The sequence below is a fragment of the Streptomyces mirabilis genome (assembly GCF_018310535.1).
Classification (GTDB): domain Bacteria; phylum Actinomycetota; class Actinomycetes; order Streptomycetales; family Streptomycetaceae; genus Streptomyces.
The window spans coordinates 3,955,512-4,010,685 of record NZ_CP074102.1 but is presented as its reverse complement, the minus strand read 5'-3'; the positions used below and the strand labels follow the sequence as shown (position 1 = coordinate 4,010,685).

Below are 55,174 nucleotides of genomic sequence, written 5' to 3'. Positions count from 1 at the left end.
CAAGGAGGTCGCCGACCTCATCGTCGCCCTGCACACCGGCTTCGCCGACCGGCTGGACGACCACGGCGACAAGGTGGCGTACGCCCGCGACTCGTTCCAGCGGCACGACATCGACGTACACGGTCTGTTCGAGGACCTGATGGTGGGGGACGGCTGATGGGCGACAGCTGGGTCGGCGGCGACATCGGCGGACTGCGCACGATGGCCGAGACGTACAAGAACGCCAAGAAGAAGCTCGAGGACGTCGTCCGTCCGCTCAGCAGCGCCGTCGAGGAGCTGGTCGGCGACGCGAGCTGGAAGGGCGACGCGGCCGAGACCTTCCGCGCCACCTGGAGCGAGGACGCCCTCACGGCGGGAGCCTTCGCGGGCCTCGTCCACGACGCGGGCGACATCCTCGACACCCTCGTCGGTGCGCTGTCCGCCTGCGAGACCGCCCTGCAGAACGCCGAGCACATCGCCGCGAAGAAGGGCGTACCCATGGGCGCCCAGGGCGCCCCGCTCCAGTTCGTCACGTCCGACCCGCCGAGCGCCGACGAACAGAAGACGATCTCGGCGTTCGGCGAGTACGACAAGGTGCGCACGGAGATTCTGCATACGGCGCAGCACGCGAGGCTGGTCGCGGCGGACAAGTTGCGGGGACTGTACGCACAGGTCACCGCGTCGGTGTCACCGGGCGACAAGATCACCCTTGCCGACATGCTGCGGGGTCTGTACGCGTACGACGCCGAGGACGCCCGAGCCGGTGGCAGGGAGGCCCGCAAGCTGATCGACGGCGCCAAGGACGAGGAGCGGGCAGCCAAGAAGGAACTCCGCGCGGAGCGCAAGGCCTTTCAGAAGGCAGGTCGCTCGCTGCCCAAGGACCTCCCCGCCAAGAGCGCCTACCGCGACGCGATGACGAAGGTCGACTCGCTGGAAGAGGACATCGCCCGCGCCGACCACGGCAGTACCAAGCTCCCCTACGACCGGGCCCTCAACATCAAACTGGCAGACGCCGCCGAGGCGTTGCGCGTCGGCCGAAGCCTCGAAGCGCTGCCGGAGTTCCTCAAGGAGGTCCCGGTGCTGGACGTCGCCGCGGCTGCGGCGTGCGGTTTGGTGGAGGCGAAGGACGACCACGACAAGGGCTGGTCCTGGCAGCACTCCGTCGTCGTCGACGGCGGTGCCGCACTCGGCGGTGTCGCCGTCGGCGCGGGCGTTGTGGCCGCCCTGCCCGTCGAAGGCGCGGTCGCGCTGGCCGGCGTCGGGGTCGTGGCAGCGGTGGGTGCGACCAGTCTCCTCGACCACTCCTTCCACGAGCACTGGAGCGAGGACATCCACGACCACGGCGTAGTCGGTGGTGTGCTGACCGGCACGGGCCACGTCTTCACGGAAACCGGGGACGACGGCGTACGAATGGCGAAGGACATCTGGCATGGCGTCAAGAGCATCTTCTGAGGTTCCCGCCCTCGGGACCCCCGCCCACATTCCGGCCCTGCCCAAGCTCGGGACCACGTGGTACAAGCGCGGCGCGCTCTACTGGCTGTGCCGTGCCCGTACGACGGTCTTCCTGCTGATCGTGATGGCCATGGTCTGCTTCTTCTCGATCAGCCTCTACCAAGGGTTCCGCAGTGAGATGCCGCCCACCGTGCGCACCGTGTGCGACTGGGTACAGGTGGTCGCCGCCTGCGTGGCTCTGGTCTGGGGGTGGGTGAGGCAGCGCCGGGGCCACCGTGAAGGTCTCCTGCACCCGCCCACCCCCGAGCAGACCCGTCAGGCCAAGCGCGCCCACAACCGGCGCGCCCCCGGGCTGGTAGCCGCCGGCCGGGGCCTCGTGATCCTCGCGGCGCCCGTCATGCCGGCGTTCGCCGCGTACATCGTCGGCTGGTTGGTCGCCTGGCTCACCGTGCGTGAGTATCCCAGCGAGGTCGGCGCTCGGCGCTGGTTGCAGGAACACGGATCCTCGGCGTGACCACAAAATCGTCTCTTGGCTCTCCGCCACTCGGAGCCCCCGCCCGCATCCCGGCCCTGCCGGGGCTCGGCACCACCTGGTACCAGCGTGGTGCGCGCTACTGGCTGCGCCGCGCCTCCGGGGCCGTCCTCTGGTTCGCCGTGCTGGCCTTCGCCTGTTACATCGCGCTCGTGCTCTACCAGTCGTTCCGCGGCGACCTGCCGTCAGGCGTGCGCATGGTGTGGGACTGGGCGCAGGTGGCCGCCTCCTGTGTGGCCTTGGTCTGGGGGTGGGTGGTGCAGCGCCGCGGCCACCGCAGGGACCTCCTGGACCCGCCGACCCCCAGCGAGGCCCGCGGCCGCAAGCGTGACCAGACCCGCCGTTCCACGGGGCCGGTCCTCGCCGGCCGCATCCTCTTCCTGATCGCGGCGCCCGTCCTGCCCGCCCTGCTCGCTTACGCCGTCGGCTGGGTCCTCGCCGCGTTCACCGTCCGCGAGTACCCCGGCGAGGTCGGTGCGCGGCGGGTCGTGGAGGGATGATCGGGTGGGTCACATGGGTGGCAGGTGGAGTAGGCGGGTGATCGTGCGCAGGACGCCGTTCTCGTTGTTGGACGGGGCGAGGTGGCGGGCCCGGTCGATGATGGCGGGGTGGGCGTTGGCCATGGCGAAGGACCACTCGGCGGTGTCGAGCATTTCGAGGTCGTTGAGGTAGTCGCCGAACACCATCGTCTGGGCGGGTGTGATGCCCAGGTCGTCCTGGAGACGGCGTACGGCCGCGCCCTTGTCGGCGGTGACGTTCATGATGTCGACCCAGTGTTCGCCGGAGACGACGACCTGGTGGGTCGAGGTGAAGGGGCTCAGGGCCGGGGCGGTGGTCCGCTCCACCGGTCCGAAGTCGAAGAGGGCGACCTTGAGGATCTCGTCGTCGACGGCGGTCGCGTCGGGGACGGGCTGGAGCCGGGTGTAGTACTGCCCGGCCTCGGCCAGGAACGCTTCGTCGGTCCGTTCGACGTACGCGGACCGCTTGCCGCAGACCACCGCGCCGACGTCCACGCCCTCGGCCCGCAGCCCCCGTGTCGTGGTGACGATCCGCGCGGCGACGGACGGGTCCAGCGGGTCGGAGCTGAGCTCCACGCCGTCCCGTACGACGTAGGTGCCGTTCTCGGCGATGAACACCATGCCCTGCCCCGCGTCGGCGAACTCCTTGGCCAGGGTGGCGTACTGACGGCCGCTCGCCGGGCAGAAGAGCACGTCCCGTCGGCGCAGCTCGGCCAGGAGCGACCACAAGCCGTCGGGTATGCGCTTGGCGTCGTCCAGGAGCGTGCCGTCCATGTCGGTGACGATGAGCCGGATGTCGGCGGCTCCTTCCGGGGGCTGGGGCGCGGTGACGGTCAGAGGGGCGGTCGTGGAGGTGGCGGTTGCGGCGTGAGAAAGGGGCATGTTCTTTCCTGTGGCGGGGGCGACGAGCGGCAGTGGAGCCGGCGTGTTCACGGCGTCCCGAACGGGTTCCGGCAGGGCGGGGTGGCCCCCGATGGCGCCGCTGAGCAGCACGAGCTCGGGGTCGAGCCCGTGGTGGCCGGCACGATCTCGTCGGTCACAGCTTGCGGACCGGGGTCATGTCGGGCAGGGCGGCGCCGGCCGTCGCTTGGCGGATCTCCATTTCCGTCACCCTACCCGGGGGATATGAGCAAGGGTTCTCTCCTTACCGAAAGGCGCATTCCGGGCGTATCCGTGCTCGCTTCAGGCTCACGCAGGGTTCCGTCACCGAAGCTGAAACGGTCTGCTGAGCGGAGCTGACCAGTTCCTCACAAGTCACCCCCAGGCTGACGATCATGGCTTCCTTCACCCGTCGCCCGGCCTTCCCCCGACAGCGTCTCCGTACGCCGTTGATCGCCGCCGGGGCTCTGGCCTTGTCCGTCACGCTCGCCGGATGCGCCGGCGTCGGCGCCGAACGGTCCGTCGGCGCTCCCGGTACGACGCAGGCCAGGCCCGGGCGGCCCGCACCGGACGGTGCGGAGTCCGCCGCGCCTGTCGTACCGGCGCGGTTGCCGGGTGTCGGCTCCGCGACGCTGGCCGGGATACCCAGGAACGCGCGGCAGGTCGTTCTGGTCACCGGCCGGGGCAAGGACTCCCCGGTGTCACAGGTGGTGCTGTACCGGCGTACGAGCGCGGGCTGGCAGCCGGGAGCGACCTGGCCGGCCCACAACGCCCTCAAGGGCTGGACGGACGACCATCACGCCGGTGATCTCCGCTCGCCCGTCGGCGTGTTCACCCTCACCGACGCGGGCGGACTCCGGCCCGACCCCGGTGCCAAGCTGCCCTACGACCGGTCGGTCGGGTTCACCATCGCCGGCACGGGCTTCGAGGGGGAGTCGCTGGCCGGCTCCTTCGACTACGTCGTCGCGATCAACTACAACCACGAGCCCGGCACTTCACCCCTCGACTGGACCCGCCCGCTCGGCGCGGGCAGGGGCGGCGGCATCTGGGTGCACGTCGACCACGGGGGCCCCACGCACGGCTGCGTGAGTCTGGCCCAGGAGCACATGAAGGAACTGCTGCGCACGCTGGATCCCGCCCAGCACCCGGTGATCGTCATGGGCGATGCCAAGTCCCTCGCCCGCTGACGACCCTTTGCCCCCGGGGCGCTTGTCAGCGCGAGGATGTCGCCGGACTTGCCGCGGCGGGCTGGGCCGGAAGCCCGGACAGTCCGCCGCCGAGGAGCCCCGTGACCACCCCGACCACCGGCGACAGCAGGCCGGTCACCGTGCCCAGCGCCCCCGTCAGGGCCTTGACCAGCCCGTCGACCGTCGACTGGAGCTGGGTGAGGAGATCCGAGACCGGATCGGCGACCGCGATCCCGGCCCGGTCGGTGACGCCGGGGGCGGCGGTGGGGGCGGTGGCGGTCGTGGCGGACGTGGTGGCGGAGGCCCGCTCCTTCAGCCGCCGCTCCAGGGACGCGTTCGCCGTCTCCAGGACGCGCGCGAAACCGGCGGCCTCGGCCGCGTCGAGACGGCCGCCCCGTTCGGCGACGGCGGACAGTACGTCCAGCAGCGGGTGGAACACGGCGTCGTGGTCGGCCCCGCCGACCGGGCCGCAGACCGGCGCGGCGCCGACCAGGGGTGGCAGGAGGGCTGTGCGGGATCGGGATATGAGGGCACGCATGCGTGGTCCTTTCGTCGGCTGCTTCTTCATGGGCCCACCGTGAGATCCACGACCCCCCGCCGCAACCCGCCCCACGCCCCCGCCGCGCGCCCCGCTCTCTCCCCGGTACGGCGCTGAACAGCACCTTCCCCCGATGTGCCGGGACCGCCCCGGCCCGCCGCCATCCGGCTGAATTGATCACGGTCTCCGCTCCTGGTGTCACCAGCCGGTCAGCAGGAGGTGGTTGAGGAGCAGGGCCAGGGTGGCCTGGGCGGTGAGCCAGGCGCGGGGGCGGGGCAGGAACGCGCAGGTCGGCAGGGACCACATCGCGAACGGCAGCCAGATCCGTTCCGTCTCCGCCTTGCTCATGCCGGAGAGGTCGGCGGCCAGGAGGGCGAGCAGGGCGGCGAGAGCGAGGAGGGCGAGGCGGGGCTCGGGGGAGAGGACGTGGGGGCGGCGGAGGGCGCGGGGACCTTCGCGTACGGCCGTCGCGACCGTTCGGCGCAGGCCCGCCACCGTCGCCGGGCCCACGATCAGCGCCGTACAGGCGAGGTTCGCCCAGACCCAGTAGCCGTACGGCCGTACGCCGCCGACCCCTTCGTAGTAGCGGGTGACCAACAGGCGGTACCCCTCCCACCAGTTGAAGCCGAGCAGCGTGAACAGAAGGGGGACGACGGCCAGTCCGGCGAGGACGTACGGGAGGGGGCGGAGGCGGCGGGAGCCGAGCAGCAGGACGGCGGCGGCGATCACGGCGAACAGCGTCAGGCCGTAGGAGAGGTACGCGGTGAGGCCGAGGAGGAGTCCGGCGGCGAAGCCCGTCGCCCGGGGCCGGGGTCCGGTGACCGCGAGGGCGAGGAGGGCGACGGCCCAGGCGGCGACCGCGGCGAAGTAGCCGTCCGCGGAGGCGCCCACCCACACGGCGGCCGGGGCGAGGACCAGGAAGGGGGCGGCGCGGCGGGCGAGCTCCTCCGCGGCCAGCGCCCGTACGGCGACCAGGACCGCGGCCGGCGCCGCCGCCCCGGCCACGATGCACCACACGCCCGCCCAGCCGCCGCCGGCCAGCCCGGCCCGGTCGAGGAGCACGAAGGTGACGGTGGCCCCCGGCGGGTGGCCGGCGATGTGCGCGGGCCAGGGAGCGGGGGAGTGACTCACGATGTGGTGGGTGAAGTCCCGCAGGGTGGCGGGGATGTCGTGGAAGCGGTCGATGACCGTGAGGTACTCGTTCGTGGCCGTCAGCCGCCCGGCGATCCCCCGCTGCCACCCGTCGACCAGCGCGAGGGAGAACGTCCAGGCGGTGGCGGTGCCCCAGGACGCCCACAGCAGCGCCCGCCACGGCAGACGCCTGGCGAGGAGCGGCCCGTAGGCGACGACGGCGACGGCCACGGCGAGCGCGGCCGGGGTGCCGGGGCCGAGGTGCGGCTCCCACTGGGCGAACAGGGGAGGCCAGCGCACGAAGAGCGTGTGATGGCGGCGTTCGATCGACGTGCCGACCAGCGCGGCCGCCGTGACGAGCAGGGCGGCGGCCAGGACGGCGCCCAGGTCGAGGAGCGGATCCCGGCGCCGGTCGAGCCGTCGACCGTGACACCGGTCGAGGTGAGGAGCGCCGGGGAGATCGCGGGGACCGTCCGGGGGAAGGTCCTGGGGAAGATCGCGGTTCACATCCGCACGCTAGGCCGCGGACCGGCCGCCGGAGGCGCCGCAGGCGTGGACGTCAGAGTTTCGTCATGGTTCGCGGACCCGTTCGGGGGGTGTCGCGGTCCTACGGTCGGAGCATGCCACGGTCTCCCTCCTCCCCCGCGTTCTGGCGCAGCCCCTTGCGCGGCCCCTGGTTCACCTCGGTGCTCGGCGTCGTCCTGCTCGGCGGCATCACCGTGCTGTTCGTGACGGGTCTCGTGTCGTACGCCGCCTACAACCCGAACCTGTCGCCGGTGAACGACATGACCCCGGACAAGGGTCTGCTCGGCTTCTACCTCTTCTCCTGGCCGACGAACCCGTCCTGGCTGTACCGCCTCACCCAGGGCGTCCACGTCACCCTCGGGATCACGCTGATCCCCGTACTGCTGGCGAAGCTGTGGTCGGTCGTGCCGAAGTTGTTCGCGCTGCCGCCCGCCCGGTCGCTCGCGCACGCGCTGGAGCGGATCTCGCTGCTCCTGCTGGTCGGGGGCGCCCTGTTCGAGTTCACCACCGGCGTGCTGAACATCCAGCTCGACTACATCTTCCCCGGCTCCTTCTATCCGCTGCACTTCTACGGGGCCTGGGTGTTCTTCGCCGCGTTCGTGACGCACGCCGTGCTGCGGGTCCCGGCGGCGCTCCGCAATCTGCGCTGCCTCCGGGACGAACGCACCCCGGAAGAAGGGGAGTTGGTCTCACCGGACCCCACCCCGCCCACCGTCTCGCGGCGCGGTGCCCTCGGAGTCGTCGGCGGCGGATCGCTGCTGCTGTTCGCCACGACGGCGGGCCGCAGCTTCGACGAGCCGCTGCGGGAGACGGCCGTACTCGCTCCGCACGGCGGCCCCGAACCGGGCAGCGGACCCGGCGGCTTCCAGATCAACAAGACGGCCGAGGCGGTCGGCATCGACATGCGGGAGACGGCCGAGGAGACGTGGCGGCTGGTCGTCGAGGGGCGCGGGCGCACGGTCCGGCTGAGCCGGGGCGAGCTGCTCGAACTTCCGCTCCACAGCGCCGCGTTGCCCATCGCCTGCGTGGAGGGCTGGTCGACCTCCGACCAGTGGTGGCGGGGCGTACGGCTGCGGGACCTGGCGCGGCTCGTCGGATACGAGGAGGGCGCGGCGCCCGATGTGCTGGTGGAGTCGTTGCAGCGGCACGGGGCGTTCCGGCACGCGGCCCTGCGCTACAACCAGGTGCGCGACCCGCGCTCCCTGTTGGCCCTGTTCGCCAACGGCGAGGACCTGACCCCCGACCACGGCTATCCCGCGCGGATCATCGTCCCCGCGGCGCCCGGCGTGCTCAACACCAAGTGGGTGGCCCGGATGACGTTCGGAGAACTGTGATGCGACGACCTGTGGGGCGACGACCTGTGATGCGACGGCCGTTCGGGAAGCCTGTCCTGGGTGGTCCGCTGCAGATCCTGCTGCCGGCCTGTTCGTTCGCGCTCGCCGGGTACGCCGGGGTGCGGCTGCTCGCAGGGGACTGGTTCGGGGTGGCGCTGTGGTTCGTGGGCGCGGCGGTCCTCCACGACCTGGTGCTCGTCCCGTTGTACGCGGGGGCGGACCGGGCCGTGGCGAGGGGTCTTGGCGCGGTCGGCCGCCGGGAGTGGACGGTCTACGTCCGGTTCCCGGCCGCGTTCTCGGCGCTTCTGCTGCTGATGTGGTTTCCGCTGATCAGCGGGCAGATGGCGGAGCACTACCGGTTGGCCACCGGGCTCCCGGGCGACGACTTCCTGGTCCGCTGGCTGCTGATCACGGCGGTGCTGTTCGGGGGCTCGGCGGCGCTGCTCGTACTGCGGCTGTTGCGGTCGTCCCGGTCATCGCGGTCGTCCGGGCCATCGCATCCGTCGCGGTTGCGCAGGGCGACGAACGAGCGACCCCCGGCCGACCACTGACCCTCCCGGCGCCAGCCCGCGCGTGCCGCGTGCCGGAGCAGCGCCGGGGTGCCGAGGCGGGCCCACGGGAAGGCCGGCCCGTCCGTGCCCCGGGGGTCGGTGACCCGGACGATGTGCACGCTGACCCGTTCGTCGACGTCCACGTCCGCGAGCGTCTCGACGATCAACAGCCCGCCGGGAGCGAGGAGTTGGGTCATCCGGCGGAGCAGGGCGGCCGGGTCGCCGCCGATGCCGACATTGCCGTCGAGGAGGAGCGCGGTGTCCCAGCGGCCCTCACCGGGGAGCGGCTCGAAGACGGAGCGCCGCAGGGCCTGGCCGCCGAGCCGGGCGGTGTGCGCGACGGCCGCCTCGCTGACGTCGATGCCGAGCGCGGGCCGGCCCCGGGCGGCGAGTTCGGCGACGAGCCGCCCCGGCCCGCAGCCCACGTCGAGCACGGTCCCCTCGCAGCGCCCCAGCACGGTCAGGTCCACCGCGTCGGCCCGTGCGCACCAGCGCTCCACCTCCAGGGGCAGCAGCCAGCCGTCGGTGCGCCGGAGGAAGAGCGGGCCCCGGCCGGTGACCAGGGCGTCCGAGTAGGGGTCGGCGGACCAGGGGCGCGGGCCGGGCAGCCCCGGCGGTGTCGTCGTCCCGTGCGCGGTGCTCATCGTCCGGTGGCCGTCCGCAGACGTCCGAGCTCGGCGGCGAAGCGGCTGCCGGGCGGCGCGAGGGCGGCGACCGCCTCCGCGTCGGCGGCCGTGTCGACGTCCCGGAGGCGGGGCAGGTCGCGTACGCGCAGCCCGGCGGCGACGAGCCGCTCCCGCTGCACCGCACCCGTCGTGGGCGTCGACATCGGCACGCCCCGCAGAAGCTCCGGATCGGGGGCGGCGAGCCCGAGGGCCCAGAAGCCGCCGTCCTCGGCCGGGCCGAAGTACGCGTCGCAGCCGGCGAAGTCCACGGTGAGGAGCGCGGGTGTCACCTGCGGTGTGTCCATGCCGATGAGCAGCGCGGGCCCGGCGCAGCCCGCGAAGGCGGCGGCCAGCCGTTCGTCGAGGCCGCCCGCGCACTGCGGTACGACGTCGAAGCCGGCCGGCAGCCAGTCGCCGGCCGCTCCGTCGAGCACGAGCACCCGGCGCCGTGCCGGGGTCGCCGCCACCGTGCGCAGGGTGTCCACGAGGGACGCCTCGGCGAGCAGCGCCGCCTCCCGGGGTGTGAACGGCGGGGTGAGGCGGGTCTTGACCCGTCCCGGCCGTGGTTCCTTGGCGATGACGAGGAGCGTCGTCACTGGCTGGTTCCTCCCTGGGAACGGGAATCCGTGGAGGTGAGGGAAGGGGCGGGGGCGGCGTGGGCGTGGCGGGACGGCACGGGCGGCTCGGCGAGGACGCGGCGCATGTCCCGTACCGCCTGCCAGGTGCCGCGCCAGGTGCCGGTGACCTTGGAGGCGCCGGTGCGCGGCAGATAGGGCACGTCGTGCTCGGTGACGCGCCAGCCGGCGTCGGCGGCGCGCACGACCATCTGGAGCGGGTAGCCGCTGCGGCGGTCGGTGAGGCCGAGGGCGAGCAGCGGTTCGCGGCGGGCGGCACGCAGGGGGCCGAGGTCGTGCAGGCGCAGTCCGGTGCGGCGGCGGAGCATCCGGGCGAGGGCGAGGTTGCCCGCCCGGGCGTGCGCGGGCCAGGCGCCGGGGCCCTGTGGGCGGCGCCGCCCGAGCACGAGGTCGGCCTCGCCGTCCTGTACCTCGCGGACGAAGGGCAGGAGCCTGGCCGGGTCCAGCGAGGCGTCGCAGTCGCAGAAGCACACGATGTCCGCGGTGGCGGCTCGCAGACCGGTGTGGCAGGCGGCGCCGAACCCGCGGCGCGTCTCGCGCACGACGGTCGCCCCGAGGCCGCGGGCCAGTTCCGCCGAGCCGTCCGTGGAGCCGTTGTCCACGACCAGCGCGCGCCACCCGGCGGGGACGCGGGCGAGGACCCAGGGGAGGGCCTCGGCCTCGTTCAGACAGGGGAGGATCACGTCGACCGGACGGGGGAGGACCACGTCGACGGGCGCCGGGTTCGTGTCCGGGGGCTTGTCGGGGTCAGGTTGGGGAGAGGTCGTCACGGCTTTCACCCTACGAACGCGAAAGGGAGATATCGGACTTCGGGTCCTTACGAAACACGGACGTCGCGGCGGGATCGCGGCACGCGGGTGCGGCCGGTGGGACGCTGGATTCATGCAGCAGCCGTACGAATCCGCAGGTACCGGACCTGCCCCGGGCGGGCCCGGGCGGAGCGCCCGCGTCCTCGTCGTCGACGACGATCCCACCGTCGCCGAGGTGGTCTCCGGCTACCTCGACCGCGCCGGGTACGTCGTGGACCGTGCCGCGGACGGACCCGCCGCGCTCGCCCGTGCCGCCGCGCACTGGCCCGACCTGGTGGTGCTGGACCTGATGCTGCCGGGGATGGACGGCCTGGAGGTGTGCCGCAGGATGCGCGGCCACGGTCCCGTTCCGGTCATCATGCTCACCGCCCGCGGTGACGAGGACGATCGGATCCTCGGCCTGGAGGTGGGCGCCGACGACTATGTCACCAAGCCCTTCAGCCCCCGTGAACTGGTCCTGAGGGTGGAGTCGGTACTGCGCCGCAGCCGCCCCGCCGCAGGCGCTCGCCCCCTCCGGCTGGCCGGTCTCGCCGTCGACCCCGACGCCCGCCGCGCCACCAGGAACGGCGAGGATCTCGCCCTCACCATCCGCGAGTTCGACCTGCTCGCGTTCTTCCTCCGCAATCCCGGCCGGGCGTACAGCCGCGAGGACCTGATGCGCGAGGTGTGGGGCTGGGACTTCGGCGACCTGTCGACGGTCACGGTCCACGTGCGCCGGCTGCGGGGCAAGGTCGAGGACGATCCGGGCAGACCGCGGCTGATCCAGACGGTGTGGGGGGTCGGCTACCGCTTCGAGGAGCCCACGCCCGGCGAGGCCCCGACTCCCCGAGAGGAAGCGGTCTGACCATGCGAGCCATGCCCCTCACACACGCCGTGCAAGCCACACACTCCGTGCAAGCCATGCAAACCGTGCACTCCACGCACGACATGCTGCTCATCGCCCTGTACGCCTTCCTCGGTGCCGCCGTGGCCGGGCTGCTCGGCGCGGGGGCGCTGTGGCTGATCCGGCGCCGGTCGCTGACCGTTTCCCTCGCCGTCGTCGCCGCCGTGGCGGTCACCGCGATGCTCGCGGGGACGCTGGCCGTCGCCTGGGCGATGTTCCTGTCCTCGCACGACCTGGGCGTGGTCACGACCGTGGTGGCCATGGCGGCGGTGGTGTCCCTGGCGACGGCGCTGTTGCTGGGGCGTTGGGTGGTGGCCCGCAGCAGGGCCCTGACCCTGGCCGCGCGCTCCTTCGGCGACGGCGGCGACTTCGCGGCCCCCGAGGGCCCCGCGACCGCCGAACTCGCCGCGCTGAGCCGTGAGTTGCAGGCGACCAGCGCGAAGCTCGCCGAGTCCCGCGACCGTGAACGCGCGCTGGAGACCTCCCGCCGTGAACTCGTCGCCTGGATCTCGCACGACCTGCGCACCCCGCTCGCCGGACTGCGGGCGATGTCGGAGGCGCTGGAGGACGGGGTGGCCGCCGACCCGGACCGCTACCTCCGGCAGATCCGCACCGAGGTCGAACGCCTCAACGACATGGTCGGCGACCTCTTCGAACTCTCCCGCATACACGCCGGGACCCTCGCCCTGTCCCCCTCCCGCATCTCCCTCTACGACCTCGTCGGCGACGCCCTCGCGGGCGCGGACCCGCTCGCCCGCGAGCACGGCGTACGCCTCGTCGGGGACCGTATCGAGCCGGTGCCGGTCGAGGTGGACGGCAAGGAGATGAGCCGGGTGCTGGGCAATCTCCTCGTCAACGCGATCCGCCGGACTCCGGCCGACGGCACGGTCGCGGTCGCCGCCGAGCGCTCGGACGCGGGGGTCGTCCTGTCCGTCACCGACGGCTGCGGCGGCATCCCGGAGGAGGACCTCCCGCGCGTCTTCGACACCGGCTGGCGCGGCACCCACGCCCGCACGCCACCCGCCGGAGCGGGCCTGGGCCTGGCCATCGTCCGGGGCATCGTCGAGGCCCACCAGGGGCAGGCCGCCGTCCACAACGTCCCAGGCGGCTGCCGCTTCGAGGTCACGCTGCCGATGGCGAGGGCGTGAGGCGGGTGCCCATGGCGAGGGCGTGAGGCGCAGGCCCCGGCCGCTGCTCTCCTGCTCCCCTACTCCCCGCGCAGCCTCGCCGCCGCGAACTCCCTCATCCCCTCCGCGAAGTTGGTCTCGGGCTTCCAGCCCAGTTCGGCGCGCAGCCGTGCGGAGTCGGCCGTGATGTGGCGTACGTCGCCGAGGCGGTACTCCCCGGTCACCACGGGCTCGGGCCCGCCGTGGGCGGTGGCCAGGGCACGGGCCATCTCGCCGACCGTGTGCGGCTCGCCGCTTCCGGTGTTGTAGGCCGTGAGGGCCCCGGCGCGCGAACCCGCCTCCAGGGCCGCCACATTGGCCGTGGCCACATCCCGTACGTGCACGAAGTCCCGTCGCTGCCCGCCGTCCTCGAAGACACGCGGCGCCTCGCCCCGGGCCAGCGCGGACCGGAAGAACGAGGCGACCCCCGCGTACGGGGTGTCGCGCGGCATCCCGGGCCCGTACACGTTGTGGTAGCGCAGCGACACCGCCGAACCGTCCGTCGACCGGGCCCAGGCCGCCGCCAGATGCTCCTGGGCCAGCTTGGTCGTCGCGTACACGTTCCGGGGGTCGGCCGGAGCGTCCTCGCGCACCAGGCCGGGTGTCAGTTCCTCGCCGCACCGCGTGCAGCGGGGCTCGAACCGTCCCGCGTCGAGATCGGCGACGGTCCGGGGCCCGGGGCGTACCGGCCCGTGCCACTCACAGCCGTACGCGCCCTCGCCGTACACGACCATCGACCCGGCGAGCACGAGCCGGCGCACCCCCGCGTCGGCCATCGCGGCGAGCAGCACCGCCGTGCCGAGGTCGTTGCGCGACACGTACTCGACCGCGTCGTCGAACCCCTTCCCCAGCCCCACCATCGCCGCCTGATGGCACACGGCGTCCATGCCCGCCAGCGCCGCGCCGACCGCCTCGGCGTCCCGTACGTCCAGGCCGTCGCGCAGGTCGAACACGACCGCCTCGTGCCCTCGCGCGCTCAGCGCCTCGACGACATGGGACCCGATGAACCCGGCACCGCCGGTGACCAGTACTCGCATACGCCGAACGCTAGGACCGCGACCATGGCGCACGGCAGCACCGCGCCCGTCACGTCACGGGTCCGTAAGACCCGCCGAGTGGCCCGGGGCCCGCGCGGGCCGCGGCCGCGTCTCGTACACCGGCCGGATGACATGCGTATGGCACGGAAGTACTAACCGCCGGGCCGTATTCACCTCCGGAGTGCCGCCGAGTGGCGACCGGGCGTTCCTAGCCTGGCGTAAGGAGGCCACGAAGGCCTCTTTTCCCCTCTCCGGGAGTCATTCGTGGCCACGTTCCTCTATCGTCTCGGCCGGTTCGCGTTCCGGCGGCGACGACTTGTCCTCATGCTGTGGATAGCCGTCCTGGCGGCCGTCGGCATCGGTGCCGCCAGTGTGTCGGCCGGTACGTCGGACTCCTTCACCATTCCCGGAACCCAGTCCCAGAAGGCGCTGGACCTGCTGGGGAAGGAGTTCCCGGGGGCCTCGGCCGCCGGAGCCACCGCCCGTGTCGTGTTCGAGGCCCCGGACGGCCGGAAGCTGACGTCCGGCGCCGACAAGGCCGAGGTCGTGTCCCTCGTCGCCGACCTCAGGAAGGCCTCCCAGGTCGGGGACGTCGCCGACCCGTTCACCAGCGGCACCGTCAGCAAGGACGGCTCCGTCGCCTACGCCCAGGTCACGTACAAGGTCGCCCAGGCCGACGTCACCGACCGGGCCCGCGAGGACCTGAAGTCCGTGGCCGACCGGGGCGACAAGGCGGGCCTCGCGGTGAGCATGGGGGGCAACGCCGTCCAGGTGAAGTCCGAGCAGAGCGCCGGTGAGCTGATCGGCCTCGCGGTCGCCGCCGTCGCGCTGGTCATCACCTTCGGCTCGCTGCTCGCGGCCGGACTGCCCCTGCTGACCGCGATCTTCGGCATCGTGGTGGCGGTGTCCGCGATCACCCTCACCAGCGCGTTCGTGGACCTGAGTTCCTCCACCTCGACGCTGGCGCTGATGCTCGGCCTCGCGGTCGCCATCGACTACGCGCTGTTCATCGTCTCCCGCTACCGCGGCGAGATCAGGGAGGGGCACGAACCGGAGGAGGCCGCCGGACGCGCGCTCGGCACGGCCGGCTCCGCCGTGGTGTTCGCCGGTCTGACCGTGGTCATCGCGCTCGCGGGGCTCAGCATCATCGGGGTCGGCCTGCTCACCGACATCGGTCTCGGCGCCGCGGGCGCGGTCGCGGTCGCCGTGCTCATCGCGCTCACCCCGCTGCCCGCCCTGCTGGGCTTCGCCGGTCCCCGGATCATGAAGGGGAAGCTCAAGACCCGCCGGATGCGGGCGATCGAGGAGCGCGGCGAGGGCGAACCCGCGGGCGTGCGCTGGGCGCGGTTCGTCACCCGCAACCCGGTCGAGGTCCTCGCCGTCGCGGTGGCCGCCCTGTTCGCCCTGGCCATTCCCGCCCTGTCGCTGCAACTGGCCATGCCCAGCGACAGTTCGGCCGCCCCCCATTCCACCCAGCGCATCGCCTACGACACCATCACCAAAGGGTTCGGGCCCGGCTACAACGGGCCGCTGACCGTGGTCGTCGACGCCCGTACGAGCGACGACGCCAAGGGCGCCGCCCAGGACGCGGTCACCCTGCTCGGCACGATGCCGGACGTCGCATCGGTCAGCCCCGCGACCCGGCCTGACCCGCAAACTCATCGACGCCTACACCGAGCGACGCCCGGGGCACACCCCCGAGCAGGAGCGCCGGCTCGACGCCCTCACCGACCGCGAACGCGAAGTCCTCACCGCCATCGCCTCCGGCTGGAGCAACGCCGAGATCGCCGACCGTCTCTCCCTCGCGGAGTCCACGGTCAAGTCCCACGTCAGCCGCGTCCTCACCAAGATCGGTGTACGGGACCGGGTGCAGGCGGTGATCTTCGCCTATGACGTGGGCCTGGTACGGCCGGCCTAGAGCAACGGCTGATCTGGAACAAAGGCTGATCTAGAACAACGGAAGAGCGTCCGCGTACGCGTTCACCGGCTTGGTGACCTTCTTGACGGTACGGGCGTCCAGCGCGGCCGGGGCGGAACTCGTGCCCAGCGTTCCGCCGGGGTGCCACGTTCCCGTGACGGTCACCCAGGTGTCGGCGGGCAGGGCCGCCGCCCCGTGGATCCGCACCTTCACGGACTGGGCGTCCGCCGCGCAGCAGGTGAAGATGATCCTGGTCAGGTACCAGCCGGCGCCCCCCTTGTCGGGCGTGACGAAGCCGGTCATCCGGACGCTACGGCCGCCGATGTCCCGTTTGTGGTCCTGCTGCACCCGGCTGGTGAACTGGGTGAGCGTCAGCAGGACGGGCGAGGTCGCGGGCAGCGGATCGAAGTACCTCTGCTCCGTGACGGCCTTGGGCGCCTCGCGCGCGGCGGTGTACGCGCCGAGGGCCGGCGGGGCGTAGAAGAGCAGACTCAGCGCGGGGAGGAACAGCAGCCAGGCGATACGGGGCACGGTGGAGTGGTCGTGGCTGTGACCGTGACCGTCGGCGGCGTCGCCGCTGCCCGGCCTCTGGCTGGACCACGCCTCCGCCACGCCCAGCACGAGCAGCACCACCCCCGACGCGACCAGCATGGGACGCATCCCCTCCTTCACGAACCTGAGGCTCAGGTCGGTGAAGAGCGAGGCGTGCAGCAGGCCGAGGCCGCTGAGGACGAGCAGGGTCACCTGGAGGGGGCGTTTCACAGCAGTACTCCTCCGATGAGCGCGCTGCACAGGATCGCGACGACCGTCGTGGCCGTGGAGAAACGGACGGCGAAGGCCCGGCCGAAGGTGCCCGCCTGAAGGGCGATCAGTTTCAGGTCGACCATCGGTCCGACGACCATGAACGCCAGCCGGGCGACGGGCGAGAAGCCGGTGAGCGAGGCCGCGACGAACGCGTCGGCCTCGGAGCACACCGCGAGCAGGATGGCGAGCGCGGCGAGGAACAGCACCGACAGCCAGGGCGAGCCGGAGAACGCGTCGAGCACGGTGCGTGGGACCGCCACGTTGAACGTGGCCGCCGCCATGGCCCCGAGGACCAGGAAGCCGCCCGCGTGCAGGAAGTCGTGCTGGAAGCCGCGCCGGAACTCCCGCAGGCGGCTCTGCTCGGGCTGGTGACCGGTGTGCCGTACGACAGGCTTGAGCCATTTGTCGCGGCCCAGGAAGAGCCACAGCCAGCCCATCACGGCAGCGGTGGCGAGCGAGGCGAGCAGCCGGGCCAGCACCATCTCGGGGTGGCCGGGGAAGGCGATGGCGGTGGCGGTCAGCACGACCGGGTTGATGGCGGGCGCCGAGAGCAGGAACGCGAACGCGGCGGCCGGGGTGACACCCCGGCCGATCAGGCTGCCTGCGACCGGCACCGACGCGCATTCGCAGCCGGGCAGCACGACTCCGGCGACTCCGGCGACCGGGACGGCGAGCACGGGCCGCCTGGGCAGCACCCGGGTGAACACCCGGGCCGGCACGAACGCGTTGATCGCGCCGGACAGCGCCGTGCCGAGCAGCAGGAAGGGCAGTGCCTGCACGGTGACGGCGAGAGCGACGGTCCGCCAGGCCTGCATGGCCGGTTGCTCCATCCACCGGCCGAGGACGTAGAGCGCGGGCCCGGACAGCGCGCACGCTCCGAGCAGAAGGGGCCAGTGGCGGGGCCAGTCGCGCCGGGGACCTGCGGCACCCGCCTCCGCCGCCGGGACCGCGACGGCCGCCTCCGCCGCCTTTGTGGACGGTTCATCCGCCCCCACGGCCCGTTCGTCCGTCTTCTGCACGCCAGCTCCGAATCTCGGATGATCGCACCGAACATAGCGGGCCCGGGCCCCACCGCTCACCACGACTTCACCACATCTCGGTCATGAGTCGGACCACTGCGGCGACCGGCGACTCCGGGCGTCGGAACGCCCCCGCGTCCGGAGCCCTCTCAGGCGTCGGAACGCCCCCGCGTCCGGAGCCCTCTCAAGGGGTGGTGGGTGGGAGCCGTGCTGGGTCTCGGGCCGGGGTTGTTATATTGCGCAACCATGCAAGTGAGGCGCCCCGCAACGCCTGACGTATGCCTGAACGGCCCGACCGTTTCGTGGGAGTGCGAACATGACTGACCTTGGGGACGCCCCCGCCGGCAACGCCGCACGCAGCCACGCACGCGGGGTGCCCCGGCAGCGCCACACCTCCGGTTCCGTTACCTCCGGTTCCGCGTCCTCCGGTTCTGCGCCCTCCCGTTCCGCGCCCTCCGGTTCCGCGCCCTCCCGGACGGGGTCCCGTGCGCGTCCCAAGGTCGGCGTGGGGCGCCGGGCCCGGCCCGTACGCCGGGGCAGGCGGATCCTGCGGACGGCCGCGATATCGCTGTCGGTGCTGGTCCTGGCCACGGCGGGCGTGGGGTGGTGGTTCTACGAGCATCTGAACGGCAATCTCCACAGCGTCCCGCTGACCGACGGCACGGGCGACAGCGCGGGCAAGGAGAAGGCCGACTCCTTCGGCAGGACCCCGATCAACCTCCTGGTGATGGGCAGCGACGGGCGTACCAACGCGAGCGACTGCAAGCTGGGCGGCGGCTGTTCGCAGACCGGTGTGCAGTCCGGGGCCAACGCGGACGTGGAGATGGTGATGCACATTTCCGCCGACCGCTCCAACGCCACCGTGATGAGCATCCCCCGCGACACCGTGACCACGGTCCCCGCCTGCAAGGACACCGAGACCGGCGTCTCCACGAACGGCTACACCGGCATGGTCAACAGCGCCCTGCAGTACGGGCCCGCCTGCCAGGTGGCCACCGTTCACCGGCTCACCGGCATCCCCATCGACCACTTCGTCAAGCTCGACTTCTCCGGCGTGGTGAAGATGTCCGACGCGGTGGGCGGGGTGTCGGCCTGCGTCGACAAGGACGTCTACGACACCTACTCACACCTGAAACTCGCTCAGGGCACGCACACCCTCAAGGGCGTCGCCGCCCTGGAGTTCGTCCGCTCCCGGCACGGCTTCGGCGACGGCAGCGACCTGGGGCGCACCTACTCCCAGCACATCTTCCTCAGCTCGATGATCCGCAAGTTCAAGAGCGCCGGCACCCTCACCGACCCCACCGCGGTCTACCGCCTGGCCGACGCCGCCACCAAGGCCCTCACCGTCGACACCGGCCTGGGCACCATCAGGAAACTGATCGGGCTCGCCGCCGACGTGGACAAGGTCCCGGCGAAGCGCATCACCTTCACCACCATGCAGACGGCGCCCGACCCCAATGACAGCAACCGGCTGGTGCCCGCCGCCACGGCCCAGAGTCTGTTCGCCACCATCGCGAACGACCAGTCCCTGACCAGCTCGTCGGGCGAGAAGACCGCCGCGGCCTCCGCGACAGCCAAAGCCACGGCCACCGCCTCCGCGGTCCCCGCCGCGCAGATCGCGGTCACCGTGGAGAACGGCACCACCGTCACCGGCCGGGCCTCCGCCGTCGCCACCGCCCTGATCGACAAGGGCTTCAGCTCCGGCACCACCACCGGCAACGCCGCCGGCATCACGTCCACGACCACCCTCACCTACGGCAGCGGGCACAAGGCCGAGGCCCAGACCGCCGCCAAGGCCCTGGGCCTGCCGTCCTCCCACCTCAAGCAGAGCGACGCCACCGGCCTGACCCTGGTCATCGGCACCGACTGGACCAGCGGCACCGCCTACCCCGCCACCACACCCGCCCCTGCCGACACCAAGGCCGCCACCTCCAACGCCCACGCCGAGACCGCCGACCAGTCCAAAACCTGCGCCAAGGTCAGCCCGTACAGGACCGTCAGTCTCAACGGCGTCGCCATGACCCCCACCCAGGCCTACCGAGCAGCCTCCGGCACCGAGGACTCGGCACCGTGAGCCGGTGCTCGAAACCTTTGGGGATTGCGCAATCCGGGAATCATCACACTGGCGCGCGGCGACGGGGGAGACATGGCGGAACCTGAGCCCTCAGGGGCGGACATCGGCTACATCAGCGTGACTTTCGAACGGGTCCTGGACCAGGCCCTGAACTCCCGGCGGATCAGCGACGCGCTGGAGCGGTCCGCCGGGACGCTCAACCGGGAGCAGTTGCGCACCCGCGCGCTGCGGGAGCGCGCCGCCATCGCCGCCGTGGCGGCCGTCGAGTACCACGCGTACACCGAGAGCAAGGCCTTGGCAGCCGAGCAGACCGGTGAGCGCGACAGCAACGGCAACAGCATCAGCAACAGCGGCAGCGGCGGGAGCGGGCTGCTCCCCGTGCTGGCGGTGTTCGTGCCGAGTCTGTCGGCCGTCGCCGCGGCGGTGTTCCTGGTGTCCGGGCTCGCCCTGCGCGTTTTCGGGGGGCGCCCCTACATCGGCGCGGGACTGCTCACGGCCGGGTTCGTCGCGGCGGCCGTGGCCGTCGGCGGCGCGGTCGCCGATCTCGCCTGTCTGCTGGTCGCGGCGGCCCACAACCGCTCCGCGGTGGACGACGGGGTGCCCGCCGGCGAGGACGCGGAGGTGAAGAGGGCGCGCGAAGCGTGGCAACTCGCCCTGCTGGAGCGCGGGATGATGCCGTTCCTCCTCGCCCGCCTCGACGAGGCCGACACCAGGGACCACGTGTGACCTACGCGTCCGGCCTCCGGCAAGAGGATCGAGTGGAATTCGAACGAGTGCTGCAGTGCGCACTCGAGGTCGTCGACATCCGTTCCGCACTGCGCCGCGACCCCACGGGAAGGGCCGCGAGACGGCTGCGGGACCTGGCTCTGGAAGCCACGGAGGAGATCGCCTCCGCAGCGGCCGACGAGTACCGCGACTACCTCGCCGCCCGTGAGACCCGTGACGCCCGTGAGGCCGCCGAAGGCGGGCTGTGGCCCGTTCTCGCCGTGCTCACCCCCGTGGTGGCGGCCGTCGCGGCGGCGGTGCTCCTGCTGATCGGGTACGGAGCGCGTCTCGCCGAGGTGGCCACCGGGTTCGCCACGTCGGTCGTCACGGCGGGCTGGGTGCTCGCGCTCACCGCGGCGGTCACCGCGTGCATCGGTCTCTGGGCCCTGTTGCGCACGGCCCTGCGTCAGCGCGAGGGCACGTCCGAGTGCCGGGAGCCCGCCGGTGGAACCGACGTGGACCGGGCCCGGGAGAGATGGCGGCAGGCCCTGCTGGAGCGGGGCTTGTTGCCCTACCTGCGGAGCCACCTGGTGGCGGACGCCTAAACTGGGTCGGCGCGGACGCGGGCACGGATGCCCGGGGCGGGACAGGAGAAGAGACTGTGACGGCATACGTCGGCGGCTTCGATGATCCGCCCGCCGAGGTGCTGGCGGACGCGGCCGCCGCGTTCGGACTGCTGGCCTCCTCGCACCGGCTGCACATCATGTGGGCCCTCGCGCAGGGCGAGAGCGACGTGACCCACCTCGCGGAGCGTGTCGGCGGCGCCCTGCCCGCCGTCAGTCAGCACCTGTCGAAGCTGAAGCTCGCGGGTCTCGTCCGCTCCCGGCGCGAAGGCCGCCGACAGGTCTACTACGTCGACGATCCCGATGTCGTGACCGTGGTGCGCGTGATGGTCGGACAGCTGGCCGCACGTGCCGAGGAGGCATCGTCACCCGTACGCAGGCTGCGCGGGATCGGTGGCTGAGACGTCCGCGACGGCGGGAGGGGGCGCCGAGCGCCCCACCTCCGCGGACGGCCCGGCGGCAGAGAAACCCCAGGTCTTTCAAGGCACTTCGGACGGGGAGGAACAGGGCGAGCCGACCGCGCTTCAGCTGCTCCGGCGGCTGGACAGCGGTCCGCGGGGACTGACGCAGGCGCAGGCCGACGAACGCCTCGCCCGGTTCGGGGAGAACATCCTGCCCGCCCGGCGGCCCGTTCCGTGGTTCGGGCGGTTCCTGCGCAGTCTGCGGGATCCGTTCACCGCCGTACTGCTCTGCCTCGGCCTGGTCTCGGCGCTCGTGGCCTCCTGGGGCACCGCGAGTGTGATCACCGTACTGGTGGTGGTCAGTTGTGTGCTGCGGTCGTCCGGTGAGCACCGGGCCGACCGTTCGATGGCGGCGCTGCGCGACCTGGTCGCCAGCACCGCCACCGTGCTGCGCAGGACCGACGCGGACGCGGTACCCACCGACCATGACCTCCCGGTCGACCAGCTGGTGCCGGGGGATGTGATCCGGCTCGGTCCGGGCGACCTGGTCCCCGCCGACGTACGGCTGCTGCGGGCCGGCGGGCTGACCGTGTACCAGGCCGCGCTCACCGGAGAGTCGGTGCCGGTCGCCAAGTACCCGGTCGACGCGCCGGGCGCCACGGCGGGTGAGCTGTTCGAGCAGCCGCAGCTGTGCTTCCAGGGCAGCAGTGTCGCCTCCGGCAGTGGCACCGCCGTGGTCGTGGCGACCGGCGCGCACACGCGGTTCGCCGAGGGGTACCGGGACCCGGGGCGGCGGGAGGCGAGCGCCTTCGACCGGTCCGTGCACGGCATCTCCTGGATACTCATCCGGTTCATGCTGCTCACCCCGCCGCTGGTCCTGATGGCGGGCGCGGCCCTGCGCGGGCGGGGCCTGGAGACCCTGCCGTTCGCCGTCGCGGTGGCGGTCGGGATGACCCCGGAGATGCTGCCGGTCATCGTCACGACCTGCCTGGCCCGCGGGGCGTCGCTGCTGGCCCGTACGCACGGAGTGATCGTGAAGCGGCTGCCCGCGCTCCACGACCTCGGCGCCATCGACGTGCTCTGCGTGGACAAGACCGGCACCCTCACCCAGGACCGGCCGGTCGTCGACCGCGCGCTGGACGCGGACGGCGAGGACGCGCCCGAGGTACTGCGCCGGGCTGCCGCGGCCGCCTGGTGGACGCTGCAACTCGCCGACCTGCCCGCACCCGACGCCCTCGACGAGGCGCTCCTGCACACGGCCGACGAGGACGACCTGACGGCGTACGACGGGATCGCGGCGCTGCCCTTCGATCCCGTACGCCGCCTCGCCACCGCCGTCGTACGCACCCCCGGCGCCCTCGGCTTCCACACCCTCCTGGTCAAGGGCGCCGTCGAAGCCGTACTGGAGCGCTGTGCGCTGGAGCCGGAGGAGCGCACACGGCTGCTCGCCCGCGCCCACGAGCTGACGGACGACGGACTGCGCGTCCTGGCGGTCGCCACCGCCGTACGCCCCGCCCGCCACCGCGACTACACCCCGGCCGACGAACGCGGCCTCACCTTCGAGGGGTTCGTCACGCTGCGGGACGCGCTGGTGCCGAGCGCGGCCGACGCGCTGCGGGTGCTCGCCGACCGGGGCGTCGCCGTACGGGTGCTGACCGGAGACCACCCGGGCACGGCCGCCCGCGCCTGCCGCGACCTGGGCCTCGACCCCGGGGAGGTACGCACCGCCGCCGACCTCGACGGTCTCACGGACACCGAACTCGGCGAGCTCGCCCATCGCACCACCGTCTTCGCCCGCTGCACGCCCGAGCACAAGGCGCGTATCACCGTCGCACTGCGCGCCCGCGGACACGCCACCGGATACCTCGGCGACGGTGTCAACGACCTGCCCGCGCTGCACGCCGCGGACGTCGGGATCTGCCCGCGCGACGCCACGGACCTGGCCCGGGAGAGCGCCGAGGTGGTGCTGGCCGACAAGGACCTCACGGCGATCTCCCACGCGATCACCGCGGGCCGCTACTCCAGCGGCAACATCGGCACCTATCTGCGGGTCACCCTCTCCTCCAACCTCGGCAACGTGATCGCGATGCTCGCGGCGGGCATCCTGCTGCCCTTCCTGCCGATGCTGCCGACGCAGGTCCTCGTGCAGAACATGTGCTTCGACGCGGCCCAGCTCGCCTTCGCCTACGACCGTCCCGCGCCGGGCGCCCTGAAGCGCCCCACCGTGCTGCGCTCGCGCGACCTGCTGGGCTTCATCACCGGCTTCGGCCTGCTGAACGCCGTCGCCGACCTCGCGACCTTCGGCGTCCTCGCGCTCGCCGTGCACGGGCCCGGGACGGCGAACGACGAGTCCGTGTTCCACTCCGGCTGGTTCACCGAGAACCTGCTCACCCAGGCCCTGGTGATGCTCCTGCTGCGGCTCGGCCGCCGGGGTGCCGAGGGCCGGCGTAAACCGGGTCCCGTCGGCTGGGGCGCGACCGCCCTCACCGCCGTCGGCCTCGCGCTGCCGCTCTCCCCGCTCGGCCCGCCGCTGGGCATGACCTCGCTGCCCGCCCTGTACTACCTGCTGCTCGCCGCCGTCCTCGGCCTGTACGCGGTGGGACTGGTGGCCACGCGGTCACGCTACGAACGCCGTCGCTCCGAGGACCAAGGCGAAGGCGAGTGCGCATACGCGTACGCGTACGTGTACGACCACGGGATCTCGCACAGTGATCAAGGGCCGCGCGGCGAGCGCATCCACGACGGAGGGTGACGCGGGCTTACTCTTCCCTCCAGCGCTTCGCCTCGGCGCGCCGGTGAACGGGTGGAAGAGAGAAGGCGGGACATGGCCGCATCCTGGACGCGGTGGCGGTGGCTCACTCTGCTGGTCCTCGCCCTGGCCCTCTACGTCATCGTGCGGGCGGCCAACACCCCGCAGGCCACCCCTTCGCACGACACCCCTCCGCGTGCCACTCCTTCGCCCGCCACCTCTCTGTCCGCCACCCCTTCGTCCGCCACCCCTTCGTCCGCCACCACGCCGCCTGGGACCACTCCGCCTCCGGCAGACGCGGTCTATCCGTAGGACAGGTTGGAGCACACGTCGTCGTCGGCGGAGCGCGCGTCACGTGCCACCGAAGTGGGCAGGGCGGTGGGCGTGGACGTGGGTGAGGCCGGGGCCGACGTGCTGCCCGTGGTGACGTAGGCCCGGCCCAGGACGACGTCGACGCCCGCGCCCGGCACGGACTTCAGCTCGGCGCCCGGAAAGAGCCGGGCGACCGTCCGGGCCCGGGTCCGCAGGCCGGCGCCGTACTCGATCACCGTGTCGGCGCGGTCCCGGTCGACCGCGTTCGCGGTACGGGTGACGGTGAAGCCGTGCTCGGTGAGGGCCGTCGCGGCGCGCGAGGCCAGGCCGCGCGTGGTGGTGCCGTTGTAGACGGCGACGTCGATACCGTCCCCCGAGACGTCCGCGGCGGTACTGGGCGCGGTGGCCGCGGCGGTCTGCCCGCCCTGCCCGCCCTTCTTTCCGCCGGCGTCGGTGCCGTCGAGGGTGCGGTCGGCCTTGAGCGCGGCCCACAGCTGATCGGCGTCCGGCTGGACGATCGCGACCCGCTCCCCCTGGTAACGCCAGGGGATGGTGGCGAACTTTGTGTCGTGGAGGTCGATGTTCTCTAGGGACATCGCGAACCCGATCAACCGCTTCGCCGTTCCCAGACCCGGGTCGACGGTCAGCGACTTCGTCGCGGCGTCGGCGAGCGGCAGCAGCCGGGTCGGGGTGAGCCCGTCGCTCTTCACCTTCTTCACCAGGCTGGCCACGAAGGCCTGTTGGCGTTTGATGCGCCCGATGTCGGAGCCGTCGCCGATGCCGTGCCGGATACGGACGTAGTCCAGCGCGCGCTGCCCGGAGAGGTTCTGCTCACCCTTCCTGAAGAGCAGCCCGCCCCGGGTGGCGCGGTTGGGGTTGAGATCCTTCTCGTACACGTCCTGCGGGAGGCACACGTTCACCCCGCCGACGACCCGCGTCAGTGCCGCGAAGCCCTTGAAGTCGATGACGACGGTGTGGTCGACGCGCAGGCCGGTCAGCTTCTCGACCGTGTTCTGGGTGCAGGCCGGGTTGCCCTTGGCCGTCTGCCCCACGGAGTACGCCTCGTTGAACATCGTGTTCGGCCGCGTCCTGGTCCACGTCCCGTCCGGGAGCTTGCACGGGGGGAGGGTGACCAGTGTGTCGCGGGGGATCGAAACGGCGACGGCGTGCCGGTGGTCGGCGTAGACGTGCAGCAGGAACGCCGTGTCGGAGCGGCCGATGTCGCCCTTGTCGCCACCGCCCAGCGCGCTGTTTCCGTCCGTGCGCGCGTCCGAGCCGATGACGAGGACGTTCTCACCCTTCGTCGAACCGGCCGGCCGGTCCTTGGAGAGGCCGTCGGCGCCGAAGGTGTCGATGTTGCCGTTCAGCTTCAGATAGATCCAGCCGAGTCCGGCCGTGCCGAGCAGGAGCACGGTCAGGGCCACGACGAGGGCGATCCGCAGGGGGCTCCGTCTGCGGCGCGGCCGCCGTGCCTGGTCACCGGTCGTCACACGTGAGCTCTCATCCGTCCGACTCATACGTAGGGGACGCTCGGCCCCGCCCGATGGTTGTAAAGTTGCGCAATGTGGCAACAGTGACGGGCGCTGCCGCGCGTTCGCGGAAGCGCCGGGCCCGGTGAAGGGAAGAGGTGGGCGGGATGCTCCGTAACGGACTGGAACCCTGGCACCTGCTGATCGTGGCGATCGTGATCATCGTGCTGTTCGGCTCGAAGAAGCTGCCCGACACCGCCCGCGCGCTGGGCAAGTCGATGCGCATCCTCAAGAGCGAGGCCAACGCCATGAAGCACGACGGCGCCGCACCCTCTGGCGGGCCTTCCACCACACCCCGGTCCGAGACCACGCCCGAGGCCGAGTCCGGGAACGCGCCCGCCGTACCGGCGCCCCACGTCGTCCAGTCCGCACCCGGCGAGACCGCGTCGGCCCGCCCGGTCGACGGGGGCACCGCAACCCGCTGAGCGTTCTCGGCAAGCGTGCCCTCCGGCCCGGTTGGCCGAGGTTCGCACCCCGGTCGGCTACGAGGCGGGCTCGGCGGTCCATGTGATGTGCGGGGGTTCGACCCGCGCGCACAGGGGGTTGCCGTGCGCGTCGGTCAGGCCGAGGCGTCCGACCAACAGGCCCTCACGCGCGGCGGCGGCGAGCACCTCGGCGGGGATGACGTCGAGCATGAGCTTGGCGCGCCGGAACATGCTGAAGACGCCCGACTCGTCGACCGTGCCCCATGACAGGTATATGAACCGGCGGCCCAGACGGTCCTGCACGTAAGGCCCTTTGACGTCCGTGCCGGCCGGCGAGGCGAGCGCGGTGCACTCCAGGGTCCAGGTCGCGGACGCGGCGTCACCGGGGTGCGGTTCGAGGAGTTCGGCCGGACGGTCCCGGCGTTGTACGGCCACGTGGATGTTGTCGTACGTCGGCGCGGTGCTGCCGGCGGGGGCCGGACAGGTGCGGCCGGGCAGGTCGACGGCGTCGATACGGATGAGCATGCCGACCATCATCCCGCCGTTCCGGCGAAGGTTCTCCACGAGCCGCCATGCGACAAAGGGGGCGATACGATGAAAAACGGCCTCGCGTCTCACGGGGCGCCCCGGTGAACGAGCGGGGCGTACTGCGTTCGTGGTCGTCCCCGCACTCCCGCTGGGCCCCGCGGTCGCCGCCCACGCGTCGCCCGCCACGCCCGGCGCCGCGCCCCGCGCGAAACCCCCAGGTCCCACCTGGGGGTTTCGCGCGGGGCGGGACGCCATGGAGGACGGGCTCCTAGTCGATGCCGATGCCGACGCCGATGCCGCGCGTGAACGGCTCGAAGATGTGGCTGAAGGACCAGGTGTCCTGGGCGATGCCGGAACAGGAGTTGGCGCCGGCCGTGCCCACGCAACCGCCGTTGTCGCGCTGGAGGGCCCAGAAGGAGAGCGTGTCGATGCCCTTGGCGACCGCCCAGTTCTCCACCTTCACCGCGTCCTGCGTGGTGAAGGTCTCCTCCGGGCCGAAGTCGTCGATGCCGGGCATCTCGGTGACGCCGATCATGTGCCAGAGCTTCGCCGGGTTCTTCTTCGGGTAGAGCGCGGCGAGTTGGCCGTGCAGCCCGGAGGCGGCGGTCTTGGTGTCGGCCGCCATGTCGTGGGTGGCGCCGTCCCAGTAGTCGAACGTCATGATGTTGACGACGTCCACGCGCGCGCCGTTGTCGACGGCGTTCTTCAGCAGCGCCACGCCGTTGGGTGCGAGGCCGGTGGCGGTGGTCGGCAGGGTGTAGGAGAACTGCACGCTGCGGCCGGTCCGTTCGGCCCAGCGCTCCACCTTGGCGATGGCCTTGTTGCGGCGGTCGATCCCGGCGGTGTTGTTGATGGAGTCGGCCTCTATGTCGAGGTCGATCCGGGTGACGCCGTAGGTCTTGACGAGGCTTTCGTAGACCGAGGCGATGGAGTCGACATCGGTGCAGCTGTCGGCCAGTTCGGTGCCGGTGGTGTCGGCGCTGTAGCCGCCGAAGGACGGGATGACGTTGCCGCCGCGCGCCTGGATCGTGGCGATGTCCCGGCCGAAGGTCGCCTTGGCGATCGGCTGGGTGGAGGCGCCGTTCCAGTACGCCGTGCACGAGCCCGCCGCGGCCGTCTGGAGAAAGGCCATCGTGAGGTACTTGTTGCCCGACTCGGCGGCGAGCGCGGCGGGGCTCTCGCCCGTCCACGCCTCGAAGTACGGCGCCGCCACATGTGCGGGCATGTGCCGCGCGACATGCGCGGGCGACCGCTCCGCGGCGAGCGCCCCGCCTCCGCCGAGCGCGACCAGCCCCGCTGCGAGAGCGGTCGCGGTGGCGCCGGACAGCAGCGCGCGGAATGGCCCAGATCGTCTCATTGAGGCTCCCATGGTGAAGGAAGAGCAGGTGGGACAGCGGGAATCCGGAAAGGTGCGTGCGATGTCCACCGGTCGGTACACGCCGGAGAGCTCTCCATGACCAAGGGCGAACAGGGACCATGGTTGGACTAGACCAATTGTCTGTCAAGGTTCTTTACAGTTAACTGTTCAAAACATGGCGCAGCCGCTCTCGGAACCGGGCTGTTGCCCGGGAGAGTCGCGCGGCGAGTGTTGTTCAGCAGCCGGTGCCGGTCGGGGTGAACTCCATGCGGGCGTGCTCGTCCGCGTCGCGGGCTTTGCCGTAGGTGGCCGGGGTGACCTGGTACCAGAGGTCGTCCCTGGCGGTGTCGCCGTCGACGTTGTCCAGGCTCACGCACCACCGCTGCGGCCGAATGGTTCGGGTGTACGTCTCGGTGCCGCTGCGGACCTTCTTGCAGCTCTGGTATCGCTCAGTGGTGTACCAGGTGCGGGTCGTCCGGTGCGTGCCCGTGCCCGTGCGCTGGGTGTGCCTGACCTGCCTGGTGGCGGACGTGCACTTCCTGACCAGGTGCGGGCGGGTGGCCCTGGTGGTCTTCGCGGCGAGGTGGCGGACCGAGTCCCTGAGCCCGGAGACGGTGTCCGGGCTCGGCGGGGGCTCCTGGACGGTGCCCGCACTGCTCTGACCGACGTCGGTCACGTCTCCCGGGTCCACGCCGCGCGAGCCGCCCCCGCCACCGCCGCCGCACGCGCCCAGCCCGGCTATGAGAACCGCGGTCGCTCCGGCCACCAGCAGCCGCTTGCCGAACATGTCTCCCCCTGAGGTCAGCGGCGGTCAGCGTAACGGATCACCGACCATGCGGCGCCCCGGGGGAACATGGGGAACCTTGCGCTGTCAGAAGACCTGTGTGAAACAGCCGAAGCCGATCACGAGCACTGCCACGATCGCTGTGAGGGCCCTGAGGACCTGTGGTGTTCTCGTCGTCATCCCGGACTCCTTTCTGTTCACAGGCAGTAACGGACGAGCCACTCGTCCGCGCTGTATGCGTCCCGCGCCGGGTCGGGCACCGTGGCGGGCCGCTCCTCGACCGTGTCCTCGACCCGAATGCGCTCCGGCAGCGCGCCGAACCGCGCCCGGCGTGCCGCCTCCGCGGTGTCGGGGGCCTTCTCCGTCCGCTCCGCCTGTGTCATCTCGCGTACCTCGCTTCGGTATGAGCACTTCGGTATGAGCACCGCAGTCGGTGACATCGACCAGTCACCTGTTCAACTGGTGATGATGTCCAGATGTTCCGGCCCCGCGCATCACCTGTCAAGATGGTGATGTGGATCTGGATCACGTCTTCGTCTGCGGGAACCCGGCACTCGACTTCGCCGCGACACTCCGCGCTCGCCGCTCGCTACGGTTCGAGATGCTCGCCTCGCCGGACCGCCTGGACGCCTGGTACCTGGAGTCCGGAGTCGTCGACTCCGTCGCCGGGAGCCAGGACTCCGACGTCGGGCGGGCGACGGCGGTGCGGGAGGCCGTCTATGCGCTGGTCACCGTCCGACGGCTGGACGACGCGTACGACGACGAGGCCCTGGCCGTGCTGAACGCCGCGGCCCGGAAACCCGCGGCGACACCGCAGCTCACCCCGGCGGGCCGGTGGACGGCGGCTACCCCGGAAGAAGCGCTGTCGACCGTGGCGCGGCTCGCCGTCGAGCTGCTGGGCGGACCGGATGTGCCGCTGCTCAAGGAGTGCGGCAATCCGGAGTGCACCCGTGTCTATGTCGACCGCTCGCGAGGCATGCGTCGGCAGTGGTGCGGCATGGAGTCCTGCGGCAACAAGATCAAGGCCGCGGCTTACCGCGCCCGTAAGAGGGAAACGCGGGCGGTCGCGACCGCCTGATCGACGGTCGGCGCGCGTACCGGCTCAGCCGGAGGCGGGTGACTCCTCCGGCGCGGATGCGTTCGCCGGCAGTTGGAACCACATGGTCTTGCCGGTGGCCGTACTGGTGCTGCCCCAGGCCTCGGCGAGCAGATCGAGCAGGTCGATGCCGCGCCCGCTTTCCGCGTCGGCGTCGACGACACGCCGTACGGGCCCGGTGGGGTCGGTGTCCTCGACCTCGCACCGCAGGCGGGAGTCGCGCACCTGCAGATTGAGCCGCAGCGGGCCGCGCGTGTGGCGTAGGGCGTTGGTGATCAGTTCGCTGACCAGGAGCTCGGCCGTGTCGGTCAGGTCCTGCAGACCCCAGTCACCCAGTTGCGCGGTCACCAGGCGTCGGCCCTGGCGGACCGAGGTCAGTTCCCGCGGCAGGGGCCAGGAGGCGTCCCAGTCGGTGGCACGGCCGCGAGGCGCGTCAAAGGGGCGTACGGGTGCCAGCGTGCGCGCCCAGAGGGCCTGGTGCCGGGCGAACCACGAGGTGAGTGCGGCCTTCCGCCCCGACTCTTCCTGTCGGCGGCGGCAAAGCCGGGCAACGAATCCCGGGCGCGAGGTCGCGGTGAGGCCGATGGCCTGGAAGGCCATGGAGAACCAGTCCCTTCTGAAGCGTCGGCGGCCGTGGTCGCCGCGGCGGCGGGAAGTGCGTCGCTGACCGGGCAGGGCATGCCGGGCCTCACATTCGCGTAGCACTCGCTACATCCCAAATATACGCGTAGCGGGCGCTACAGTAAATACTTAAATGAAGGCAATAAATCGGACATGCCGAATCCGCCTCGCTCCGCCTCGCTCCGCCTCGCGCAACGGCAACCGCCGACCCGACCGCACTGGGAGCCCCCATGCCGCGCCCGCCCGACCCGGCCAAACGACGCGACCTGCTGGACCAGGTTCGCGAGTACATGATCCGCAATGGCCTGGCGGACCTGTCCCTCCGCCCGCTGGCCCGGGCCTTGGGCACCAGCGACCGCATGCTCCTGTATTACTTCGGCACCAAGGAACGCATGGTCGCCGAGGCGCTCGCCCTGGACGAGCGGCGACCGCTCCTGCGTGCCCGGAGTCTGCTCGGTGCCGTTGACGCCGACAGGGGCCCGGTGTGGCTCCGCGGCTCCGTGGAGGAGGTCTGGCAGCGGTTCAGCGCCCCCGGCCTGCGCGCCGCGCTCCCCCTCTATCTCGAGATCATGGTCACCGGTCTGCTCCGTCCCGACCGGTACGGACCCGTCATGCGCGACACACTCACCGAGTGGAAGGGCCTGTTCACCTCCGCCTTCCGCGAGATGGGCCTGCCCGAGGCACGAGCCCGCACGGAGGCGGTCCTCCTGGTCGACGCGTGCGCCGGTCTGGTCGTCGGAGCCCTGACCGACGGCGACTGGGACCAGGCCGACGCGGCTTTCCGCGTCCTCCTCGACCGCCTCGAACCCGGCTGGCGAGCCATGTAGCGAACGCCGCCCCGCTGCGCGCGACGCTGTGGGCGACGGCGCGCGAGGGGCTGTGCAAACCGGTACGTTGGGAATGAAGGGCACATCTCCGCCCCCTGTGGGAGTCCCACCATGCGCAGGATCAGTCAGCGCTGCCTGAGCGCGGTCGCGGGCCTGGCCGCCGCCCTCGTCGTCGCCCCGCCGGTGTCGGCCGCGACATCGACCCCGCACGGTCGGCCGAACACCCAACAGCGCGCGGAAACGTTCCAGTTGGTCGCCAAACAGACCCAGTCCGAATCCCTCGACCTGGGCAAGAAGGGGATCGGCCGGGGTGACCAGCTCGTCATCGCCGAGGACCTGTACCGCGACGGCCGGAAGATCGGCGACCACAGCGTGGTCTGCGTCTACGTCCACCTCGATCCGAGTGAGCTCCAGTGCGTGGGCACCTTCGCTCTGCCGCAGGGGCAGATCACCTCGCAGGCGCTGCTCCACCTGCCGCCGGCCCCCTCCATCGACATCGCCGTCACCGGCGGTTCGGGTGCCTTCAGTTCGGCTCGGGGCTACGTCCACACCGTCCCCGCCGGGAAGACGGTGCGCAACCTCACCTTCCACATCACCGTTGACGGCCCTTCAGGAAACTGAGTCCCCGTTCTGCACGCCGGAGTGGGCGGTGCGTCGACGTCGAGAAGAAAGACCTCCGCATGGACCTGAAACTCGAAGTCATCGTCTTGCCGGTCTCCGACGTCGATCGGGCCAAAAGTTTCTACGAGGCGGCGGGATTCCGGATGGACGCCGACCACGCCGCCAATGACGACTACCGGGTGGTGCAGTTCACGCCGCCCGGCTCCGAATGCGCCATCATCTTCGGCAAAGGGGTCACCTCCGCCGAGCCCGGCTCGGTCCGGGGCCTGTACCTCGTCGTTTTGGACATCGAGAAGACCCACGCGGAGCTCAGCGGCCGAGGCGTCGAGATGAGCGAGGTGTTCCACGACGCCGGAGGGATCTTCCAGCACGGCCACGGCGCCCAGGGGGTCACCTTCCAGGGCGGGGAGACGGAACGGGTACCCGGCCCGCACCCCGACCGCGCCGACTACGGCTCCTACGCCACCTTCAGCGACCCGGACGGCAACGGCTGGGTGCTCCAGGAGGTGAGGAAGCGGGCCCCCGGCCGCTGACGCCACGTGCCCATGACAGGAGAACCAGGCTGATACCCGGAGGCAGAGATGACGGGCAGCGAACCCGACCACGGCCACGGCCTCGCCGACCGGACGGTCGTGGTCATCGGCGCCAGCGCGGGAATCGGACTCGAGACCGCCCGCCAGGTACGTGCGGACGGCGGCCGGGTGGTCCTGGTCGGCCGCAACCCCGAACGGCTGCGGCAGGCCGCGCTGGAGCTGGACCCCGTCGCCACGGCCGCGTTCGACGCCACCGACACCGACCGCCTCCGGCAGTTCTTCCAGGACCTGCCGGGACCGGTCGACCATGTACTGGTCACAGCCGGCGGCCCCTACTACATGCCGTTGGAGAGCATGGACCTCGCCGACGCCCGCCGCGCGTTCGACGAGCGCCTCGGCATGACACTCGGGGTCGCCCTCTACAGCCGTGACAAGATCCGCGCCGGCGGCACCCTGTTGTTCATCGGCGGCACCGGCGGCCGACGCCCCGGTGTCGGCCTGGCCATCGCGTCGGCCGCCACCGCGGCTCTGCCCGCCCTCGTTGCCAACCTGGCGCTCGAAATGGCGCCGGTCCGGGTGAATCTCATCGCCGCCGGGTTCGTCGACACACCCCTGTCGGCCTCACTGCTGGGGGATCAGGTCGATGCCCGGCGCGAGGAACTGCGCACCAGGCTTCCCATCCGACGGGTGGTCGGCCCGGCCGATGTCGCCGCTCTCGCCGTGCACATCATGTGCAACGACGCGCTCACCGGCGCCACGTACGACATCGACGGCGGCCAGCAACTCCTCTCCCACTGAGAACCGTCACGGCCTCCTTGTCCGGTGCCGCTGCGTCGACTCAGGAGACGGTGAAGTTCAGGGTGTCGACGATGCCCCTGGCGTACGCCTGCGTGAACGCCACGCCCGTCCAGCCGGTGCGGGGGCCCGCGCTGCGGTAGAGGCGGTACCCGTAGACGTACCTCTCGCTGCTCCCGTCCGGGAGGGCGAAGGACACCGCATTGCCGTCGTCGTGCGGGGCGCGACGTCGGGGGAGGCGGAGGCGTTCCGGGTGAGGAGGCTGCCCCAGCTGCCGCCGCCCCCCGTCAGGCCCGTGACGGCGGCCGGCGGGGTGGTGTCGGGGGTGCCGGTGGTGCCCGCGGCCGAGGGAGCGGACTCGTTGCCCGCCGCGTCCCGCGCGGTGGTCCTGGGCGTCGGCCGCGGCGTTCGTCGCCGGATGGAGAGCTCGCTGCACATTCTCGTCGACAACGCCGGGGCGATGGGGCCTTTGCCGCCCCGTACCCCCGAGGGCCGGGAACTGCACTTCGCCACCAACCACCTGGGCCACTTCGCGCTGACCTGACCCGCAGTCAGTTGTCGGGGTGCGGTCAGGGTTTGCTCAGGGATGTTCCCTGATGAGCTGGGCCGGCGGGCGCAAGAGACTCGTGGGCGGGCCGTTCGACCGCCGGTCCGACCGCTACCACTCCGGAGAGCCTCACTGTGAACTCCTCTGCCGCTCGTACCCGTTGGACCACCGTGGCCGCGTCCGGCGCCGTGCTGGTCGCCCTGGCCGCGGGGATGGCCGCTCCCGCTTCGGCCGTCACCCCGGCACCGGAGCCCGCCACCGCCACCGCCGCCGCGCCGCTGCCAGGGCTCGACCCGGCCGAGCTCCGGGCGGCCATCGGTGGCCTGCCGAACGCGGACGTCACCGGCGCGCTGCTGCGGATCACCGGCAGCGCGGGCCACTGGTCGGGCACCTCGGGCGTGGGCGACCTGGAGACCGGTCAGGGCGTCCCGACCGACGCGCACATCCGGATCGGCAGCATCTCCAAGGTCTTCACCGCCACCATCGTCCTCCAGCTCGCCGCCGAGCACCGGATCGACCTGGACAAGCCCGTCCAGCAGTACCTTCCGGGCGTCCTGCCCGCCGACCTGCCGCCCGTCGAGGTCGGTCGGCTGCTCAACCACACCAGCGGCCTGCCGCGCGGCGCCGCGAGCCCGGACTTCGGCGACGGCAGCCCCGAATGGTTCGCCGCCAACCGCCTCAAGAGCTTCACCCCGCAGCAGGTGGTCGACCTGATGGCAGGCCGGCCGATGGAGTTCGCGCCGGGCACCGCGCAGCAGTACAACGGGATGAACTACTACGTCGCCGGCCTGCTGGTCGAGAAGATCACCGGGCACACCTTCGCCCACGAGGTGCGATCCCGGATCACCCGGCCGCTCGGACTGCACGACACCTACGTCCCCGACGCCGACGACCCGCGCCTGCCCGGCCCGCACTCCCACGGCTATCTGACGGTCACGTCCTCGGACGGCACCACGCACCCGGTGGACGTCACCGAACAGAGCCCCTGGCCCTGGGCCGAGGGCGGCATGATCTCCACCCCCGCCGACCTCGACCGTTTCATGACCGCTCTCTTCCGCGGCCGTTTCCTCCCGCCGGCCCAGCAGGCCGAGCTCTTCACCGTCCCCGACGTCCCCAGCTTCCACAGCAGCCAGTGCCGCACCGAGGCCGACGCAGGCCGTGCCTGCATGACCATGGGCATCATGCGGGTGAAGGCCTCCAACGGCGTCGTGGTCTGGGGCAAGACCGGCTCCCGCCCCGGCTGGACCAGCGGCGTGTTCGCCACCCGCGACCTCTCCCGCAAGGTCGTCTACTCGGTCAACCCGACCAACCTCAACGGCACCGAGATGCGCTACGTACAGCAGATCGCCGCCGCCTCCTTCGGCACCGTGGTCCCGGCCACGAACTGACCCCGTGCGACCGGCGAAGGGCCGTGTGGCCGGTCGCCTCCGGTGATGCATCACCGGAGGCGGCGCCACTCGCGGCGCAGGCGCCGGTCCCGCGGCACGGAGGCCCTCGGGTTCTGTTTTCGCTGGTCGTAGCAGTGACGGCGCCGTGTGCGCCAGCAGGATGAGCCGCCTGTAACAGGGGTACCGTGAACTCGTGACCTACGGCGTAAATGCGAAAAAACCCGAAATGTGATGCCATGCCTCGCCGCCGCACCGATTCGTCCAGTGGGACCGCAGAGCTGCTGAACACGCTTGGTGATCTCACCGGCCGGATACTGGACCTGATCAAGGTCCAGCAGGCCCGCGTGGAACTCGCTGCCGCGCTGCAGCGCCAGGTCCTCGCCGCCGAGCTGCCGGTCCTGCCATACCTGCAGGTGGCGGGACGGTACGCACCGGCGCGGGCCGGGCTGGACATCGGCGGCGACTGGTACGACGGCTTCCTCATGCCGGACGGCTCGGTGGGATTCGTGATCGGAGACGTACAGGGCCACGATGTCGAGGCCGCGGCTCTCATGGGGCAGGTGCGCACCTGCCTGCGCGCCGTCGCCACCGCCACCACGGACCCGGCGGAGGTGCTCCGGCGCACCAACGATCTGCTCGTCGCCATGGACTGCGGGCTCTTCGTGACCTGTTCGTTCCTGCGCTTCGACCCGGCCACGAGCGAGCTCGTCGAGGCCCGCGCCGGGCACGTCCCCGCCGTCTGGGCCACGGCCGACGGCTGCTGCGACATCGTCCTGAACGACGGCGGTCTGCCGCTGGGCATCCAAGCCGGCGAGAGCTACCGGTCGACCCGCCGACCGCTCACTGGCGTGGGCGCGTTCGTGCTGCTCACCGACGGTGTGGTGGAAGGTCCCAGCTATCCGATCGAGGAAGGGCTCGAGCAGGTGGCCGACCTGCTCGTCGGAGCCTGTCGCACCGACCCCGAAGAGCTGGCCGCACAGGTGATCAAGGTGGCGGATCTCACCGGCCACAGTGACGACGCCGCGGTCCTTGTCCTTCGTTACGGAGGCCTCCAGGAACAGCGGCAGGGCGAAACATGAGCGGCATGCGAGGCATCTGCGACCCCGGCGGGGTACGCCTCGCCCGCTGTGACCACCGGGGTGGGCGAGCATGAGCGATGCGGCGCGCGACGAGCGGCTCCGGCGGTACACCGTCAAGGGCCTGCAGCTGGCCGCCGTCGCAGCCGCCTACTACGTCAGTGCCAAGATCGGGTTGCAGCAGCAACTCGTGAGAGGGCAGGTCACGCCGCTGTGGCCGCCCACCGGCGTCGCTGTCGTCGTCCTGCTGCTCTGGGGCCTTCGCATGTGGCCAGGAATCGCTCTCGGGGCGTTCGTGGTGAACGTGATGCTCGGGCCGTCGATCCTCCCCGTGCTCGCCATCGCGGTGGGCAACACGCTCGCCCCGGTCTGCGCCTACCTCCTCCTGCGGCGTGTGGGATTCCATGCCGCACTCGACCGGCTGCAGGACGCTCTGGCTCTGGTCTTCCTCGGGGCCTTGGGCGGGATGCTGATCAGCGCGACGCTCGGTAGCGGAGTCCTGGTGGCCTCCGGCGCGCTGGCGGCCCATGATTTCTGGCCGACCTGGTCGGTGTGGTGGACGGGCGACGCGATGGGGGTCCTGGTCATCGCGCCGCTGCTGCTGGCCGTGCGCACCGTCCGATGGCCACACGGCATACCTGTCCTGCGCTGGGTCGAGGCGATGGCCCTGCTGGGCGGCACGGTCGCGGTCAGCGTGGTGGCCACTCACAGCTCGGTCGACCTTCTCTTTCTCGTCGTCCCCTTCCTGATCTGGGCTGCCTTCCGCTTCCAGCTGGTGGGCGCCGCGCCCTGTGCGCTGATCGCTTCCGTGATCGCGATCGACGCGGGTGCCGCCGGGGCGGGTCCGTTCTCCGGTCGCGATCTCCTCGCCAAGATGGTCATCCTGCAGGCCTTCAACGGCACCGTGTCACTGACGGCCCTTCTGCTCTCGGCGGCCATCACCGAGCAGAACCGCACCCTCCGGGAGATCGAAGGGGCCTGCGAGCGCCTGACGGAGGCGCTGTCCCGGCTCGCGCCGGACGAGACACTCGACCAGTGGCCGTCTTCCCGCCGGGAAAGGCCGGATCGCCAGAAGTGGCGTCGCCCTTGAAACGTGCAGGGTTTTGGCTGCTGGAGTCGGCCTCTGATGCCTCCGCCGGTCCGCGATCGAACCGCTCCTGGCCCGCCTGTGTGGTGGCGAGGTCACCGACAAGGACTACGTCGGCTACTTCGTGAACGAGTTCGGAGAGGAACTCGTCTTCGCCCAGCGCCGGGGTGAGAAGACCGCCCGGCTCTGGCACGGCCGGGATCAGATGATGGCGATCCGCCAGGCGATCACGCCGGTCGACCCCTTGGTGCCGTCGACATCAATGCGTACCGGCTTGTGCACGGTGATCCGCCGCTGGACCACTGACTGGTCGCACGGCACCTCGGTCTCTGTGCCGGTGCTCGCCGGTGTGAAGGTCAACCGCGCATTGCCGTTGCCGACGCACACCAGGATGAGCCTGTATGTCCTGCCCTCGCTCAGGCTCGGCTCGGTGTGGATGCCGTCGGTCACCCGCTCCGCTCCGGCCTCGACCGTCTTCCCGCTCTGGACGGCGGTCAGGGCCGCCTGAGCCTGCTCGGTGAGCTTCTTCTGGGACGGCTCTGTTACCGCCTGCGATCCACTCGCAGCAGACGACGAGAGATCTTTGGAAGCCTTGCCGTCACCGCTGCCGGATGTGCACGAGGCGAGCAGGACCACTGACGCCGCCACGGCGCATCCGGCGAGCCATGCCCGCGGGTTCGAACAGGTCATGACGTGTCTCCGGGGTGTCTCAACTGGGCCGATACGTCGGCGAGGTCGTTGCGGCTCGTCAGGGTGTCCGGGTGTTCGGGACCCAGTACGCGAGTGCGGATGTCCAGGACAGCGCGGTGTTCCGCCTCCGCCTCCTCCAGGCGTCCCAGCCACGATCAGCAGGAGTCGGTTCTCCCGCCACCCACCCGTTCCCATCAAAGCGCACCCCCGGAACTGGGATAGCGGGCCGACGCTCATCCGCGCAAGAGGATCAACGGCTCGAAGCGCACGAGCGCTCTGCGCGCCTCGATGCGGCCTTCGTACAGCCGGGCCACCCCCAGGCCCACTCCCAGGCCCCCCAGGCTCAACCCGGTGAACAGGGCTGGCCAAGACGACTCCGACGCCGTGATCACGCCGGCTACAGCGAGATCATCCCGCTGCCGCTGATCCCCTCGGCTCGTGAGGACGGGTTCCGGAAGTGACGGCGAGGATGTCGTTGATCGCTTCGCGCAGGCTCCTGAAGTGGCGGTGCACGCCGTCCACCGCAACGGGTGCGTTGACCCCCCACACCGTCATCCCGGCACGCAGCCCGGACTGCACACCGGAGGGTGCGTCCTCGATGACCAGACAGTCCTGCGGCTCGGCACCGAGCCGCTCGGCGGCCAGTAGATAAGGGACGGGCGAGGGTTTGCCCTCCTCGACGGAGGCGGCATCGACGATGAGGCCCGGGACCGGCAAGCCGGTCCGGGCGAAACGGCCGCGCACCCGGTGCTCGTAATTCGACGTCACCAGTGCCCAAGCCTCCGCCGGCAGAGCCTCCAGCAGCTCGGACGCACCGTCGAAGGCCGCATACGTGCCGGACCGGACGTCCTCGTCCTCGAGTTCATGCAGTGCGGCCAGGCACTCCTGCGGGTCACGGTCCGGAACGACCTGCGCGAAGGTCTCCAACGGTCTTGTCCGCAACGCCACTTGGTAGACCTCGACGGGGTCGAGTCCGTATCGCTGCGCCCACACCCCCCAAACCCGGCGCTGGTTGTCCACGGCATCGATCAACGTGCCATCGACGTCAAACAGGACGTACTTCTTGGCTCCGGGCCGAGCAGGTTCACCAATCATGTCCTGATCATGCCATCAGGCCCCCGAACAGGCAGTTTGCACACCTGTGTTGCGGCCACGCGGCTCCATCCGACTCGGAGCACCCCAACTCCGTGTCGACGCTTCAGGTGCCTCTCGACCGGCGGGCCAGGAGCTTGCCCAGTTCCCACAGGAGCAGGAGCGCGACGGCGGCCAGCAGCGCCCAGCCGAACTGCCGCGCGTTGATCTGGGTCGTCCCGAGGATGCGGCGGAAGCCGTCCATCTGGGTCACGAGCACCGCGAGCACGAACTGGGCCAGTGCCACCCAGTTCATCTGCCTGCTGTCGAAGGTGGACGTCGTCAGCACCGAATCCGTCTCGCTGCGGCACTCGAACGCGGCCACGATCAGACAGAGGGCGAAGGCGGTGAACGCGATCGACCGACCGGTCTCGACGCTGTCGAAGTGGGCCTGACCGAGCTTGATCAGTCCGAGCAGGACGACGGTGATCGCCAGCCCGCCGGTTCCGACCGTGACCAGTACGGGCCGGGTGAGCACCGACTCCCCTCGCGGACGCGGCCTGCGTCGCATGAGCCCGGGACTCTCCCGGTCGAAGCCCAGCGCGAAGCCGAAGGAGGCGTTGACCACGAAGTGGATCCACAGCACCTGGGGCGGGGTGAAGGGCTCACCGGCGGCGATGTTGAAGACGGTGGCCCCGAGAAAGGTCAGCACGAAGGTGACCAGCAGGAGAAGAACGAACCGGATGTACTTGGTGAGGTTGTCGTAGATTCTCCGGCCCTGCTCCACGGCGTAGACGATGGTGGCGAACTTGTCGTCGGAGAGGATCATGCGTCCGGCGTTCTTCGCCACGTCCGTCCCGCTGCCCATGGCGATACCGATGTCGGCGGCCTTGATGGCGGGCGCGTCGTTCACGCCGTCACCGGTCATCGCCACGACCTCGCCCTTCTTCTTGAGCGTGTCGGCGAGCAGCACCTTGTGCTCCGGCGCGACGCGCCCCACCACACCGATGCCGTCGATACGGGCGAGTTGCTCGTCCTCGCTCATGGCGGCGAAATCGGCGCCGAGGACCGCCTCGCCGGGGATGCCGAGCTGCCGGGCGATCGCCGCACCGGTGGTGACGTCGTCACCGGTCACCATACGGACCCGGATGTGCCCGGCCTGGGCGCCGGCCACGGCGGTCTTGGCGTCCTCGCGGGGCGGATCGACCATGCCGACGAGACTGGTCATCCGCAGCTCGGTGACGTACGCGAGCAGGTCCCCGTCCGGATCGAAGTCGGCCGGGTCCAGGTCACGGGTGGCCGCGGCCATCACCCGGCGCCCCTCGCCGCCCATCCGCTCGGTCTGTGCCTCGGCACGCGCGACCAGTTCGGCGTCCCACGGGATGGTCTCGCCCGCCGCGAGCGCGGTGGCGGCCCGCGCCACCACCGCCGGGACCGCGCCTTTGACGAAGCATCGGACGACCTGCCGCCCGGCGGCGTCGACCGCTGAGTTGAAGGTGGCCATCAGCTTGTAGCCCGGGTCGAACGGCAGTGTGGCGAGCCGGGGAAGGCTCTCCCGGGTGGCGTCGATGTCCAGCCCGGCCTTGTGCGCGAGCACCAGCAGCGCGCCCTCGGTGGGATCGCCCACCACCTTGCCGTCCACCAGCTTCGCGTCGCTGGCCACCACGTACGGCAGGATCGCGTCCTCGATGCCCGTGGAGGAACCTGCCGCATGGTGGATCTTCCCGTCGAGTCCGTAGCCCGTGCCCGAGACGGTGTACCGGTCGGTGGGACTCACGACCTCGACGGCGGTCATCTGGTTCATCGTCAGGGTGCCGGTCTTGTCCGAGTTGATCGCCGACGTGAACGCCAGGGTCTCGACCGACGGCAGCTCCTTGACGATCGCGTTCCACTTCGCCAGGTTGAGGCTGCCGACGGACAGGATCGCCTGGGTCACGGTCGGCAGGGCCTCGGGGATGGCGGCGATGGCCAGCGAGACCGCGCTGACGAACAGGACGTCCCAGGCCTGGTCGCGTTGCCGCCCGAGGGCGAACATCACGATCATGGTCAGGCCCGCCGCTCCCGTGATCCACAGCGTCAGGGTGTCGAGTTCCTTGGTGAGCGGCGGTACCTCCGTCTCGGTGGCCGACAGCATCCCGGAGATCTTGCCGACTTCGGTTCCGACGCCGGTCGCGGTCACGACGAATACGCCGCTGCCGTGAGTGACCGGGGTGTTCATGAACGCCATGTTCGTCTGGTCGCCGGGTGCCGGCCGGGCGCCCGGCAGCGTGCGGGCGTCCTTCGAGGCGGGAACGCTCTCGCCGGTGAGCGCCGACTCGTCGATCTGCAGGGCACTGGCCTCGATGATGCGTCCGTCCGCCGCCACCTGGTCCCCGGCGGCGATGAGCACGATGTCGCCGACGACCAGCTGTTCGGCGGGGATCTCGGCCTCCGTCCCGTCCCTGCGCACCCGCGCCGTCGCCTTCATCATCGACTGCAGCGCGTTCATCGCGCTCTCGGCCTTGCCCTCCTGACGCAGGCCCACGACCGCGTTCAGCAGGGTCAGGACGATCAGCAGGATCCCGGTGGTCCACTCCTTGATGAGCAGCGAGACGATCGCCGCGGCCACGAGGACGATCTGCATGTAACTGCGGTACTGCTTGATGAACCGGCGCCAGGCCGGAGTTCGCTTCTCCTCGGGCAGCGAGTTCGGGCCGTGCGCGGTCAGGAGCTGAGCGGCCCGCGCCGCGGAGAGGCCGACCGCCGGATCGACGCCGAACGCGGCTACGACCTCCTCGGGAGCGCGCGTGCACCAGCCGTCCTTCGAAGCCCGAGGCTGTTCTCCCACGGAATCCGACCGCACCGTCATCGTTCTGCCTCCGATCCGTGGCCACGGATGCGTCCGGGCCGGTCGCCCGCCGCTCCGGACAGGCCCTAGCCGCGCTTCTTCTTCGTCGGCCTGTCTCTCCGGCCAGAGGTTCGCGAGGCCGACGGATGACGGGAGGCGTACGGATCGGCCGGGGCTCCGGCGGGGGCTTCCTGCTCAAGCTCCCGTTTGGTGGCGAGCAGATCCTTCCGCGCCGCTTCCCCCACGTCGGGGTACTGAGGATCGATGTCCATCAGGGCGTGCGCGAGGACCGCCGCCGCGCAGATCCGCGCGAACCACTTCCGGTCCGCCGGCACGACGTACCACGGCGCCCACTTCGTGCTCGTGGCCGAGAGCATCTCGGAGAACGCGTCCTGGTAGTCGTCCCACCGGCGCCGCTCCCGGACGTCGGCCGCGGAGAACTTCCAGTTCTTCTCCGGCAGGTCGATCCGCTTCAGGAAGCGGGTGCGCTGCTCCTCCTTGGACAGATTCAGGAAGATCTTCACCACTTTGAACCCGTTGTCCGTGAGATAGCGCTCCCAGTGGTTGATCTCCCGGTAGCGCCGGTCCCACAGGCCCGGCCCACGTGCGTTCTCCGGCAGCTTCTGCCGGAGAAGGGTCTCGGGGTGGACTCGTACGACGAGAACCTCCTCGTAGTGCGAGCGATTGAAGATGGCGATCTCACCGCGCGTGGGCAGCCGCCGGGCGTAACGCCACAGGTAGTCGTGGTCGAGTTCCTCGGTGGAGGGCACCTTGAAGCTGCTGACCCGTACGCCCTGGGGATTGACTCCGCTCATCACGTGGCGGATCGTCCCGTCCTTGCCTCCGGCGTCGAGTGCCTGGAGACAGAGCAGCACGCCGTACGTGTCCTGGGCGGCCAACCGCTCCTGGTACTCGGCGAGCAACGACACCCCGGTCCGCAGCAGCTCGATCCCGTCCCGCTTCTTGATACCGCCCTTGTAGCGAGGATCGAAGTCCCGGTCCAGGCGCACCTTCGACCCCGGTTCCACCCGTAGTGGCCCGATGAAATCCGCGATGCGTTCGGCTCTCTCGTCCGACATCACCTATCAGTCCTTTTCCGGGACCGGCGTTCGACCGAGGGGCAGGCGGCCCTCAGCCGCGCCACCATGTTCCGGATTCCCTGGCGGGCACCAAGTTCCGGATTCCCTCGCGCTCATTGTCTGCTCGCCCGGACAAGATCGCCCCCTGAGGCCGAGTACACCTCGTGCGCCCGGTTCCGGGTTCACCCGCCGCGGGTGAGGCGAAGGCCACAGCACTGCCGAACGCTTGGCGTGGACGGGTCGCTGACGTGTGCCTGCCCGAGTTGCGGGAGTGCGTCGGACCGAGCAGGGAGGTCTTGTGAACCGGTACCCGCCCATCGCGGAACACGGCATGGTCGGCGATCTCCAGACCGTCGCCCTGGTGTCGTCCGGCGGAACCATCGACTGGTGGTGCACACCCCGCTTCGACTCGCCCAGCCTCTTCGCCTCACTCCTGGACAGCGAACGCGGAGGGCATTGCCGTCTCGCCGCGCAGTCCCCGGACCCGGACGGCGACGGCATGACGGTCCGCCAGCTGTACCTTTCCGACACAGCGATCCTGGTCACCCGGTTCATGGCACCCGGCGGAGTCGGTGAAGTGGCCGACTTCATGGTGCCCGTCGACTCCTCGGAGCCGACGGACGCGCACTGTCTGGTGAGGGTCGCACGGGTCGTCCGGGGCAGCCTGCCCTTCGCCCTCACCTGTCGCCCGCGTTTCGACTACGGCCGTGCCTCGCACACGCTCTCGCAGAACGACGATCACTCTGCGCTGTTCCACGGCCCGGGGAGGGACCTTCATCTGCAGTCCACCACCGGCGTCGCGCTCCGCGCGGACGGCGACGACATCACCGCCCGCTTCACCCTGTCCGCCGGCCAGACGGCCGCGGTGGTGCTGACCAGCACGGCAAGCGGCGATCCCGCCCCGCAGCGCCCCTCCCTGGAAGCAGTCGCCGACGCATTCGAGACGTGCCGCGCCTTCTGGCTGTCGTGGCTGCGTTCCTGCGCCTACCGAGGCCGCTGGCAGGACATCGTGAACCGCTCGGCGATCACGCTCAAGCTGCTCACGTACGCCCCCACCGGGGCACCCATCGCCGCTGCCACCATGGGACTGCCCGAGCAGATCGGCGGTGAGCGCAACTGGGACTACCGCTACACGTGGATCCGTGACGCGGCGCTGTCCGTCAGGGCGTTGATGGACCTGGGCTTCCAGGAGGAGGCGCACGCCTTCCGCCGCTGGCTGCGCGAGCGCATCGAGTCCGGAGGCGGCACCTCGGCGGACCCCCTGCAGATCATGTACCGCGTCGACGGAGACCCCCACCTGACCGAAGAGGCCCTCGACCACCTGGAGGGCTACCAGGGGTCCCGTCCGGTGCGGGCGGGCAACGCGGCGGCCGACCAGTTGCAACTCGACATCTACGGTGAGGCCTTGGACGCACTGATCGTGGGCGGTGACATCGGTGCGATCCGCGGATGGAAGGCGCTGAGCGACGTCCTGGACTGGCTCGCCGACAACTGGGACCAGCCGGACGAAGGCATTTGGGAGACCCGTGGCGGCCGTCAGAACTTCACCTACAGCCGGCTGATGACATGGGTGGCGTTCGACCGCGGCGTCCGCGCGGCCACCGACTTCTCCCGCCCGGCCGACGTCGCTCGCTGGACAGGTGCGCGGGACACGGTCTTCCGCCAGATCGTCGAACGCGGCTGGCACGACAAGCGGGGGGCATTCGTGCAGCACTACGACACCGATGTCCTGGACGCCTCACTCCTGCTCATGCCGAAGGTCGGCTTCGTCTCGCCCCACGATCCGGACTGGATCAGCACCCTGGACGCCATGGACGAGGAACTCGTGAGTGACAGCCTCGTCTACCGGTACGACCCGAAGGCATCCCCCGACGGCCTGCGCGGCTCGGAGGGCACCTTCAACCTGTGCAGCTTCTTCTATGTGGAGGCGCTCGCCCGCAGCGGCAGGCTCCTCCAGGCCCGCCACGCCTTCGACAAGATGCTCACCTACGCCAACCACGTCGGCCTCTTCGCCGAGGAGATCGGCCCCTCGGGCGAGCAACTCGGGAACTTCCCCCAGGCATTCACCCACCTCGCCCTGGTCACCGCGGCCATGGCGCTCGACGAAGAGCTGGAGAAGGCGGAGACCGGACCGCGATACGGCGACCACGGGCATCCGGCGACCCATGGCCTCACGGCGCCCGACGAGGACGCGGGCGGGGGCGGTACAGGTGGTTGAGACGACCGGGCCCGCACAGCCGACAGGACACAGACATGTGCTTGCCGCCCTCGCCCTCGCCCAGTTCATCTGCAGCTTCGCCGGCTCCAACATGAACGTGATGATCAACGACATCAGCGAGGACCTGGACACCACCGTCCAAGGCGTCCAGGTGGCGATCACGATCTTCCTGTTGGTGATGGCGGCGCTGATGATCCCCGGCGGCAAGCTGACCGACCGCTACGGCCGCAAGCGCTGTTTCCTGACCGGCCTCGTCGTCTACGCGATCGGTGCCCTGCTGAGCGCGGCCGCCCCGGCACTCGGCGTTCTGATTCTCGGCAACTCGATCCTCGAAGGCATCGGCACCGCGCTGCTCATCCCGCCCGTCTACATCCTCACGACCCTCCTCTACCCGGACGTCACCTCGCGCGCCCGCGCGTTCGGCGTAGTCATGGCGCTGGGCGGTGTCGGGGCCGCCGCGGGGCCACTGATCGGCGGACTCATCACCACCGCGATCAGCTGGCGCGCGGCCTTCGTGTTCCAGGCCCTGGTGATCGCGGTGATCGTCGTGCTCAGCCGTCGCATCGAGGACCCGCTGCCCCCGGATCCCACCCGTTCCTTCGACATCGTCGGGGCGGTGCTCTCAGCCGTCGGCCTCGTCCTCGTCGTCATGGGCATCCTGGCCGCGGACAACAACATCTGGCTCATGGTCGCCCTGCTGGTCCTGGGCGCACTCGTGCTCTGGTGGTTCTTCCACTCGGTGCGCGCCAGGGAAGCATCCGGCCGGGAACCGCTGCTGTCCCTCCGCCTCTTCCACAACCGCACCTCCAACCTCGGACTCGTCACCCAGAACATCCAGTGGCTGCTGCTCATGGGGACGTCGTTCACGGTGGCGGCCTATCTGCAAGTGGTACGCGGCTACGACGCCATCCAGACCGGAGTCATTTTCACGGCGGCCACACTGGGCCTGCTGGTCACGTCCCTGTCCGCCGAGCGCCTGGCCGGCCGGCACTCTCAACGCACCCTCGTCATGACCGGTTTCGCCGTCTCCGTCGTCGGCGTGGTCGCGCTGGTCGCCCTGGCCGGGAGTTTCTCCACCGCCTGGGCCTTCGTCCCCGGTCTCCTCCTCATCGGACTCGGACTGGGCGTCATGCTGACCCCGTCCGTCAACGTCGTACAGTCGAGTTTCCCCGAAGAACAGCAGGGAGAGATCTCGGGCCTGTCCCGAAGCGTGTCGAATCTCGGCTCGTCCTTCGGCACGGCCATCGCCGGCACCATCCTCGTCGCCGGCCTCACCAAGGGCGCCTACGCCGCCGCGATGATCACCCTGGCGGTCTTCGGCCTCGGCGGCCTGGCCGCGGCGGCGCTCCTCCCCCGGCAAACGGGATCCGGCACCACGCGCACCCCTCGGACGCGAGCCGGTTGACCCTCCCCTTACGTCAGGCTTGAGGCTGAGGTCGGACGAAAGGGCAGATGCGTGGGCTGCTCCGCGGGTCAGGTCTCCTCGCTCGCCGGGGTGACCGTGCGTACGTTGCATCACGGCGAGCGGGGCGGAACGGAACGGGCAGGGGTACGACGCGGTCAGGCCGACGCGTCGGGCTTGACGATCGTGCTGACGAAGTCCCCGATTGCTCCGAGAGTGCGTCCCATCTGCTCGATCTGCGGGAAGTGCCCGGCATCGGGGATCGGGGCGAAGTGGCCGTCGGGGAACGAGTCGGCGTAGCCGCGCCCGTACTTCAGGGGCGCTATGCCGTCCTCCTCGCCCCAGACGACCAGCACCGGCACGGTCACCCGGTGCAGTCGGCCGCGCAGCTTCGGGTCGTACGTGAACCCCTCGCCCCCGTACACGGCGAGGGTCTTCTGGTTGGCGGCGGCCGCGGCCCGCTGCGCATCGCTGAACGAGGCGAAGTCGGGGCGGAACTGCGCGTTGGCGAAGGACAGTTGGCTCACGTCGGCCGGGGCCAGGGTGCGCGGGTCGACGACCCGGTTCTCCTTCATGTGGGCGTGGATGCCCACCGCGTTCAGCAGGGTCAGCGCGCCGATCCGGCCGTGGTTGTCGCGCAGGGCCATCTCGGCGGCGATCCAGCCGCCGATGGAGTTGCCGACCACCATGACGCCCTTCAGGTCCAGGGTGTCGAGCAGATCCAGGTACGCGACGGCCAGGTCGGCGACGGTGTCGAACCGCTCCGGGCGGGGAGTGCCGTCGAAGCCGGGGTGGGTCGGCGTGACGACGTACACGTGCTCGGACAGTGCGGAGGAGATCCCGGCCACCGTGCGCGGGCCGGCACCGCCGTGCAGCATCAGCACGCCGGTGCCCTCGGTGTTCTCGCCGTACTCCTGGATGGTGACGGACAGTCCGCCGGACAGGTCGACGGTGCGGGAGACGGGGGTGGAGGTGGGGGTGGTCATGGTGAGGTCCTTGCCATCGCGTGGTGAGAGCTGACTCTCATGAATCTAGGAGGTCGGCTCTCTTTATGCAAGTGAACTCTCATAACGAGACCTGGCTATCCGAAAGTGGCCCGGCCATGCAAAAGCCCCAGGCGACTGGCCTGGGGCTGCAAGAAGAGGAGGAGCGGGTGACGAGAACCGAACTCGCGCTCTCGGCCTGGGAAGCCCAGTGCGCGATGGATGCCCTGTGGTCAACCGTCGTCAGCCGCCCCACGGCGACCGTCGAAGTCTTCCCATGCCTGTCGCTGGATCTCCTCGGCGTTCGCGAGGAGCTTGTCCAGGGGCTCCGCGGGCCCTGAAGGGGGAGGGGGCACCCGCGTGAGCGTGTCGTAGAGGTACTCGCAGGCTTCGGCTTCGGTGCCGAAGCGCCGCACGACACTGTCCTGGGAGCGTTGACGCAAGCCGACGGTCCAGGCATCCGCCGCACGGCGCAGGAAGTAGTAGGCGTCAGGTTGGACGGGCACGTCGTGCACACCGGCGATCTCGTAGAACGCCTCGGGCACGTCCGCCTCGCGAAGCCTTTCGACGAGTTCCGCGCTGTCCATCAGGTTCGTCCCGTCGCCCGGTTCAAGGTGGCCCCTGACGTGTGAATCCGAGGCCACCCCGGGCGTTGTGAGGTCAGGCTACCGGCAACGCGTCCAGGTACTTCGTCGTGACGAGGTCCGTGACCGACGGTTTCGTCAGGTACTGGAGACCCAGGCCGGGCTGGCCGAACCAGGGCCTGATCGGGCCGGCCTCGACGGTGAACGGCTTGAGGACCCGGTAGAGGTGGTAGCTGTACGGATAGTCCTTGACGTAGGTGTCGAGATTGCTCGGCGGAATCGCGCGCTTGGCGTACGGCGTGCCCGCGGGGGCGAGGAAGTTGCCGAAACCGCTGCCGAAGAGGTCGACCAACTGGCCCTGGCGGAGCGTCACGGAATGCTCGACCGGCTTGCCGTTCCTCAGCATGAAGCCGTTGTGGTCGGGATACCACCAGCCCGACTTCCCCGTCTGGGGATCCGTCTGCCAGTAGCACCCGAGGAACCAGTACGCGGAGGTGTGGTCCGTACGGTGATAGCCCCGCAGCATGCTGCCGAGGGCGCCCCTCTGGGGGAGGTATCTCGGTCCCAGCCGCCAATCGTCGAGGTAGTAGCGCTGGTATGCCGTTTGCGGTGCGGTGTTGGACCCGCGGTTGTGGTGCGTGGTCGGGCAGTATGCGGCGTTCCCCGCACGGGGATGACCGGCTTGGGCCGTTGCCGGTGAGATGCCGATCAGCAGGAGGAGCGATGCGAGGGCGCTCCCCGCGAAGGCGCGCAGTACGCGCATCCGGTGTCCCTTCTCTTCCGGCGCCAGCCGGGCGCCGTGTGAGGGCAGGCAGCCGGTCCCGATGACCGGCTGCCTGCCCTCACCGTGTTCCAGGGCTCAGTTCATGCGCGGCATGCGTACGAGGGGCGAAGGCGCCGCAGATAGTCACCCGAACTGATGAGCACAATTCCTCGGACAGCCGAAGACCGGAGGCGATGGCCCGGCCCGCGAGGGACTCCCTGGTCGGCCGCACCTCTTTTTCCGCCGCCCCGTCGGACTGGTCCGGCGCCGAGTCCGCCCCGTTCGCCACATCCGTCAAGGAACGCACGGCCGAGGGTTCTTCTCCCGTCCGAGTCCGATGGACCGCGTAAGCATGACCAACAGCCACCGAGTCTCTGACCTGGGCGTACTCCCCTCTTGGGTCCCGGACTCACCGGGCCCCCGGTGAAGGCGGGAGGCCCGGTGCGGCCGGACGGCGGCTGTGTCGCGATCGAAATTGAACTGGACAACAAACAAACCCCAGGTCACCGACCTGGGGCTTCATCATGGAGCGGGTGACGAGAATCGAACTCGCACTCTCAGCTTGGGAGGCGACGGCGCTTGCCGGCTGCTAGGCGGCAGACCAGCGTGTATACGCTGTGCCGACGCCGTTGCGCAGACCTGATCGCACCGCTGGTAACCGTGGTTGTCCGCCCCTACGGGCACGGATTGGGCACGGCGGGGGCTACTTGTGCTTTCCGCCACCCTTCTTGCCGTTTGCCTGGCCGTTTCCGGCCGCGTTGCCCGTGCCGCCGGAGGTGCCGTTGCTGGAGGCGCCGGCGCTCCCCGCCTTGCCGTTGCCGGCGGTCCTGCTCGGCGCGGCCGTCGCCCGCGCCAGCTGCTCGGAGCAGTACGCGGCGACCTTGTCCTTCCCGCCGGCGGCCGTGACGAGCCGCTGCCAGGCCCGCGCGTCGAGTGCTTTGCCGCGATCCTTGACCTGCTCGTAGGCGCGGCAGTGGGCTTCGGTGTCCTGGGCGGTGGCCGGGCCGTCCGTCGGTCCGGGGACGCCGGAGGACATCGACGAGGCCTCACCGCCCGGCTGGTCCGGGGCGACCGCCGACGGGTGCGCGGTCCCCCGCCCGGCACCGTCACCGTCCGTGGACGAGCCGACTGAACCGATGGCCGCGACCGCGACTCCACCCAGCGTGAGGCTGGCGAACACCACGCCGAGCGTCATTTTCACAGGACGCCCGGCACGCCGCTCCGCGGGCAGCCGCCAGTCGTCCCGGCGCCGGGTGCGCGCCCGGTGCGCGCCTGCGTCATGGGCGGCCCGGAAGGCGGTCACGGCCCGCCGCTCGGCCTCCGGGTCGAGCTGGCCTCCGAGCAGGACGGCGCCCAGCTCCGTTTCCAGCGTGGCGGCGTCACGCGCCTCCCACGGGTCGGACGCGGCGCCGCCAGGGCGCACACGTCGACGGCCAGGAACTCCGTCGCCGCCCAGCCGTTCACCCATGTCCGCTTCCGTTCCTGTTCGACCGGTTCGATTCGTCCGGCGTTCCGAGCCCGATGCCTGTCAGTCGGTCACTGTCGCCGGCGTCGTTCATTTCGACTCCCCCAGCGTTGGGGACGCCTCATTCGTCACACCCTTGTCCGATTCACCGGCGACGCCCAGCTGGTGGGCGAGGCGTTTCAGGCCCCGGTGGGCGGCAGTGCGCACCGCTCCCGGGCGCTTGCCGAGGACGCGTGCGGCGGCGGGACCGTCCAGGCCGACGACGACCCGCAGGAGCACGGCCTCGGCCTGGTCCCGCGGCAGCCCGCGGACCAGTTCCAGCGCCCGCTCGGTGGACAGGGACTCCAGGGCCTCTTCATGGGTGCTGTGCCGGCTGGGCAGGTCCAGTACGTCCTGTTCGGTCCCTCCTGCCCGGGGCCGTACGCGCTGGCGGCGCAGATGGTCCAGCGCCCGGTGCCGGGCGATGGTCGAGGTCCAGCCGCGGAACCCGGCCCCGTCCCCCTTGAAACGGCCGAGGTCACGGGCGATCTCCAGCCAGGCGTCGGAGGCCACGTCCTCCGCGTCGTCGCCGACCAGGCCGCGCAGATAGCCGAGCAGGCCCGGCTGCACGATCCGGTACGCGAACGCGAAAGCCGTCTCATCGCCGTCCTGGGCCCGCGCGACCGCCGCGCCCAATTCCCCGTCGTACACCTGTACACGCCGGGGTTGCCGTACCTGGCCCAAGACTGTCCTCGTTCGTACCGGGTTCATGGCGAGTGCGTGCCGTCCGCCGTGCTCTGGTCGCATCGACGGCCCCATGGTGACCAGCGTCTGTCCTCACAGAAGTGTCACAACGCCTGGGCGCCCCTTCACGTCGTCGCCGTCGCCCGCCACTCAGCCGCCGAGGGCGCGGTCCGGCGCGGATCACGGACCTCACCGCGGCCGCCGATCCCGGGGATCGGGTGTGCCCGCCGTCGCGTCGCGGCACAGCAGCCGCAGTGAGCCGTGTCCGGCGAAGCAGCGGCGGGCCTCGTCGATGGGATCCCACAGCCGTCCCTCGGCCGTGCGGATCCAGTGGTGGCGGTCCGCCTCCCACCACTCGGCGCCCGTTTGGCTGACGATCACCTCACCCGCATACGCCCCGAAGCCGCGCAGCACGCTCTCCACGGCGGCGTAGGGTGTGTCCTCCCGCCGCAGGTCGTCGATCATCCGGTCGACGCGCCACAGGCTGGATGCCGAGTAGTCGAGGCGCAGCCGTGCCCCCTCCCGCATCGTCGCCACCGTGTCCGCCGCCCACCGCACGGGCCTGGCCGCCGCATGGGGTCTCGTCTCCCGATCTGTCGTCACATACGAAGAGAGCGAGGTCGGCGGTCGATCCGTTACGCGGTTCCGGGGGGATTCCCGGCAACCGGCGCGGTACCGCCCCACCCCCGCGCGCACGCCGGTCGAGGTGTCTTCGCCCGAACGGGGTCCGTCGGGCCGCGTAATGCTTCGGCGTCCCCGTGCGCTCCCACTGGCATGAGTACGTACCTCCGTCTGCGAGCGGTGCCGCCTCCCGCACTGCGCAACAGTACGACCTGGCTCGAACGACTCTTCGAGGACGACTCGGAGACCGTCCGACGCCGGGTCGGTCGGCACCGTGAAGAGGAGCTGGACAAGCGTTATCTGGACCAGGAACGCATCTACGCCGGAGCTCCCCCGCATCGTGCCGAAGACCGGCCCCAGACCCAGGTGGTGCTCGGTGGTCGGCCGGTGTTCCGCGCCGACCGGCACAAGTCGCCGTTCCTGGTGCTGACGGCGGCCCAGGCCCGCCGGGTGGCCAGGTTCCTGGCGATGGCCGACTTCGACACGCTGTGGGATTTCGCCCGCGCCGAACTGCTGCCGCGCTACGGCGGCGTGACCGCGGAGCCCGAGACGTGGCATGCGTTCGCGGTGGCGCACCAGGAGTTGAGGGCGTTCTACGCACAGACGGCCGAGTGCGGGGACGCGGTGGTGAAGTGGCTGCCGACCTGAGGCGCGCACAGGGCGCGGGTCAGGAATCTGCGGCCGACACAGGCGCCGCGTGTCCGCCTCGCCGAGGGCGAACGGCACGCTTGCTCCACGCCGGCCATTCTCCCGCACGCGGGCTTTGGGCAAGCCATCGTCATGATTGCTCACCTTTCGTCCGGTTCGTTCCTTGCGGTCGAGCAGGTGCGTACGGCGAGGCCGAGGTGTAACACTTCCGGCCGAGTGCGCTCTTTCCATGAGGACGACCGCGTCGGTCGGCCAGGACAGGGGGCACGACTCGTGCAGCGGATGGACGAAAGCGGCGGGGCGTACGGCGAGGATCCGTACGGCGATGCCGGGCACGCGTATGCCTACGGCTACGCGTACGGCGGCAGCGTCGGCACGGACACGGGCACGATGTCCTGGGACTCGGTGGAACTCGCGCAGTGGACGCAGTCGGAGTACAGCACCCATGCGACGGGGACGGACCCCCACGCCACCGGAACACATCCCTACGTGGCCGGATCGGACCCCGCCACGACGGCGTGGGGTTCTCCCCACGGTGACGTCCTCACCGTGCCGCACCCGGAGTTCGACACCGGCGCCCCCATACCGGAACCGGAGACTCCGGCGAACGAGTCGGTGCGGCCCGTCTTCGTCGACTCCTCGGGGCGACGCCGGCGCCTCGTACTCCGCGCCGCCCGGCTGCTCGTGATCCCCGCCGGCGGTTACGTCGCCCTGCTGATCAGCACGATGCTGGGCGGACCCAGCATCAGTTCTCCGTTCGTCCCGCAGCCGGACTCCACGCACCCGACCACGCCCCGGGCGACCGCGCCCGACGCCTCGCCCGGCACGGGCCACTCCGCGGGGACCGCTGGTCCCACCGCAGGGCAGCGGAACTCCGGCCCTGCGGTGCAGAAGACCCCCGGTCCCACCGACCGGTCGGCCGCCTCCACCGCTCCTGCGGCCACGTCCGGGCCCACCGCAGCGCCCACCAGGATCACGTCCCCGACTTCGAGCGCCGCTCCCGCCCCCATCTCCACCCCTACACGCAAGGGTCGTGCCATCGGCTCGTCCCACCATCCCGTGAAGTGATCAAAGGCCCTGACGTGACCGATCGCCGACGCCGCAACGCTCCTGCTCGCCGCCGCAACCGCACCCGCCGGACCACGCCCCGAACCCACTGGCTGCTGCTGAGCGTGCTCGCGGTGACCCTGTCGACGGCCCTCTTGCTGCAGGGCTACACCCACCACATGTTCGGGATCGCATCGGACCACGTGACCGGCTCCCGTGGCCGGAACGAGGCTGTGCCCAGCCAGGTGATTCATGGCGGCCCCGTGATCGCGGACGCCGCCACCTCTGCGCACACCGCTCAGGTGAAGGCCCACACCATCGCCCTCACCTTCGACGACGGCCCCGACCCCGTCTGGACGCCACGGATCCTGGACGTGCTGCGTCGCAACCACGTGCACGCGACCTTCTTCGTCGTCGGAACCCAGGTCGCCGCCCACCCGGAGCTGGTCCGCCGGATCGTCGCCGAGGGCCATCAGATCGGCATCCACACCTTCACCCATCCCGATCTGGCCCGGCTCGCTCCATGGCAGCGGTCCCTGGAGCTGCGCGAGACGCAGCTGGCGGTGGCCGGCGCCGCAGGGGTCACCACCGCACTGCTGAGGCCGCCGTTCTCCTCGGAGAACGATGCGCTGGACGATGCCGACTGGTCCGTCCTCGAGCAGGCCGACGCGGCAGGCTATGTCACGGTGCTCTCCACCCGGGACGCCGAGGACTGGCAGCGTCCCGGAGTGGACCGCATCGTCGCGAATGCGACACCCGACGGCCACGCTGGACAGATCGTGCTCATGCACGACGCGGGCGGTGACCGGTCCCAGACCGTCGCCGCACTGGGTGCACTGGTGCCACGGCTCAAGGCACAGGGCTTCAAGTTCGCGACGGTCTCCGACGCGGTCGGCATGGCCGCACCCGTCCGGCCCGTCGGGCTCGGCGACCATCTGCAGGGGCTGGCCCTCATCAAGGTGCTGCAGGGCGGCGACTGGGTCGTGTGGCTGTTGGGCGTGTTGATGTACGCGGCCGGGGCGATCAGTGTGCTGCGCGCAGTGGTCGTGCTGATCGCCGCCCGGCGGCACCGGCGCCTGCGCACCGGGCGCCGGAGCCGGTCCTGGGGACCGCCCGTGACCGAGCCGGTCAGCGTCATCGTTCCCGCGTACAACGAGAGCGCCGGGATCGAGGCGGCCGTGCGCTCACTGCTCGCCTCGGACCATCCAGTGGAGATCATCGTGGTGGACGACGGTTCGACCGACGGCACCGCCGACCTGGTGGAGTCGCTCCGCCTGCCGGTACGGGTGATCCGTCAGCCGAACGCGGGCAAGCCCGCCGCACTCAACACGGGACTCGCCGCCGCCACCTTCGACCTGGTGGTCATGGTCGACGGTGACACGGTCTTCGAACCCGACACCGTCCGCACGATCG

57 protein-coding genes and 1 pseudogene (2 of these 58 only partly in view) are annotated in these 55,174 nt (G+C 71.0%); 31 read left to right on the top strand and 27 right to left on the bottom strand.

Annotated features, from left to right (window positions below; genetic code table 11):
* The 4 genes in view from SMIR_RS17665 to SMIR_RS17650 are tightly spaced (each overlapping or abutting the next) and all read left to right on the top strand, a layout consistent with a single transcriptional unit that may run on beyond the window.
* Window positions 1-157 carry the 3' portion of a DUF6317 family protein gene (locus tag SMIR_RS17665; RefSeq protein ID WP_101399342.1) on the top strand. Its footprint begins 146 nt before the window's first position, so the window shows 157 of its 303 coding nt (coding positions 147-303); its start codon lies beyond the left edge, outside the window; its stop codon occupies window positions 155-157.
* Window positions 157-1,431 carry a WXG100 family type VII secretion target gene (locus SMIR_RS17660; RefSeq protein ID WP_168493803.1) on the top strand — a complete coding sequence of 425 codons (1,275 nt, stop codon included), beginning with the start codon at window positions 157-159 and terminating at the stop codon, window positions 1,429-1,431. Before SMIR_RS17665 ends, SMIR_RS17660 begins: the two co-directional genes overlap by 1 nt.
* Entirely contained in the window at window positions 1,409-1,945 is a 537-nt protein-coding gene (locus tag SMIR_RS17655) for a hypothetical protein (protein ID WP_168493805.1), read from the top strand. The genes SMIR_RS17660 and SMIR_RS17655 overlap by 23 nt, the downstream gene beginning before the upstream one ends.
* Window positions 1,942-2,463, top strand: coding sequence for a hypothetical protein (locus tag SMIR_RS17650; RefSeq protein WP_248003025.1), 522 nt, complete (start codon window positions 1,942-1,944; stop codon window positions 2,461-2,463). The genes SMIR_RS17655 and SMIR_RS17650 overlap by 4 nt, the downstream gene beginning before the upstream one ends.
* 9 nt (window positions 2,464-2,472) lie before the next feature.
* On the opposite strand, the gene SMIR_RS17645 is transcribed toward SMIR_RS17650, so the two are convergent.
* Window positions 2,473-3,363, bottom strand: coding sequence for a Cof-type HAD-IIB family hydrolase (locus SMIR_RS17645; RefSeq protein WP_168493807.1), 891 nt, complete (start codon window positions 3,361-3,363; stop codon window positions 2,473-2,475).
* 392 nt (window positions 3,364-3,755) lie between these two features.
* Here SMIR_RS17645 and SMIR_RS17640 point away from each other — a divergent pair, with 392 nt between their 5' ends.
* Window positions 3,756-4,547, top strand: coding sequence for a L,D-transpeptidase family protein (locus SMIR_RS17640; protein WP_168493809.1), 792 nt, complete (start codon window positions 3,756-3,758; stop codon window positions 4,545-4,547).
* Window positions 4,548-4,572: 25 nt separating this feature from the next.
* Here SMIR_RS17640 and SMIR_RS17635 read toward each other — a convergent pair whose 3' ends face one another.
* Entirely contained in the window at window positions 4,573-5,085 is a 513-nt protein-coding gene (locus tag SMIR_RS17635) for a hypothetical protein (RefSeq protein WP_168493811.1), read from the bottom strand.
* Between the two features lie 198 nt (window positions 5,086-5,283).
* Window positions 5,284-6,723 carry a hypothetical protein gene (locus SMIR_RS17630; protein WP_422664443.1) on the bottom strand — a complete coding sequence of 480 codons (1,440 nt, stop codon included), beginning with the start codon at window positions 6,721-6,723 and terminating at the stop codon, window positions 5,284-5,286.
* A gap of 113 nt (window positions 6,724-6,836) precedes the next feature.
* Between SMIR_RS17630 and SMIR_RS17625 the strand changes: the two genes are divergently transcribed.
* Complete coding sequence (locus SMIR_RS17625; RefSeq protein WP_168493813.1) at window positions 6,837-8,075, top strand: molybdopterin-dependent oxidoreductase; 1,239 nt, start codon at window positions 6,837-6,839, stop codon at window positions 8,073-8,075.
* Window positions 8,076-8,427: 352 nt separating this feature from the next.
* Here the strand turns inward: SMIR_RS17625 and SMIR_RS44600 are convergent, their stop codons facing one another.
* Genes SMIR_RS44600 through SMIR_RS17610 form a run of 3 tightly spaced genes read right to left on the bottom strand, consistent with a single transcriptional unit; the run spans window position 8,428 to window position 10,705 of the window.
* A complete protein-coding gene (locus SMIR_RS44600) occupies window positions 8,428-9,270 on the bottom strand; it encodes a class I SAM-dependent methyltransferase (RefSeq protein WP_168493815.1) in 843 nt (280 codons plus the stop codon).
* Window positions 9,267-9,887, bottom strand: coding sequence for a TIGR04282 family arsenosugar biosynthesis glycosyltransferase (locus tag SMIR_RS17615; protein WP_075031714.1), 621 nt, complete (start codon window positions 9,885-9,887; stop codon window positions 9,267-9,269). The genes SMIR_RS44600 and SMIR_RS17615 overlap by 4 nt, the downstream gene beginning before the upstream one ends.
* A complete protein-coding gene (locus SMIR_RS17610; RefSeq protein WP_422664442.1) occupies window positions 9,884-10,705 on the bottom strand; it encodes a glycosyltransferase family 2 protein in 822 nt (273 codons plus the stop codon). Before SMIR_RS17610 ends, SMIR_RS17615 begins: the two co-directional genes overlap by 4 nt.
* Window positions 10,706-10,808: 103 nt before the next feature.
* Here SMIR_RS17610 and SMIR_RS17605 point away from each other — a divergent pair, with 103 nt between their 5' ends.
* Window positions 10,809-11,579, top strand: a complete 771-nt coding sequence (locus SMIR_RS17605) for a response regulator transcription factor (protein ID WP_101399360.1) — start codon at window positions 10,809-10,811, stop codon at window positions 11,577-11,579.
* A gap of 56 nt (window positions 11,580-11,635) precedes the next feature.
* Window positions 11,636-12,766, top strand: a complete 1,131-nt coding sequence (locus SMIR_RS17600) for a sensor histidine kinase (RefSeq protein ID WP_101403608.1) — start codon at window positions 11,636-11,638, stop codon at window positions 12,764-12,766.
* Between the two features lie 59 nt (window positions 12,767-12,825).
* Here the strand turns inward: SMIR_RS17600 and SMIR_RS17595 are convergent, their stop codons facing one another.
* Entirely contained in the window at window positions 12,826-13,821 is a 996-nt protein-coding gene (locus SMIR_RS17595) for an NAD-dependent epimerase/dehydratase family protein (RefSeq protein ID WP_168493817.1), read from the bottom strand.
* A 264-nt stretch (window positions 13,822-14,085) separates the two neighbouring features.
* On the opposite strand from SMIR_RS17595, the pseudogene SMIR_RS17590 reads away from it, so the two are divergent.
* Window positions 14,086-15,528: pseudogene (locus SMIR_RS17590) on the top strand (MMPL family transporter); the annotation flags it as partial.
* On the top strand, window positions 15,467-15,739 hold the full coding sequence (locus SMIR_RS44595) for a response regulator transcription factor (RefSeq protein ID WP_349636928.1): 273 nt from the start codon (window positions 15,467-15,469) through the stop codon (window positions 15,737-15,739). The pseudogene SMIR_RS17590 and the gene SMIR_RS44595, both read left to right, overlap by 62 nt.
* Before the next feature lie 30 nt (window positions 15,740-15,769).
* Here the strand turns inward: SMIR_RS44595 and SMIR_RS17580 are convergent, their stop codons facing one another.
* Complete coding sequence (locus tag SMIR_RS17580; RefSeq protein WP_168493819.1) at window positions 15,770-16,501, bottom strand: TIGR03943 family putative permease subunit; 732 nt, start codon at window positions 16,499-16,501, stop codon at window positions 15,770-15,772.
* Window positions 16,498-17,562, bottom strand: a complete 1,065-nt coding sequence (locus SMIR_RS17575; RefSeq protein WP_168493821.1) for a permease — start codon at window positions 17,560-17,562, stop codon at window positions 16,498-16,500. The genes SMIR_RS17580 and SMIR_RS17575 overlap by 4 nt, the downstream gene beginning before the upstream one ends.
* Before the next feature lie 316 nt (window positions 17,563-17,878).
* Between SMIR_RS17575 and SMIR_RS17570 the strand changes: the two genes are divergently transcribed.
* From SMIR_RS17570 to SMIR_RS17545, 6 genes are all read left to right on the top strand, one after another.
* Entirely contained in the window at window positions 17,879-19,636 is a 1,758-nt protein-coding gene (locus tag SMIR_RS17570; protein WP_211118763.1) for an LCP family glycopolymer transferase, read from the top strand.
* A 72-nt stretch (window positions 19,637-19,708) separates the two neighbouring features.
* The gene (locus tag SMIR_RS17565; protein ID WP_168493823.1) at window positions 19,709-20,362 is read left to right on the top strand and encodes a hypothetical protein; all 654 of its coding nucleotides are present in this window, start codon (window positions 19,709-19,711) and stop codon (window positions 20,360-20,362) included.
* 32 nt (window positions 20,363-20,394) lie between these two features.
* Window positions 20,395-20,946, top strand: coding sequence for a hypothetical protein (locus tag SMIR_RS17560; RefSeq protein ID WP_248003027.1), 552 nt, complete (start codon window positions 20,395-20,397; stop codon window positions 20,944-20,946).
* Between the two features lie 56 nt (window positions 20,947-21,002).
* Window positions 21,003-21,365: an ArsR/SmtB family transcription factor gene (locus SMIR_RS17555; RefSeq protein ID WP_168493827.1), complete on the top strand. Its 363-nt coding sequence runs from the start codon at window positions 21,003-21,005 to the stop codon at window positions 21,363-21,365.
* Window positions 21,358-24,117, top strand: coding sequence for a magnesium-translocating P-type ATPase (gene mgtA / locus SMIR_RS17550; protein WP_168493829.1), 2,760 nt, complete (start codon window positions 21,358-21,360; stop codon window positions 24,115-24,117). The genes SMIR_RS17555 and mgtA overlap by 8 nt, the downstream gene beginning before the upstream one ends.
* A gap of 72 nt (window positions 24,118-24,189) precedes the next feature.
* On the top strand, window positions 24,190-24,426 hold the full coding sequence (locus SMIR_RS17545) for a hypothetical protein (protein WP_168493831.1): 237 nt from the start codon (window positions 24,190-24,192) through the stop codon (window positions 24,424-24,426).
* Here the strand turns inward: SMIR_RS17545 and SMIR_RS17540 are convergent.
* Complete coding sequence (locus tag SMIR_RS17540) at window positions 24,417-25,943, bottom strand: LCP family protein (protein WP_168493833.1); 1,527 nt, start codon at window positions 25,941-25,943, stop codon at window positions 24,417-24,419. The genes SMIR_RS17545 and SMIR_RS17540 overlap by 10 nt on opposite strands.
* A gap of 119 nt (window positions 25,944-26,062) precedes the next feature.
* Between SMIR_RS17540 and tatA the strand changes: the two genes are divergently transcribed.
* A complete protein-coding gene (tatA, locus tag SMIR_RS17535) occupies window positions 26,063-26,380 on the top strand; it encodes a Sec-independent protein translocase subunit TatA (RefSeq protein WP_168493835.1) in 318 nt (105 codons plus the stop codon).
* A 57-nt stretch (window positions 26,381-26,437) separates the two neighbouring features.
* Here the strand turns inward: tatA and SMIR_RS17530 are convergent, their stop codons facing one another.
* From SMIR_RS17530 to SMIR_RS17515, 4 genes are all read right to left on the bottom strand, one after another.
* Window positions 26,438-26,905, bottom strand: coding sequence for a DUF5990 family protein (locus tag SMIR_RS17530; protein ID WP_248003029.1), 468 nt, complete (start codon window positions 26,903-26,905; stop codon window positions 26,438-26,440).
* 271 nt (window positions 26,906-27,176) lie between these two features.
* Window positions 27,177-28,265: a chitinase gene (locus tag SMIR_RS17525; protein ID WP_168493836.1), complete on the bottom strand. Its 1,089-nt coding sequence runs from the start codon at window positions 28,263-28,265 to the stop codon at window positions 27,177-27,179.
* A 235-nt stretch (window positions 28,266-28,500) separates the two neighbouring features.
* Window positions 28,501-29,052, bottom strand: a complete 552-nt coding sequence (locus SMIR_RS17520; protein WP_168493838.1) for a hypothetical protein — start codon at window positions 29,050-29,052, stop codon at window positions 28,501-28,503.
* A 194-nt stretch (window positions 29,053-29,246) separates the two neighbouring features.
* Window positions 29,247-29,432 (bottom strand): hypothetical protein, encoded by a 186-nt coding sequence (locus SMIR_RS17515; RefSeq protein ID WP_168493840.1) that lies wholly within the window; start codon window positions 29,430-29,432, stop codon window positions 29,247-29,249.
* Window positions 29,433-29,563: 131 nt separating this feature from the next.
* On the opposite strand from SMIR_RS17515, the gene SMIR_RS17510 reads away from it, so the two are divergent.
* On the top strand, window positions 29,564-30,127 hold the full coding sequence (locus SMIR_RS17510) for a CGNR zinc finger domain-containing protein (protein ID WP_168493842.1): 564 nt from the start codon (window positions 29,564-29,566) through the stop codon (window positions 30,125-30,127).
* A 24-nt stretch (window positions 30,128-30,151) separates the two neighbouring features.
* Here the strand turns inward: SMIR_RS17510 and SMIR_RS17505 are convergent, their stop codons facing one another.
* Window positions 30,152-30,745, bottom strand: a complete 594-nt coding sequence (locus SMIR_RS17505) for an ATP-binding protein (protein ID WP_168493844.1) — start codon at window positions 30,743-30,745, stop codon at window positions 30,152-30,154.
* A 251-nt stretch (window positions 30,746-30,996) separates the two neighbouring features.
* Between SMIR_RS17505 and SMIR_RS17500 the strand changes: the two genes are divergently transcribed.
* The 4 genes from SMIR_RS17500 (at window position 30,997) to SMIR_RS17485 (ending at window position 33,545) form a co-directional block, all read left to right on the top strand.
* Window positions 30,997-31,593: a TetR/AcrR family transcriptional regulator gene (locus SMIR_RS17500; protein WP_168493846.1), complete on the top strand. Its 597-nt coding sequence runs from the start codon at window positions 30,997-30,999 to the stop codon at window positions 31,591-31,593.
* Between the two features lie 111 nt (window positions 31,594-31,704).
* On the top strand, window positions 31,705-32,214 hold the full coding sequence (locus SMIR_RS17495) for an allene oxide cyclase barrel-like domain-containing protein (RefSeq protein WP_168493848.1): 510 nt from the start codon (window positions 31,705-31,707) through the stop codon (window positions 32,212-32,214).
* 59 nt (window positions 32,215-32,273) lie between these two features.
* Entirely contained in the window at window positions 32,274-32,747 is a 474-nt protein-coding gene (locus SMIR_RS17490; RefSeq protein ID WP_168493850.1) for a VOC family protein, read from the top strand.
* A 48-nt stretch (window positions 32,748-32,795) separates the two neighbouring features.
* Window positions 32,796-33,545, top strand: a complete 750-nt coding sequence (locus SMIR_RS17485; RefSeq protein ID WP_168493852.1) for an SDR family oxidoreductase — start codon at window positions 32,796-32,798, stop codon at window positions 33,543-33,545.
* 40 nt (window positions 33,546-33,585) lie between these two features.
* Here SMIR_RS17485 and SMIR_RS17480 read toward each other — a convergent pair whose 3' ends face one another.
* Window positions 33,586-33,741 carry a hypothetical protein gene (locus tag SMIR_RS17480; protein ID WP_168493854.1) on the bottom strand — a complete coding sequence of 52 codons (156 nt, stop codon included), beginning with the start codon at window positions 33,739-33,741 and terminating at the stop codon, window positions 33,586-33,588.
* A gap of 54 nt (window positions 33,742-33,795) precedes the next feature.
* On the opposite strand from SMIR_RS17480, the gene SMIR_RS44930 reads away from it, so the two are divergent.
* The 4 genes from SMIR_RS44930 to SMIR_RS17460 all read left to right on the top strand — a co-directional run bounded on the left by SMIR_RS44930 (window position 33,796) and on the right by SMIR_RS17460 (window position 37,643).
* Complete coding sequence (locus tag SMIR_RS44930) at window positions 33,796-34,086, top strand: hypothetical protein (protein ID WP_422664441.1); 291 nt, start codon at window positions 33,796-33,798, stop codon at window positions 34,084-34,086.
* A 137-nt stretch (window positions 34,087-34,223) separates the two neighbouring features.
* Window positions 34,224-35,477, top strand: a complete 1,254-nt coding sequence (locus SMIR_RS17470) for a serine hydrolase domain-containing protein (RefSeq protein WP_248003030.1) — start codon at window positions 34,224-34,226, stop codon at window positions 35,475-35,477.
* 236 nt (window positions 35,478-35,713) lie between these two features.
* A complete protein-coding gene (locus tag SMIR_RS17465; protein WP_168493856.1) occupies window positions 35,714-36,556 on the top strand; it encodes a PP2C family protein-serine/threonine phosphatase in 843 nt (280 codons plus the stop codon).
* 70 nt (window positions 36,557-36,626) lie between these two features.
* Entirely contained in the window at window positions 36,627-37,643 is a 1,017-nt protein-coding gene (locus tag SMIR_RS17460) for an MASE1 domain-containing protein (protein WP_168493857.1), read from the top strand.
* Between the two features lie 198 nt (window positions 37,644-37,841).
* On the opposite strand, the gene SMIR_RS43520 is transcribed toward SMIR_RS17460, so the two are convergent.
* The 5 genes from SMIR_RS43520 to SMIR_RS17435 form a co-directional block, all read right to left on the bottom strand.
* The gene (locus SMIR_RS43520; protein ID WP_248003031.1) at window positions 37,842-38,330 is read right to left on the bottom strand and encodes a DUF6023 family protein; all 489 of its coding nucleotides are present in this window, start codon (window positions 38,328-38,330) and stop codon (window positions 37,842-37,844) included.
* Window positions 38,327-38,470 carry a tetratricopeptide repeat protein gene (locus tag SMIR_RS17450; protein WP_248003680.1) on the bottom strand — a complete coding sequence of 48 codons (144 nt, stop codon included), beginning with the start codon at window positions 38,468-38,470 and terminating at the stop codon, window positions 38,327-38,329. Before SMIR_RS17450 ends, SMIR_RS43520 begins: the two co-directional genes overlap by 4 nt.
* Window positions 38,471-38,738: 268 nt before the next feature.
* Window positions 38,739-39,425, bottom strand: a complete 687-nt coding sequence (locus tag SMIR_RS17445) for an HAD family hydrolase (RefSeq protein ID WP_168493858.1) — start codon at window positions 39,423-39,425, stop codon at window positions 38,739-38,741.
* Window positions 39,426-39,528: 103 nt separating this feature from the next.
* The gene (locus tag SMIR_RS17440) at window positions 39,529-42,249 is read right to left on the bottom strand and encodes a cation-translocating P-type ATPase (RefSeq protein ID WP_168493859.1); all 2,721 of its coding nucleotides are present in this window, start codon (window positions 42,247-42,249) and stop codon (window positions 39,529-39,531) included.
* Window positions 42,250-42,314: 65 nt separating this feature from the next.
* Window positions 42,315-43,307, bottom strand: a complete 993-nt coding sequence (locus SMIR_RS17435; RefSeq protein WP_168493860.1) for a polyphosphate kinase 2 family protein — start codon at window positions 43,305-43,307, stop codon at window positions 42,315-42,317.
* A gap of 298 nt (window positions 43,308-43,605) precedes the next feature.
* On the opposite strand from SMIR_RS17435, the gene SMIR_RS17430 reads away from it, so the two are divergent.
* Both SMIR_RS17430 and SMIR_RS17425 read left to right on the top strand, forming a co-directional pair.
* The gene (locus SMIR_RS17430; protein WP_168493861.1) at window positions 43,606-45,525 is read left to right on the top strand and encodes a glycoside hydrolase family 15 protein; all 1,920 of its coding nucleotides are present in this window, start codon (window positions 43,606-43,608) and stop codon (window positions 45,523-45,525) included.
* A 37-nt stretch (window positions 45,526-45,562) separates the two neighbouring features.
* Window positions 45,563-46,930, top strand: coding sequence for an MFS transporter (locus tag SMIR_RS17425; RefSeq protein ID WP_282190317.1), 1,368 nt, complete (start codon window positions 45,563-45,565; stop codon window positions 46,928-46,930).
* Window positions 46,931-47,085: 155 nt separating this feature from the next.
* On the opposite strand, the gene SMIR_RS17420 is transcribed toward SMIR_RS17425, so the two are convergent.
* The 6 genes from SMIR_RS17420 to SMIR_RS17395 form a co-directional block, all read right to left on the bottom strand.
* Window positions 47,086-47,913: an alpha/beta fold hydrolase gene (locus SMIR_RS17420; RefSeq protein WP_168493864.1), complete on the bottom strand. Its 828-nt coding sequence runs from the start codon at window positions 47,911-47,913 to the stop codon at window positions 47,086-47,088.
* Between the two features lie 230 nt (window positions 47,914-48,143).
* A complete protein-coding gene (locus tag SMIR_RS17415) occupies window positions 48,144-48,497 on the bottom strand; it encodes a hypothetical protein (protein ID WP_101399406.1) in 354 nt (117 codons plus the stop codon).
* 73 nt (window positions 48,498-48,570) lie between these two features.
* On the bottom strand, window positions 48,571-49,257 hold the full coding sequence (locus tag SMIR_RS17410) for a TNT domain-containing protein (protein WP_168493866.1): 687 nt from the start codon (window positions 49,255-49,257) through the stop codon (window positions 48,571-48,573).
* A 703-nt stretch (window positions 49,258-49,960) separates the two neighbouring features.
* Window positions 49,961-50,725, bottom strand: a complete 765-nt coding sequence (locus tag SMIR_RS17405) for a hypothetical protein (RefSeq protein WP_168493868.1) — start codon at window positions 50,723-50,725, stop codon at window positions 49,961-49,963.
* A gap of 87 nt (window positions 50,726-50,812) precedes the next feature.
* On the bottom strand, window positions 50,813-51,445 hold the full coding sequence (locus SMIR_RS17400) for an RNA polymerase sigma factor (RefSeq protein ID WP_168493870.1): 633 nt from the start codon (window positions 51,443-51,445) through the stop codon (window positions 50,813-50,815).
* Window positions 51,446-51,634: 189 nt separating this feature from the next.
* A complete protein-coding gene (locus SMIR_RS17395) occupies window positions 51,635-52,048 on the bottom strand; it encodes a hypothetical protein (protein WP_168493872.1) in 414 nt (137 codons plus the stop codon).
* A gap of 171 nt (window positions 52,049-52,219) precedes the next feature.
* Between SMIR_RS17395 and SMIR_RS17390 the strand changes: the two genes are divergently transcribed.
* The 3 genes from SMIR_RS17390 to SMIR_RS17380 all read left to right on the top strand — a co-directional run.
* On the top strand, window positions 52,220-52,714 hold the full coding sequence (locus SMIR_RS17390) for a DUF1877 family protein (protein WP_168493874.1): 495 nt from the start codon (window positions 52,220-52,222) through the stop codon (window positions 52,712-52,714).
* Between the two features lie 273 nt (window positions 52,715-52,987).
* Window positions 52,988-53,782 (top strand): hypothetical protein, encoded by a 795-nt coding sequence (locus SMIR_RS17385; RefSeq protein WP_168493876.1) that lies wholly within the window; start codon window positions 52,988-52,990, stop codon window positions 53,780-53,782.
* A gap of 14 nt (window positions 53,783-53,796) precedes the next feature.
* Window positions 53,797-55,174: the 5' portion of a bifunctional polysaccharide deacetylase/glycosyltransferase family 2 protein gene (locus SMIR_RS17380; protein WP_248003032.1), read on the top strand. 935 nt of this gene lie beyond the right edge of the window; 1,378 of the gene's 2,313 nt are visible here — the first part of the coding sequence; it begins with the start codon at window positions 53,797-53,799; its stop codon lies off the right edge, out of view.

What these genes read in the sequence shown, in the direction of transcription:
- SMIR_RS17660 (WP_168493803.1), top strand. Translation starts at nt 157, where the DNA reads ATGGGCGACAGCTGGGTCGGCGGCGACATCGGCGGACTGCGCACGATG.
- SMIR_RS17655 (WP_168493805.1), top strand. Translation starts at nt 1,409, where the DNA reads ATGGCGTCAAGAGCATCTTCTGAGGTTCCCGCCCTCGGGACCCCCGCC.
- SMIR_RS17645 (WP_168493807.1), bottom strand. Translation starts at nt 3,363, where the DNA reads ATGCCCCTTTCTCACGCCGCAACCGCCACCTCCACGACCGCCCCTCTG.
- SMIR_RS17640 (WP_168493809.1), top strand. Translation starts at nt 3,756, where the DNA reads ATGGCTTCCTTCACCCGTCGCCCGGCCTTCCCCCGACAGCGTCTCCGT.
- SMIR_RS17635 (WP_168493811.1), bottom strand. Translation starts at nt 5,085, where the DNA reads ATGCGTGCCCTCATATCCCGATCCCGCACAGCCCTCCTGCCACCCCTG.
- SMIR_RS17625 (WP_168493813.1), top strand. Translation starts at nt 6,837, where the DNA reads ATGCCACGGTCTCCCTCCTCCCCCGCGTTCTGGCGCAGCCCCTTGCGC.
- SMIR_RS44600 (WP_168493815.1), bottom strand. Translation starts at nt 9,270, where the DNA reads ATGAGCACCGCGCACGGGACGACGACACCGCCGGGGCTGCCCGGCCCG.
- SMIR_RS17605 (WP_101399360.1), top strand. Translation starts at nt 10,809, where the DNA reads ATGCAGCAGCCGTACGAATCCGCAGGTACCGGACCTGCCCCGGGCGGG.
- SMIR_RS17600 (WP_101403608.1), top strand. Translation starts at nt 11,636, where the DNA reads ATGCAAACCGTGCACTCCACGCACGACATGCTGCTCATCGCCCTGTAC.
- SMIR_RS17595 (WP_168493817.1), bottom strand. Translation starts at nt 13,821, where the DNA reads ATGCGAGTACTGGTCACCGGCGGTGCCGGGTTCATCGGGTCCCATGTC.
- SMIR_RS17570 (WP_211118763.1), top strand. Translation starts at nt 17,879, where the DNA reads ATGACTGACCTTGGGGACGCCCCCGCCGGCAACGCCGCACGCAGCCAC.
- SMIR_RS17565 (WP_168493823.1), top strand. Translation starts at nt 19,709, where the DNA reads ATGGCGGAACCTGAGCCCTCAGGGGCGGACATCGGCTACATCAGCGTG.
- SMIR_RS17545 (WP_168493831.1), top strand. Translation starts at nt 24,190, where the DNA reads ATGGCCGCATCCTGGACGCGGTGGCGGTGGCTCACTCTGCTGGTCCTC.
- SMIR_RS17540 (WP_168493833.1), bottom strand. Translation starts at nt 25,943, where the DNA reads ATGAGTCGGACGGATGAGAGCTCACGTGTGACGACCGGTGACCAGGCA.
- tatA (WP_168493835.1), top strand. Translation starts at nt 26,063, where the DNA reads ATGCTCCGTAACGGACTGGAACCCTGGCACCTGCTGATCGTGGCGATC.
- SMIR_RS17530 (WP_248003029.1), bottom strand. Translation starts at nt 26,905, where the DNA reads ATGCTCATCCGTATCGACGCCGTCGACCTGCCCGGCCGCACCTGTCCG.
- SMIR_RS17525 (WP_168493836.1), bottom strand. Translation starts at nt 28,265, where the DNA reads ATGAGACGATCTGGGCCATTCCGCGCGCTGCTGTCCGGCGCCACCGCG.
- SMIR_RS17520 (WP_168493838.1), bottom strand. Translation starts at nt 29,052, where the DNA reads ATGTTCGGCAAGCGGCTGCTGGTGGCCGGAGCGACCGCGGTTCTCATA.
- SMIR_RS17515 (WP_168493840.1), bottom strand. Translation starts at nt 29,432, where the DNA reads ATGACACAGGCGGAGCGGACGGAGAAGGCCCCCGACACCGCGGAGGCG.
- SMIR_RS17505 (WP_168493844.1), bottom strand. Translation starts at nt 30,745, where the DNA reads ATGGCCTTCCAGGCCATCGGCCTCACCGCGACCTCGCGCCCGGGATTC.
- SMIR_RS17500 (WP_168493846.1), top strand. Translation starts at nt 30,997, where the DNA reads ATGCCGCGCCCGCCCGACCCGGCCAAACGACGCGACCTGCTGGACCAG.
- SMIR_RS17495 (WP_168493848.1), top strand. Translation starts at nt 31,705, where the DNA reads ATGCGCAGGATCAGTCAGCGCTGCCTGAGCGCGGTCGCGGGCCTGGCC.
- SMIR_RS17490 (WP_168493850.1), top strand. Translation starts at nt 32,274, where the DNA reads ATGGACCTGAAACTCGAAGTCATCGTCTTGCCGGTCTCCGACGTCGAT.
- SMIR_RS17485 (WP_168493852.1), top strand. Translation starts at nt 32,796, where the DNA reads ATGACGGGCAGCGAACCCGACCACGGCCACGGCCTCGCCGACCGGACG.
- SMIR_RS17465 (WP_168493856.1), top strand. Translation starts at nt 35,714, where the DNA reads ATGCCTCGCCGCCGCACCGATTCGTCCAGTGGGACCGCAGAGCTGCTG.
- SMIR_RS17460 (WP_168493857.1), top strand. Translation starts at nt 36,627, where the DNA reads ATGAGCGATGCGGCGCGCGACGAGCGGCTCCGGCGGTACACCGTCAAG.
- SMIR_RS43520 (WP_248003031.1), bottom strand. Translation starts at nt 38,330, where the DNA reads ATGACCTGTTCGAACCCGCGGGCATGGCTCGCCGGATGCGCCGTGGCG.
- SMIR_RS17445 (WP_168493858.1), bottom strand. Translation starts at nt 39,425, where the DNA reads ATGATTGGTGAACCTGCTCGGCCCGGAGCCAAGAAGTACGTCCTGTTT.
- SMIR_RS17440 (WP_168493859.1), bottom strand. Translation starts at nt 42,249, where the DNA reads ATGACGGTGCGGTCGGATTCCGTGGGAGAACAGCCTCGGGCTTCGAAG.
- SMIR_RS17435 (WP_168493860.1), bottom strand. Translation starts at nt 43,307, where the DNA reads ATGTCGGACGAGAGAGCCGAACGCATCGCGGATTTCATCGGGCCACTA.
- SMIR_RS17420 (WP_168493864.1), bottom strand. Translation starts at nt 47,913, where the DNA reads ATGACCACCCCCACCTCCACCCCCGTCTCCCGCACCGTCGACCTGTCC.
- SMIR_RS17415 (WP_101399406.1), bottom strand. Translation starts at nt 48,497, where the DNA reads ATGGACAGCGCGGAACTCGTCGAAAGGCTTCGCGAGGCGGACGTGCCC.
- SMIR_RS17410 (WP_168493866.1), bottom strand. Translation starts at nt 49,257, where the DNA reads ATGCGCGTACTGCGCGCCTTCGCGGGGAGCGCCCTCGCATCGCTCCTC.
- SMIR_RS17405 (WP_168493868.1), bottom strand. Translation starts at nt 50,725, where the DNA reads ATGGGTGAACGGCTGGGCGGCGACGGAGTTCCTGGCCGTCGACGTGTG.
- SMIR_RS17390 (WP_168493874.1), top strand. Translation starts at nt 52,220, where the DNA reads ATGAGTACGTACCTCCGTCTGCGAGCGGTGCCGCCTCCCGCACTGCGC.